Genomic DNA, 54,395 nt, shown 5'->3' on the forward strand with positions numbered 1-54,395 from the left:
TGAGTCATCACGATGCCCCTGTGTCATCACGCTCACTGCCACGTCCGCCCCCGCACGCGACCCGTCGAGGCGAGCAGCCGGCGGAGGAATTCCCGGCACGGCAGCGGGTAACCGCTGCCCCGGATGCCGCGACACCGGGAGGACGCGATGGGTGCCACGCCGCAGGGTCAGGTCGACACGGTCGTGCTGATCCACGGGCTCTGGATGACGCCGCGCAGCTGGGAGGGGTGGGCCCAGCGGTACACCGAACGCGGCATGCACGTCATCGCCCCAGCCTGGCCCGGCATGGACCGGTCCGTGGAGCAGTTGCGCGACGACCCCGGCCCCATCGCCGAGCAGAGCATGGCCACGATCGTCGCGCACTACGACAAGATCATCCGGGCGTTGCCCCGACCGCCGATCATCATGGGGCACTCGTTCGGCGGCCTGTTCGCCCAGGTCCTCGCCGACCGGGGTCTCGGCGCGGCAGTGGTGGGGGTGCATCCCGCAGCGATCAAGGGGGTGCTCAAGGTGCCGCTGAGTCAGCTGCGCTCGGGCTTCCCGATCCTGCGCAGCCCCGCCAACCGCAGCAAGGCCGTCCCGTTCACGGAGGACGACTTCGCCTACACGTTCGGCAACGCGATGAGCCGCGAGGACTCCGACCGGGCCTGGCAGCGCTACGCCGTCCCCGGCGCCGGGCGGGTCTTCTTCGAGGGCGCGTTCGCCAACCTCGACCCGCGCTCGCCGGCCCGGGTCGATTTCGGGCGTAACGACCGGGCCCCGCTGCTGCTGATGGCCGGCGAGGTCGACCACGTGGTGCCGGCGTCGGTGGTCCGCGCCAACGCCGGGCTCTACCAGAAGTCCCGGGCCCTCACCGCGTACGAGCAGTTCGCCGGCCGATCGCACTTCACCGTCGGGCAGGGCGGCTGGGAGCCGATCGCCGACTACGCGCTGGACTGGGCGCTGCGCGCGGCGGCCCTGCCCCGGGAGGCGACAATCGCCAGCGAGGCCCCCCGCCGCTGACCCCGGTTGCCGTGATCAGGTGATGAGAAACAGCTCTGGAATGCCTCTGACAGCTGTTTCTCATCGCCTGATCACGCAAGACCACGCTGGCGGTGCGGCATGTCGGCGTCCTGGCGGGGTACCTCTGTGCGATGAGGGCCAGTTTCCGGCTTGGCCGGGTCGCGGGAGTGCCGGTCGGCGTCAACTGGAGCGTGCTGGTCATCTTCGCGTTGATCGCGTGGGGGTTGGCCGCGAACCAGTTTCCCCGTTCGTACCCGGACCGCTCGCCAGTGGCGTACCTGCTCGCCGGCCTGGCTGCGGCGGTGGTGTTCTTCGTCGGCCTGCTCGCCCACGAGGTGTCGCACGCGGTGGTGGCCAAGCGCAACGGGCTGGAGGTCGACGGCATCACGCTGTGGCTGTTCGGCGGTGTCGCCGAGTTGCGGGGCGAGCCGCGTGACCCGGGCGCGGAGTTGCGGATCGCGGGTGTCGGCCCGCTGGTCAGCCTGCTGATCGGGGCGTTCTTCGGTGCCATCGCGGCGGTGCTCGCGCTGGCCGGGCAGGGCGGGCTGCTGTTCGGGGCGGTGGCCTGGTTGGCGGGCATCAACGTGCTGCTGGCCATCTTCAACGTGCTGCCGGCCGCGCCCCTGGACGGTGGCCGGTTGCTGCGCGCCGCGGTCTGGAAGGCCACCGGGGACCGGACCCGAGCGTCAGTGGTCGCCGCCCGGGCCGGCTGGGTGCTGGGTGTGCTGCTGATCGGCCTGGGGTTGTGGCAGTTCCTGTCCGGGGTCGGTTTCGGCGGGCTCTGGCTGGCCCTGATCGGCTGGTTCCTGATCGGCGCGGCCGGGATGGAGGAGCGGCAGGCCCGCACCGGCACCGCGTTGCGCGGAATTCGGGTGGGCGATGTGATGACCCCGCAGCCGCAGACCGCCTCGGCGCAGATGACGGTCGCGGACTTCGTCGACCACTACCTGTTCGCGTACCGGCATTCGGCGCTGCCGCTGACCGAGGACGGCCGACCGATCGGCCTGGTCACCGTCGACCGGGTGCGGGGCGTGCCGCCGGAGCGGCGGGCGTCGACCACGCTGGCCGAGGTGGCCTGTCGAGCCGACGAACTGGTGCTGGCCCAGCCCGGTGAGCAGCTCAACGACCTGCTCCCCCGGCTTTCCGAGTGCGCCGACGGCCGTGCTCTGGTGGTGACCGAAGACGGCCACCTGGCCGGGATCGTCTCCCCCAGTGACATCAGCCGCGCCGTCCAACGCAGCACCCTCCGCACCCCCACCCCCTCCCGTTGATCATGGAGTTGGCGGCGCGACACGCCGGCCTCGGCACCGCCAACCTCATGATCAACGGAAGGGGCGCGGGGTCAGGAGTGGGGGCAGGTGTTGCGGTACTCCTGGATGGTTGCCGAGGCTGGGGGTGCGGGGCAGAGGAACTGGTCGTAGCGGGTGTCGTCGTCCACGAAGCGCTTCAGCCAGGAGATGCTGTACTTGGCGACGGTCACGTTCGTCGAGGTGGGCGCGGAGTGGCTGGCGTTGTTGAGTTCGAGGTACGCCTTGTCCAGCGTGGACGGCAGGCTGGTGTAGAAGGGCTCCGAGTGCGACGAGACCGGCGCCACCGAGTCGTTCTCCGCGCCGACCACCAGCGTCGGCACCCGGACGCCGGACCAGTTCTTGACGGTGTGCCAGCCGGTCAGCGGGATCGCGGCCTGCAACTGCGGTCGTGAGTTCGCCGCCGAGAGGCTGCCGCCGCCGCCCATCGAGTGCCCCATCACGGCGAGCCGGTTACGGTCGATCCGGGTACGCACGCCGCTGGTGTTGGTGAGGTAGTCCAGGGCTGCCAGCAGTTGCGTGCCCCGGCTGGCCGGCTGGTCGTAGCGGGACAGCGTGTCGATCGTGATCACCACGAAGCCCTGCGAGGCGAGGCGGGGCCCCAGCCAGGCCACGCTGGACTGGGTGGCGGTGTAGCCGGGTGAGATCGCCACCGCACCGAAGGTGCCCTCGGCGGTGCTGGTCGGGTAGTAGATCGTTCCGCCCCGGAAACCACTGACGCTGGAGGCGGCGACGGTGCTCTGGGCGATGGCGAACGCGCCCCGGCTGGCCTCGATGCTGGCCACGGTGGGGGCCGGGCCGCGCTCGTACGGGCTGGCGGCGGCGTGGGCGGCCGGCGCGGCGCCCAGTCCGGTGCCGAGCACGGCCAGGGCGAGCGCCCAGCGCAGACCGCGGCGGGGGCGCGGGGCGACTGGCTCGGGGGTGATGGCGGGTACGGGCTGCATGTCTCGCTCCGGGGGGTGGAGCCGACGGTCCCGGGACGGGGACCGGACGATGAGACTCATCGACAGGCATCAGTGTCTGTCCCGTGTCTTCCACCACACCAATCCCAGCCGCCCCATGCCACCGCGCTATGGCACGCGCTCGGTCAGCGGGGGAAGTAGCGGTCCAGGGCGTCGGTGCGGAATTTGGCCTTCGGGTCCAGGTCGGCCAGGAGCGCGGCGAAGTCGGCGTAGCGCGGGTAGCGGGCGGACAGCTCGGCCGGGTCGGTGACGAAGACCTTGCCCCAGTGTGGGCGGGCCGCGAAGGGCGCCAGCCGCTCCTCGACGGCGGCCACCACGGGCAGCACCGCTGCGGTGTCCTCGATCCAGGTGAAGTGCAGCACGAAGCTGTCCCGCCGGTAGTTCGGGCTGAGCCACAGCTCGTCGGCCGCCACCGTCCGCAGCTCGGACACCAGCAGCACCGGGGCGATCAGATCCGCCAGGTCGTCCAGCGCGGCGAGCGCGTCCGCCGCCGCCGTCCGCGCGACGTGGTACTCGGACTGCAGTTCGTCGCCGCTGCTCGGTGTGAAGCCGAGCTTGAAGTGCGGCAGCCGCTCGTGCCACGGGCCCGGCTCGCCGAGCTGCGGGGTGCAGTTCTCCGCCGGCATGCCGAGCACCGGGTGCCGGGGCTGGTCGGCCGCGGTGGTGCCCAGCCAGTCCGCCGGGGGTGGCGGCTGGTCCGCCAACTGCTTGCGCCACACCTCGCGCAGCCGGGGCTCACGGAAGTCGGTGAAGACACTCACGCTGTACGCCGAGCCGAGCGCCTCGTCCAACGCCGTCCGGTCCAGGTCGAGGCGTACGTACTGGCGCAGCGCGAAGGTCGGCACGACGTCCAGGGTGACGCGGGTGACCAGGCCGAGCGCGCCGAGCCCGACCACCATGCCGGCGAACGTGTCGGTGTCGCGGTCGACCCGGAGCAGATCGCCGTCGGCGGTGACCAACTCCAGGCCGGCGACCGTGCTGGCCAGGTTGCCGTGGGTCTGGCCGGAGCCGTGGGTGGCGGTGGCCACCGCGCCGGCCACCGAGATGTGCGGCAGCGAGGCGAGGTTCGCCAGCGCGTACCCCTGGGTGTGCAGCTGTCGGGCGACGTCGCCGTAGCGCATCGCGCCGCTCACGGTGACCTGCCCGCGCTCGTGGTCCACCTCGACGACCGGGGGCAGCCCGGCGAGGCTGACCAGGTCACCGTCGGTGTCGCCGATACGGTTGAAGGAGTGCCCGCTGCCCACCGCGCGGATCCGGCTGCTGCCGGCGACGAGCCGGCGTAGTTCGTCGACGGAGGTGGGGCGGTGGAACGCCTTCGCGGCGTACCGCACGTTGCCGGCCCAGTTGCGGCGCGGAACGTCAGTGGTCGACGCGGCGTGCGATCCCTGCGCGGTCATGTGGCGGTCTCCCGATCGGTGCTCTGGTGGTCGGCCAACGCGGCGACGAGGGCACCCAGGACGGTATCCGTCTGGAACGTGTTGTAGCCACGCTGGGCGATCGGCAGCCCGGCCCTGGTGGCGCGTTCGATCTCCCCCCGGGCCGCCTGCCGGGCTGACGTGTCCCCGGACATCAGCGCGTCCTGGCCACGTCGGATCAACCGGTCGACCCGGTCCATCTGGTAGCCACGTAGACCGACCGTAAGCTCCGGTGCCTCGAAGGCGGCGCGGCGCACCGCGAGCAGGTCGACGAACCGGTCGCCGGCATAGCGGGTCAACGCGGCCGACACCTGCTCGGGCTGCTCACGGACCTGGTCGAGGACGAGCAACTCGACTGCGGCTCGGCCGTCGAGCGGATGGCGGGCGGTCACCAGCTCACGGGGCACACCCTGCACCGGCACCATCAGCAGTCGCGGCGGTTTCGCGTAGCCGTCGCGGCGGGGCGGCTCGTCGAGGACCAGCGCGTCGACCTCGTCCCACCGAATCTCCCGGCGCAGCCCGGGACGCCGGATGCTGAGCCCTTCCGAGTGGATCCTGAACCGGAACGGCCGCATCGCGCTGACCAGCGCCACCGCGCCGAGCGCGATCGCCCCCACCGCGATGATCGTCCGTAGCAGGGCGCCGTCGCTGGGATAGACCAACAGCAGCACTCCACCGAGTACGCACACCAGGGCGAGCGCACGGGCCCCCCGATTCCGGCGCAGTTCCACGCTCGGACCCCCGTTTCATGACCGTGGCGTCGGTCCCGACATCTTCCGCCAGACCGGGCACCAGGGGCACCGGTCGATCGGGCACGGTTGTTCTCGTCGTCGTCGGGGAACCCTACGCCCATGAGCAGCTACCGCGATCCGGCCGCACGAGGTGACGTCTTCCCCTCCGAGGAGGAGCTGGACCCCACCGGCACCGAGGTCGAGCAGGCCAGCGCGCCGCCGGCCGGCGGGTTTGCCAGCCACCCGTCGCCCACTCCCGGTCCTCGGCCCACACCGGCGCCCGCGCCCGCCCCGACGCCGGTGCCGGCACCCGGCCCGCCGCCGCGCGCCCCTGGCGCACAGTCGATCGTGACGCGTCACCTGGACGGCTCGGTGGAGGTGGTCACCGACCTCGACGGTGACGGCGTCGCCGACGTCGTGCAGATCGACGTGGACGGTGACGGGATCCCGGACATCACCTACGTGGACAGTGACCGCGACGGGCAGCTGGACACCGTGCTGGGCGACCCGAACGCGGTCGGGACGGGCGCCCACCGGGCCTGACCGGCGGCGTCGTCCCACGGCCACCGGCCGACTCAGAGCTTCGCCATCACCTCGCTGGCGACCAGCTCCAGGTGCTCCAGGTCGCTGAGGTCCAGCACCTGGAGGTAGAGCCGCTCGCTGCCGATCTCCGCGTACCGGCCGATGGTGTCCAGCACCTCGGCGGGTGTCCCGGCCAGACCGTTGGCCCGCAGCTCGTCGGGTTCGCGGCCGATGGCGGCGGCCCGGCGGGCCACCTCGGCGTCGTCGCGCCCGCAGCAGAGCACCAGGGCGTTGGACCAGACCATCCCGGCCGGGTCCCGGCCGATCTCGACGCAGGCCGCGCGGACCCGGTCGAACTGCGCCGCGGTGTCCGGCACCGAGGCGAACGGCAGGTTGAACTCGTCGGCGTAGCGGGCGGCCAGCCGAGGGGTGCGCTTCGGGCCCGTCCCGCCGAGCAGGATCGGTGGACGCGGCTGCTGCACGGGCTTGGGCAGGGCGGGTGAGTCACGGACCGGGTAGTACCGGCCGTCGTGGTCGAACCGTTCCCCCGGCGGCGTGGCCCAGAGCCCGGTGATCACGGCGAGTTGCTCCTCCAGCCGGTCGAACCGCTCGGCCAGCGGCGGGAACGGGATGCCGTACGCGCTGTGCTCCTCGGCGAACCAGCCGGTGCCGATGCCCAGCTCCACCCGGCCGCCGCTCATCTGGTCGACCTGCGCCACGGTGATCGCCAGCGGGCCGGGCAGCCGGAAGGTGGCGGCGGTCATCAGCGTGCCGAGCCGGATGCGGCTGGTCTCCCGGGCCAGGCCGGCGAGCGTGGTCCACGCGTCGGTGGGGCCGGGCTCGCCGCTCACGTCACCCATCATCAGGTAGTGGTCGGACCGGAAGAACGCGCCGTAGCCGGCGTCCTCTGCGCAGCGGGCGACGGCGAGCAACTGGTCGTAGGTGGCACCCTGCTGGGGCTCGGTGAAGATCCGAAGTTCCATGATCCGAGCATAGGGAGCTGATCGGCGGTGGCGCGTCGGGACGGGGACCGTCGTCATATGCTCGCCGGCTTCGTCACCTGCCGGACGGCCGCCCGACAGCGGATCTACCGCCTCGACCCCGGCCCGCTGCGGGTCGTCGACGGCTGGCTCGACCCGTACCGGCAGCTCTGGGGCCGACACCTGGACGCCCTGGAACGGCACCTCGACAGTCAGGAGCAGTGAATGGACCGCGACGCGTTCCGCCCGAGCCCACCCGCCGACGTGCACGCCGAGCGAAACGACGCTCGCGCGACCCTCGTCTTCGTCCGCGACCTGCGGCATCCGCCAGCCACCGTCTGGGCGGCACTGACCGACCCGGCCCAGCTCGCGCAGTGGGCGCCGTTCCTCGCCGACCGCGATCTCGGCAACGCCGGCGCCGCCGTGCTCACCCTCGTCGACGGCGAGACCACCCAGGAGGACCCGGCGACGGTACGCCGGGCCGAGCCGCCGCACCTGCTGGAGTACACCTGGGGCGACGACCTGCTGCGCTGGGAGCTGAGCCCGCTGGGCAGCGGCACCCGGCTCACCCTGCGGCACACCGTCGCCGACCGGGGCATGCTGCCGATGGTCGCGGCCGGCTGGCACCTCTGCCTCGACGTGGCCGACCGGTTGCTCGACGGCGACCCGGTCGGCCCGATCCGCGGCGCGGAGGCCAAGGACTTCGGCTGGCCCGAGCTGCGCGACGCGTACGCCGAACGGCTCGGTGAGGGCTGACCGGTGCAGTTCCGGCGGCCCCGGAGCCCGGAGCCGCCGGAACCCGGTCAGACGTACGGCCGCTTGGCGTACGCCTCGCGCAGCGCGGCCAACCCGGCCGCCTTCGGCACCAGGGTGCCCCACCCGGAGTTGAAGTAGTTGGTGCGCACGATCCGTGGCCCGCGCTCGGCGTTGAGCTGGGCGATCGCCGGCGGGACGGTGGCGATCCAGGCGGCTTGGTTCGGGATCTCGGCGACCCTGACGCCCCACTCCGCGATGATCACGGGTCGGGACAGCGCCACCGGGCCGAGATCCGCAACCGCCCAGTCCTTGGTGCGACGAAACCGGGCCAGCGCGGTGTGGCTGGCGTTGGTGCCGTACACGTTCCACTGGAGGTAGTCGAGGCGCGACATCAGCGACTCCGGGTGGGTGCGCTGGAAGCATTCCCGGTCGAAGCCACCCAACCCCACCGAGAAGGTCGTCCCGGTGGGCAGCGTCCGCGCCTTGAACCACGTCAGGATGTAGTTCATCGCCTGCACCGCGCGAGCGTCCGACTCGGCCCAGGTGTACGCCTTCCCGTCCTCGGTGGTGCCGAACTCGTGATCGGTGTCCAACTCCGAGGCGAGTTGGATGTTCACCCCGAAACCGAGCGCCCGGTACTGCGACAGGGCGCGGGCGAACAACCCGTCGCACTGCCCCTTGATCACCTGGTTGTACCCGTACGCCCTCGGCCAGGTGGTGCCGGGCCGCTGCTGGATGGTCATCGACGGGGCCGGCACCGTGTAGCTGACGCCGTCCACCGTGAAGCTCTGCGGCCCGTAGTTGGGGGCGCCGTAACTCTTCAACTCCAGGACCATGTTCATCTGCACACCGGCCTTACCCAGGTTGACCAGCCAGGGCCGGTTGTAGCCGGGGAAGATGTAGCCGTCGGCGAAGCTTCGGTACTGGGTGAGCGACCGGAAGTTGCCGCCGGCCATGTCGGCGGTCGGGTCGGCGCCCCCGGAGAGGTAGTAGCCGCCGAGCACGGGTTGGCTCAGGCTGTAGTCGGCGCTGGCCGTCGCGGTGTTGCCGGCGGCGTCGCGGACCTGGACGGTGACCCGGGGCATCACGCCACCGACCGATACACGGCCACGGAGCCGTTGTCGGAAACCCGGGTCCAGGTACGTCCGGAGTTGTCGGTGACGGTCACGGTGAGCGGGTCGATGACCGCCGTGACCTTGACCGGCGCGCTGCTGTTGCCCTGCGCGTCGGTGACCACGATGGTGACGGTCAGCGGTTTGGTGTCGGCGTCCGAGTAGGTGACGGTCAGCAGCATCTGGTCACCCGGCGCGAAGACGGATGCGTTCAGGGCTGCGGTTGCAGTGGGAGCGGCCATGTCGGGCCCTCTCTGGCTCGGTCGCCGGGCCTCGGCGCGCGGTTCAGCGACGTCGGACCCGGCGGGGTCCACAGTGCGAAAGGCCGGCGGGGCACGGGGACGGTGGGCACGACCGGCGGACGGCGCTGCCTGACTGCCGGGGGTGCTGACGTCCGTGTCCCGATGGGCGGAGGCACCGCTGCGGGCGCCCGCAGGGGTGTCGGGGACAGCCACGGCCTGTCGTACGCGTGATCGGCACGGCAGCTGTGCCGTGACCGCCACGGCTTCGAGGCCGGGCTGGGTGAGGGCGGCACCGGTGCGGACGATGCTGTCCCCATCGGGCCGGAGGATCGGGATGTGGCCCGCCACCCGTCTACCTCCACCTGCCCCAAGGGTGCTCTACCAGGGGCTTTACCGTCTTGTCCGAATTGTGACAAGCGCCCGGAAGGGCTCGGCGCGACGGTTACTCGGGCGGCGTGCCACGTGCGGCCCTTCAGTCACCTTTGAAATGCCGGATATCGCCTAGTTCGTCCTTGTATGCGGAAGAGTGAGCATCGTGACGACGAATCATCCGGCATCTGCGGCGACAGACCCGGGGTACGCCGCCGCGCTGGACACGGCTGAGCGTCTGCTGGGCTTCCGCTTGGAGCGCTTTCTTGGCGCCACCCCTGGCGAGCCAGCTAACGGCGCAGACTTCAAACGGATCGCGACGATGCACGCCTTCGGCGACGTCTGGCCGCGCACCGAGCACCTGGATACACGGACGCGGGCACTGGTGTCCGTCACCATCGCGGCGACGCTCGGCGTCCTGGAGCCCCTTCGTGGTCAGCTGCGCATCGCGCTCAACGCCGGCGCCACCAAGGAAGAGATCGCCGAAGTCTTTCTTCAGGTCGCGGCCTACGCTGGCGTAGCACGCGCGTTCGACGGCTACCAGGTCGCGGCCCAGGTCTTCGCAGAGAACCCGGAACGCTCAGGCCCTGGTAAGTAAGGTCCCCCGCACAACCTGATCACCCACCGCCACGACCGTTACGCGGGAAGGCTCAGTGGGCGGAACTGAACGACGAGGTGAGAGCCCACACTGTGCGGGGGACGGACCCCAGCGACCCTCCGTGCAGACGCTCGCCCAACAGTGGACCGACCTCATAGACGATATGACCGGGGGCGACCGGAGCATCCTCTCCGGTATGTACGCGAAGCTGGACGGCAAGGACCGGAGGCCGCAACCCTCGGCGTGGTCAGCGCCGAGGCGTGGGACTACATCAAGCGCGCCTTCGCGGTCGGCTTCCGCCGGCCGTCGTGAATATCCTCAACTCGCGGGCGCACGGACTTGGCATCATGGGCGCCATGAGCGCTTCGAACGCCGACTGGGTCACCATCGCTGTCTACGAGAACAAGTCCGGCTGTCGGCAGCCGATGGCTGCCGTCCGCGCTTGACTGCGTGATCGGGGCATCGACTGGATGCCCTTCGGGAAGGATGAGGTCCGCTGCGACCTGGCCTGCGGCGTCGGACCCGACGGCCACTGGCACGGCTGGATCACCATCGGAGTTTGGGCCGCCGCGCTTCGTCGTCTCGGGCTGCATCCCGACCAGCCGACCGCGACGGTTACCGGGCCGACCCCGCCCCGTTGGTGGCACGCCGAGGCGGAGCGCAACGCCCGGGGTGGTTACCGCTAGACCCAACCGGTCGCCGGCCCCGCCGCCGAAGCGGTTCGGACAGTGCCTGCCCGTCAGCTTCGCCCGACGCCGCAGCGCGTCGACGACCAGGTCGGCGGCGGGTGCGGCGGCCAGGTCGGGAAAGTTTTCCGCGGTGGCGTTCACGAGTTGGTCCAGCAGCGTCCTGGCCCAGCCCGGTGGCAGGTCGGCGCGGAGTAGCCCCTCGTCGGTGGCGCGCTGGATGAACCGGTCGAGCCGCTCGCCGAGTTGCTTGCTCCGGGCCGCGGGCTCCGCGTTCAGCGTGGTCTCGTGCGCCAGGGCCGTCGGTGCTGGCCTTCAGTCGAGATGGTCGGCGGGGGCGGTCTGGAGCAGCCAGGCCAGCGGCATCCGCGCCCGCGTCTCGTAGCTGCCGTCCCCGCCCAGCCGGTGCAGGGTGACCGTCTGGGCGCCGTCCCGATCGACCACCCAGTACTGCGGGATCCCCGCCGACGCGTACTCCCGGACCTTGGTCACGGAGTCCATCGCCTCCGAGCCCGGCGAGACGATTTCCACGACGAGTACGACGTCGGCGACGGCGGCCCAGACGCTGCGGGACGGCGGCTTACGCCAGACACTCACATCGGGGATGCGGCCACCGTCGCCGTCCGGTCCGGAGATGCGCACACCGACTGCCTGAAGCACCTGCTCGGCGGGCCAACCCGCCACGATCAACCAGGCGAAGAGACGACTGGCGATCATGGCATGGTCCGAATCGGGCGTCGGCATGACCGACAGGACCCCCTCGGGGCTGGTCTCGTAGCGGTGACCGTTCGGGTCGGCGGCGTTCATCGCCGCCACGTCGTCGAGCGTCACAACGGCGGGCATGTGCATGCCGACAGCCTCAGCGCTCATGAGTCACAGCCTAAGTGAGCAGCGGCGCCGATCACCGCACTCGTTGGCTCAGCGACGTCGCCGCGCCGGGTCGAGCAGGGCGGGCGGGGTGTCGAACTTCTCGGCTGCGGCGAGGTCGACCCCGGGTGCGACGATCGCGTCGATCGCGTCGAGCACGTCGGCCGGGAGCACGGTGTCCGCGGCGGCGAGTTGGGCGTGCAGGTGGTCGATGGTGCGGGGGCCGATGATCGCGCTGGTCACGGCCGGGTGCGCGGTGACGAACCCGAGTGCGAGCTGGATCAGGGTGAGCCCCGCCTCGTCGGCGACGGTGGCCAACTGCTCGACGGCGTGGAGCCGGGCCTGGTTGGCCGGGACGCTGAGGTCGAAGCGGGCGGGTAGGAGCGCCGAGCGGCTGGTGGTGATCTCCCGGCCGGCGCGGATCGCGCCGGAGAGCCAGCCCGAGGCGAGCGGGCTCCAGGCGAGCACGCCGAGCCCGTACTGCTCGGTTACCGGCAGGACGTGGGCCTCAATCCCCCGTTGCAGGATCGAGTAGCTTGGCTGCTCCGTGACGTAACGGCCCAGGTGGTGCTCCCGCGCGGCCCACTCGGCCTGCACGATGCGGTACGCGGGGAAGGTCGAGGAGCCGAAGTAACGGATCTTTCCCGCCCGTTGCAGGTCGGTCAGCGCCGACAGGGTCTCCTCGTCGCTGGTGGTCGGGTCCCACCGGTGGATCTGGTAGAGGTCGACGTGGTCGACGCCGAGGCGGCGCAGGCTGTTGTCCAACTCGGTGACCAGCCAGCGGCGCGAGCTGCCCCGCTGATTGCGCTCGTCGCCCATCGGCATGCCGGCCTTCGTGGCCAGCACGATGTCGTCGCGACGGCCGGCGATGGCCTTGCCGACCAGTTGCTCCGACTCGCCCTGGCTGTACATGTCGGCGGTGTCGATCAGGTTGATCCCGGCCTCCAACGCGGCGTCGACGATCGCCGTCACCTCGCCCTGGGTGGTGTGCCCCAGTTTGCCGAAGTTCATTGCGCCGAGCACGAGGGTGCTGACCTGGACGCCGGTGCGCCCCAGGGTGCGGTACTGCATGGCTGTTCCTCCACGGAAGGGTGAGGTGACACTGGCCCACCCGCTCTGGCATCCTGAGCAAGTGGAACCACGTTCCGCTAAGAACGATACGGAACGGCGTTCCGTTTGCCAAGTGACGGGGGTAACGGCGCGGTGGCCGACATCGACAGCGAATCGGGGAGGTCGACCCCGCGGAAGCGGGCCGACGCCCGGCGCAACGAGGCGACACTGCTGGACGCCGCCGCCTCGGCCTTCGTCACCTCGGGCGTGGACGCGCCCGTACGGGACATCGCCGCCCGGGCCGGCGTCGGTGTGGGCACCATCTACCGCCACTTCCCGACCCGCGCCGACCTCATCGTCGCCGTCTACCGGCACCAGGTCGAGGCGTGCGCCGAGGCAGGCCCGGCGCTGCTGGCCGACAGCGGCACACCACACGCCGCCCTCGCCCAATGGATCGACCTCTTCGTCGACTTCCTGGTCACCAAGCACGGCCTCGCCGAGGCGCTTCAGTCCGACAACGCGGCCTTCGAGACCCTGCACGCCTACTTCCTGGACCGCCTCGTGCCGGCGTGCGCCCAACTGCTCGACGCCGCTGCCGCGGCCGGCGAGATCCGCCCCGACGTGACGGCCTTCGAGCTGCTGCGCGGTGTCGGCAATCTCTGCATCGGTGCCGGCGAACCCCGTTACGACGCGCGTCGCATGGTCGAAATCCTCGTCGCCGGGCTGCGCCAGCACCACCAGGGCACCGGGCCGCGATAGCTTATTGATCATGGCGGACTGGGAGCTTCGGCCGGCCTCGGCGGCGGACGTCGAGGCGGTGGCCGAGTTGCGGGCGGTGGTGCTGCGGGCCGATCTGGAGCGGCTCGGGCGGTACGACGAACAGCGGGTGCGGCAACGCCTGCGGGACGGTTTCGCACCGGCGTACACCTGGGTCGTCGAGGTGGACGGCGCGTTCGCCGGCTGCGTGGCGCTGCGGCCCGCTGCGGACGCCCACTGGCTGGAGCACTTCTACCTGGCCCCGCGGCTACAGGGCAGTGGCATCGGCACGGCCGTGCTGCGCGACCTGCTGGACCGGTGCGACCGCCTCGGCACGCCGGTGCGGCTGAACGTGCTGCGGGGCAGCCGGGCCCGCAGCCTGTACGAGCGGCACGGATTCACCCTCGACACCGAGGATCCGGTGGACGTGTTCATGGTCCGCACCCCAAACCCGACCGGAGCGCTCTGACTGACCGAAACGCCGACCTGCGTCCGTTGATTAATCACTCTAACCTTGATCTATGTATTCACAGGGCTCTGGCGACAGCAGGGAGGTCTCGCCAGTTGACCGGCTTCTGGCGGGGACGCGACGGCACTCAAAGCCCGTCTTCTGGGTCGCCACCGGTGTCGAAGCCCTCGCCGCTGCCTCAACTCTGGCGTCCAAGACGCCAGACTGGGTGGCGAGTGGCCTCCTCGTGGGTGTCCCCGCAGCGGCATTTGCAACGCACCTTTGGCGGCAGAATCGTCTGTTGCGGAGGCAGGTACAGCAGCTGTATCAGTTCGACCGCAGATACCTGTATTACAGCTCTCGGCACATATACCGCGCCGCACCGTCGACCGACTTCTGGGCGGTCACGAAGATCATTGAACGCAGGATCGTCGCTCTGCGCCCCGTCCGATACTTCACCTGGTCGAACGTCAGGCGGGCGGATGACGACATCTCCTACAGTTTCGGCGACGTCGCTCCGTCGGTACATGACAGACGGGCACAACGGACTGGTAGCGGCCGGTGCACCTTCCTGCCGCTCTACAAAAAAGCAGCCGCCCTGGCGTTCCGCATCGAGTTCGATCCGATGCTCTCACCGGGTGAGGAGGTCTCTATCTCCATGAGACTTGAGATCCCACTGGCGACGACGGGGACGTTGGAAGCGTTACGGCGACGCCCCTTGCCCAAAGTCCCCACCCCTGGTGAGGCTGAGTTCAGCGCGATCGATATCAGCTATCCTATCGACGAATTTCTCTTCGAGGTGGTCATACCCGATTCCCTGCGGAGTCGACGACATGGCCTCCAGGTGCTAGCCGGGGACAATGAGATGACGGACGAGACGCAGCACATCAAGCAACAAGGGATCTTCACCATCGATCACTCACTCGTTGATGAGAAGTCAGCTGTGATTGCGAGCCTCAAGCGCTCCCAGCCGCCGGTGCGGAGCACATACCGGATCCATTGGGAGGTGCCCAAGGCCGAGGAACTGGGTGCAGCCGTCTAGGACAGTGTCAATGTAACGTTGACGGATGACGCCGGAGCTGGCTCGGTTGGCGGAGGTCCGCGCTACCCGCGCTCGGCTGGACGAGCAGGAGCTGGAGATCATCGATCGGGCCCGCCACGCCGGTGCGACGTGGGCGCAGATCGCGACGGCGCTCGGCCTCGGCAGCCGGCAGGCCGCCGAGCAGCGTCGACAGCGGCTGGTGGCGGCGCGCTGGTCGCGGCGGCAGCAGCTCGACCTCGGGTTACCCCCGCAGATCGCGGCGCTGCGGGCGGCGGTCGCCGACCTTGGCCGCTGGATCGGCGCCGATCGGCGGTGGGACAGCCGATTTCGTCGAGCGGCGCTGGTGCGGAGCACCGTGGACGCCGCGTTGGACGCCGCCCCGGGCTCGCTGCACGCGTTGGCCCTGCTCCTCGCCACCGATCTCGCCGAAGCGGGTGAGCGACTGCCCGCGCCCGCGCGGACCGCCGCAGCCGCGATCGATGCCGCTCTGTCAACGGAGCGTTGACAGGACCCAGCAGCATTGCCAGTGCTCAACTCAAGGCTGAGGATGTGAGTCACCTCGACTCAACTCGGAGCGCTCATGCGTCGCAACGCGGGCCTGTTCGTGGCGATCTCCCTGCTGTCCGGCTTCGGCAGCAGCGCCATGTCCCTGGTCGCCGGCATCTGGATCCTGGACCTCACCGGCTCCACCAGCCTCGCCGCCCTCGCCGGGCTCTGCGTCTACGCCCCGGTGCTCGCCGGCCCGTGGCTGGGCGGTCTGCTCGACCGGGCACCCCGGCGGCCGCTGGTCATCGCCGTCAACCTCATGCTTGCAGCCGCCCTGCTGGCGCTCCTCGCGGTACGTGGGCCGGCGCAGACCTGGCTCATCTTCGCCGTCTCCTGCGCCTACGGCGTCAGCTACGTGCTGATCGACGCCGGCGAGACGGCGCTGCTGCCGTCGGCACTCGCTCCGACCGAACTCGGCGACGTCAACGGGTGGCGCTCCAGCGCACAGGAGGGCATGAAGCTCGTTGCTCCCCTGGCCGGGGCCGGCCTCTACGCGTGGCGGGGCGGCCACGCGGTCGCCGTCCTCAGTGCGGCCATGCCGGTCCTGGTCGCCACCCTGTACGCGCTCCTTCGCCTGAACCGTGCGCCCACCGAACGGCCCACCGAACGCGGCGACGGCCCGCGTACCGGATTGGTGGTCCTGTTCGGACAGCGAGCGACACGGCTGGCGGTCGCGCTCGCCGCGGTGTCGATCGCCATGTCCGGCTTCACAACGGCGGGAATCTACGCGATCGTCGTGACCGAGCTACGCCTGCCGACGACGTTCCTGGGTGTGCTGGCCAGCGCGCAGGGCGTCGGTTCCATTCTCGGTGGCCTGATCGTGGGCCGGCTCATCGCGGCACGAGGTCCCGTTGCCGTCGGTGTCGCCGGAACGGCGCTGTTCGCGATCGGCTGCCTGGCGCGCTGCCTGCCGTGGTGGCCGGCCACTGTCATCGGGGCGGTGGTGGCCGGCGTCGGGCTGCCCTGGACCCTGGTCGCGGCGGTGACCGCCGTGCAGACCCACACGCCGTCAGCGCTGCTCGGACGGGTCTCCGCAACGGCCAACACCGCGATGTTCGGGCCCCTCGTCGTCGCGATCCCGCTCGGCTCCGCGGCCGTCCACCTCGGCGCCCGCCCCCCGCTCATCGCCGCCACGGCGATCTGCCTGACCGCCGTGGTGGTGGCCACGTTCCGCCGCCGGTCGACGCCACCCGACGAGACGCCGAGCGCGCTCTCGCCCCGCCGAACGGCTGGGACGGGTCCGGCGAGCCGCTGACCGGATTTACCCGCGTACCGGATGGGTCGACTGGAAGGCGAGTCGACGGTCCGCGTCGGCGGCGATCTCATCGAGGATGTCGTCCAGGTCGAGAAAGACCGACCAGCGCTCGCGGCCGGTGGCGTCGGCCAGCCGGTCCACGAGCAGCTCTTCCAGGTCGGTGACCCGCTTTCCCTTCCACACCTTGTCGGCCACGCTGACCAGCAGGTCGTCGACGTCGATGCCGTCCTGGTGCCAGGACGCGTGGTCGCGCGCGAACCGAGCCGACGACTCGGCGACGCCCGTCCAGGACCTCCAACAGGGCGACGACCTGGTTGGGCAGGGGCCGTAGCGGCGGGTCCGCGGGTGCGGTGAGGGCACGGCGCAACGAATCGGACGTCACCGCGGCAAGGGTACGACCAACCGCCGTGCGATCCGTTGATCAAGTGATGAAAAATAGGTCAGGAACTGCGCTCAAAGCTACTTTTCATCACTTGATCATGGCGCGAGCGGTGGGACGGGTTGACCCCGGCCCGGTGTCCCGGCAGCCCACACCCGGCGGCCGGGGCGGTCGCAGCCGCGGCCGGTGTGACGGGCACCGGGACGGCGCCGCGACACTCGTGGATAGTGTCTGGTCATGCCGCTCAGTTCGGACGAGGTCGAGGTGTTCGAGCACTCCAGGGCCCGCCTGGAGGCGATCGCCTATCGCCTGCTGGGCTCGGCCAGCGACGCGGAGGACGCCGTCCAGGACACCTTCCTGCGCTGGCAGGGCGCCGACCGGGAGCACGTCGAGACGCCCGAGGCGTGGCTGACGAAGGTCCTCACCAACGTGTGTCTCAACCAGCTGACCTCGGCGCGGGCCAGGCGGGAGACCTATGTGGGCCCGTGGCTGCCCGAGCCGGTCCTCGCCGGGGACCGGATGCTCGGCCCGCTCGACACCGCCGAGCAGCGCGAGTCGGTCTCGATGGCGGTGCTCACCCTGCTGGAGCGGTTGTCGCCCAACGAACGCGCGGTGTACGTGCTGCGGGAGGCCTTCGGCTACTCGCACGGTGAGATCGCCGAGATCCTCGGCATCACCGAGTCGAACTGCCAGCAGACCTACCGGCGTGCCAAGCAGCACGTCACCGCCGAACGGGCCCGCGCGGAGGTCGACCGGGCCACCGCCCGGAAGATCGTCGCGGAGTTCCTCACGGCGGCCAACAACGGTGAGATCCAGCGGTTGGTGGAGTTGCTGACCGACGACGCGACGAGCACCGCCGACGGTGGCGGCAAGATCCCGGCCCGGGCCGCGCCGATCGTCGGCGCGCTGGCGGTGGCGAAGTTCCTGCGGGGCCTGTTCAAGCCCGCCGACGTCAAACGTGACCTGGTCGGTGGCAGCCCGGCCGTGTACGTCTCCACCGCCAACGGCGCGCCGGCGGTGGTGGTCGTGATCGACGACCGGGTCATCGGCGTGATGTCGGTGGAGGTGACGCCCGAGGGCGTCGCGGCCATCCACAACCAGGTCAACCCCGACAAGCTCGCCCGTGCCACCCGGCAGTGGTCCGCCTCGGAGCATGAGGAGCCCACTCTCCACGTCTGGTGACCCAGGTCATAGCCGACCCCTGTCAGGAATCGCGTCGCTGTCCGGTTCAGGAAGCGACCACCACCGAGACAGGAGTGCCACCATGAAGCACCGCATCGTCGTCCTCGGAGCGGGGTACGCCGGAGCCATGGCCGCCGGGCGACTCGCCAAGCGGCTGCACCCGGACGACACCGAGATCACCGTCATCAACGCCGACGCGGATTTCGTCGAGCGGGTCCGCATGCACCAACTCGCCACCGGGCAGGACCTCAAGCCACGCCCACTGAGCGAGGTCTACGCCGGCACCGACGTCAAGCCTCGGCTGGCCCGGGTCACCGCCGTCGACGCCGATCGCAGGACCGTCGCGCTCGCCGACGACAACGGCACCGACGAAATCACCTACGACACGCTCGTCTACGCCCTCGGCAGCGTTACCGCCGACCACGGCGTCCCCGGGGTCGCCGAGCACGCGTACGACATCGCCGGTAAGCCCTCGGCGCTGCGGTTGCGCGACCGCCTCGCCCACCTCGCGGCCGGCGCGACGGTGCTCGTCGTCGGCGGCGGCCTCACCGGCCTCGAAGCGGTCACCGAGATCGCCGAGACCCGGCCGGACCTCGATGTCGCGCTCGCCGCCCGCGGCGGTCTCGGCGACTGGCTCAACGGCAAGGCGCAGCAGCACCTGCGTGGCGTCTGCGACCGGCTCGGCATCACCGTGCACGAGCACACCGACATCGCGCGGGTCGGGGCGGCCGGTGCGGTCACCCGCGACGGTCGGGAGATCCCGGCGCAGGTGACGGTGTGGACGACCGGCTTCGCCGTGCACCCCATCGCCGCCGCCACGACCCTGGCGGTCGCGGAGACCGGGCAGATCATCGTCGACGCCAGCATGCGGTCGGTCTCACACCCCGAGGTGTACGCGGTGGGCGACGCGGCGATCGCCGAAGGACCGGGCGGCAAGCCGCTGCGGATGTCCTGCGCCTCGGGCATCCCGATGGCCTGGCAGGCCGCCGACGCCATCGCCGCACGCCTGACCGGTCGGACGAAGTTTCCCAAGGCCCCTCTGCGCTACTTCAACCAGTGCATCAGCCTCGGCCGCCGCGACGGCATCATCCAGTACGTGACCGCCGACGACCGGGCCAGGCCGGCCCTTCTCACCGGAAAGTTGGCGGCCCGCTACAAGGAGTTCGTCTGCACGGGCGCCGCCTGGAGCATCGCGCACCCGGTCCTGTACCCGGTCCGCCGCCACCGCGTCGTCCCGACCCGGTCGGAGGTCCGCACGGCCGCGTCCTGAACGGACGCGCGCCAGCCCTAGGCTGTCGCAATGGCGGCGGAGCATGTGGTGATCGGTGTGGTGCTCGGCGGCATCGGTGTCGGTGAGTTGCGAGACTCTCGTGCACAGCGCGAGCGGTCCACTGCGGTCTCCCTCGTGGCCCTACCCGAGTCGGGCTATTCGGGAGGCTCGAACAGCAGGGGAACCGTCGTGCTGGACGGGCAGCTGACACTGATCAACACCGGCCCCGCGCCGATCACGATCCGCGCGGTTCAGGCAGAGAGGCCGGGCGTCCAGGTACGCGGCATGGGCGAGGCCCGGCACGTCCGGCCGGGTGGCACCGGCCAGATCCGCGTCGATCTGCAATTGGAGTGCGCGACGGCGTTCGACCTGGAGCCGTTGTCGGTGCGGTTCTCCGTCGAGACCGAGGACAGGCGGCTCAGAGAGGTGCGCTATCCGGTCGCTCTCGTCGGAAGTGCCTGGCAGGAGAACGCCCTGCACCTGTGCGAGCCCCGGCTCGACTCATAGCAGGGGCGAGGACCCGTCGTCGGCCGGTCACGCTGACTGCGTCTGCTCGACAAGGTGGACCAGCATCAGCGCCGTCCTCTTGTCGGGTTGCACGGAAGCGGTGCGGATCAGGTACGTGCCACGGGCCAGGTCCACTGTGAGGTGGGTGGTGTGCTCCAGCCCGTCGCCGGTATAGCCGGAGTCGAACAACTCGGCTGGCCCGCTGGTCGTCCACGTGCCCGCGTCCTCCCAGTCGGCGATCTCGACCGCCCGGGGTACGAGGCGGACGACCTCTGCCTCGGAGACGGCGTAGAGCCACCGCACGAAGATCCGCCGGTCCGGGAGGTACGTGGTGGAGGCCGGTTCGTCGGCCAGAACGAGCGCCTGGGCAGCACCGACATCGAGCACCCCCACGTAACCGTCGACTTCGCAGGCCCGGTCGTAGTCACCCCAGGAGTCATCGTCGTCGTCCGACGCGCCCTTCCAGTCGCCGAGCGCCGTCGTCGGCACGACGACGAGCGGCCCGCCGCCCGAATCGACCCACTGCAGCAGGCTGACCGGCCTGCGCGTACGAGCGAGGACGCCGGCCAGGTCGGTCATGTCGGTCACGATCGCGTCGGCACCGGCGGCGGTGAGGCGTTCGGCCTTGCCGGGTTTGTTGGCGTACCCGATACAGGCGACACCGGCGGCGCGGGCGGCGGCGACGTCGGTGACCGAGTCACCGACCAGAACGGCGGCATCGGGTGCGACCTTCAGCGCCTTCAGGGCCTGCTCCACCGGCACCGGGTTGGGCTTCAGCAGATCGGGATGCTCACCTCGGCCGATGACGGCGGCGAAGTAGCGGGCCCGGTCGCGGCGCCCGAGATAGGCGCCGATGGCGGCGGCGGAGTTGTTGCTGACGATGGCGAGGGGACGCCCGGTCGCCAGGCACGCCGCGACCAGGTCGAAGGCTCCGATCGTGGTCTCCGCGGACGCCGCTGCCTCGACCTCCGCCGCCGCCAGGGCCGCACCGACGACGCCGACCAGCTCGGGCGCGACCACAGCGGTCGCGCGGAACAGCTCCAGCGGGTCGTCTCCGTCGCGCAGCTCATCGGGCAGGGCGACGCCCCGGCCGACGATCAGTTGACGCAGGTCGGCGGCGATGCGCGGCGCGGCCCTGCTGCCGAACAGGCGGCAGATCGGACCGTCGAAGTCGACGAGGACGGCTTCGGCCCGCTCGGCGATGTCGGCGAGCCGGTCGGCTGGCCGTTCTGCCTCGATCGTCACCACGCGCTCCCGCAGACCGTCTTCGCCGTCAAGGCTGTCGATCCTAGAGGCCGACGCGGGCCGAGCCGCCCGGAGACGGCTCGGCCCGCCTGCCGTCACGTCAGGGTGTCACCCGGGTGGCAGGGCTGTCGCCGGGCAGACCTCCCGCGCTGCTGTCGGTCTCCACGGGCGGCAGCGGGGTGGTCCCGAGGACGCCGCCGTCCCTGCCGTACGCGGTGAGAGTGGCCGCCTGGTCCGCTGGTACCCGGGTGGTGCCGGCGTTCGACGCGTCGAGGACGACAGTGGCCGGGGGTGCGCCTCCGACCGTCACCGTGACGCGGGCCGCGTCCGGCGGGGCGATCACCCGCACCTCGCCCGTGGCGGGACGGGCACCGTCCTCGGTCCGGACCCGCCAGCCGATCGGTCGTTGGTCGGCGCCCTCGGCCGGCAGCAGCAGCCGCAGGTCGATGTACCAGCCGGTTCGATCGTCGCCGTGCATGGCGTACGCGATCACTCCACCGCCGGCCGGCTGCACGGTGAGCAGCGCGGCGGCCTGGCCGTACTCACGGCCCGACCACCGCACCCGTACGGTCGTGTCGACGGCCGGGAGGTGGCTGTTCTGGAGTGCCGTATGGACGAAGTTGCGGAGGTTGGGTTCGTCGAGCGGCATGCCTCGGACGGGTCGGCGAGCGCCGGTGAGCAGGGCGTCCATCTCCGGCCCGGTCGGGTCGAGCCCGGCGTACGGGCCGCCACCCAGACCGCCCTGGAAGAACACCCGGTCGCCGCGGCTGACCCGGACGACGGGTTCGTGCGGCAGGGGTTGCGGAGGCAGCACGGCGAACCCGACCCCGCCGCCGTCCGCCCTCGCGATGTCCTGGTATTCCACAGTCCCCCTCGACGTGTATCGAGGCTCGGCACTGATCGTCACCGTGGATTCGGGCGGACCGACGGCGACCGCGAACCCGGCCCGGTCGGGGTATGCCTGCATCAGCGTCATCACCGGATCGTCGTCACCCTCGCTGTGGCCGCCGTACCGCATCTGCTGGGCACCGGCCCCGGCGGGACCCACGTACCAGACCAGTGCCTCCCTGGTCAGCAGGCCGAACCGCAGCGGCACCGCGACCAGCGCGACCCGGTGGCCCGGCTGGTCACTGCCGTAGATCAGCCGGATCCGGTCACGATCGCCGATCTTCCAGGCACCCACCGGGGCGTCGATTCTCACCGGCGGATCGGCGCTGATCCGCGTCCGGAGCGTGTCCAGCCAGGCCCGATCCCCGGCCAGCGCGCCCCGCGGTGGCGCGTCGAGCAGCGCCGTCGGAGTGGCGGCGACCGCGATGCCCGGTGCCCATCCGGGCAGCGGAACCACGTTGGTCTGGACCCCGACGAGCGCCACCCCGACCGCGGCGGCCAACGCCGTGCGGATCAGCCGCGTCCGCTGGTGCCGTCGCTCCCGGCGGGCGAACCCGGGCCAGGGGTCCTCGGGTACGTCGACGCCGTGCGCGGCCTGCCGCAGTGCGGGACTGAGCGTCGAATTGGCGAAGCTTCCGGTCATGCCAGTTCCTCCTCGAGCCGTACCGGGGACTGAGCGGCGGGTGGGGCGAAGTCGCTCCGCAGCCGGGCCAACCCGCGCGACGCCTGGCTCTTCACCGCGCCGACGGAGCAGCCGAGGACCTTGGCGGTGTCCGCCTCGCTGAGATCCTCGAAGTAGCGCAGCACCAGCACCGCCTGCGTCCGGGGCGGTAATCGCCGCAACGCGGCGAGGAGTAGTTGCCGCTGCTCCACCTGCACGTACGCGTCATGCGCCGGCTGGCTGTCGGAGGTCAGCAGCGGCACCTCCAACGGCCGCCGCCGACGCCGCCAGGAGATGGCCGTGTTCACCATCGCCCGGCGTACGTAGACCTCGGGCGCGTCCCGGCGCAGCACCCGCCCCCAGCGCCGATGGGTCTTCTCCAACGCCGACTGCGTCAGGTCCTCGGCTGTCCCCCGGTCGCCGGTCAGCAGGTAGGCCGTTCGGAGCAGCGATCCCCACTGTCGTTGGACGAACAGCCGAAACTCTTCGTCGTCCTCGTGCCGACTCACGCCACCTCCAGGTCGCGTCCACCTCGCGTCTGAGTGCGGACGCAGGGTGAGACGCCACCGGCGGTCTCCGGGGTTGAGTGGAGGACCGCACGCGGGGCGTCGTAAGCGACAGGCTCAGTCCTCTGGTTGTTGACCCGTGGACGGCCCATCGGACTCGGCCTGGCGCTCGGCCTGCCAGATGGCGTGTCCCTTGAGCAGGTATCCGATCCAGTAGATCGCGAAGAGGATCAGGAAGCACGCGAAGAACACTCCCGAAACGATGCTCGCGAGGACGAGCGCACCCTCGCCGCCGCTCAGTCCGTAGATCGCGAAGCCGACGAGGCCCAGGAGGAAGAAGAAGACCATGTAGAGCGGCAGCGTCGAGCTGTCGGCTGGGTGGGGCGCGCGAGGCACCCACGGGACGCGAGGGTCATTGCTGATCACCTGCCGAGTATCGGGGACGCCCTCGGTCACCGTCTGTCCCTGTCAGACGCTCGTCAGCCTGCCGCCCGGTAGCAGGTCCCGCTCCGCCTCGACCGGGGAGGTCGAGGCGGAGCGGGACCGTCGGCGGTCTACCCGTTAGAACCCGCTCCACTGACGGGCCGAGCACTTCCAGGTCTTCCCGTTGTCCTGCGAGACGCAGAACACGAGGATCTTGCCGAGGATCGGGAGGTTGAGGGTGAAGAGGTGGCCCTTGGTCTTCGCGTAGACAACGCCTGACTTTTCGGCGATGTCGGCCAGCGCCCACCCGTGGTCCGGTCGGTCCACTGTCGCCACGCGGCGCATCGACTCGATGTCCTTGCCGTCGAGGAGCGTCCTGATCTCGTCCGCCGAGGGCTCGCGGTCGCCGATGAGCGTCTGCACGCTGGACGGGCCGTCGACGGCGACACCATTTGCCTTCTCGAAGGCCGCCTTCGTCCCGCCGACCGTGGTGCCGCCGTCTAGGTCGAGGGTGAGGATCAGCTCGCCGGTCCGGCGCGACAGCAGGCATTCCCAGACGGACTTGCCGGACGCGACGCACATGGTCAGGCACCACTCCCGGCCGCCGGAGGTGGACGAGGCGAAGAGCAGGGACGTCGCCGTCCCGCCGTCGCCAGTGCCGTCGTACGCCCCGTCGGCGAGGTCGGCCATTGTCGTGCCGAGCACCTCCCGGCTGCCCGGGATCGTGCCGACGACCTTGACACCGTCGACCTCCTTGCCGGCGGCGAGCGCCGCGAGTTGGTCGCTGGTGAGGTTGCGCCCGCCGGTGTCGACGGCCAGCACCTTGTCCAGGTCGCCGACGGGTCGGCCGGTCAGGTCCTCGAGTTGTTGAAGCATCGCGCCCGGGGCACCGGGGTGGTCGGTGATCGTCGTCCGGGCCTCCCCCTCGGCGGCCTGGGACGGAGCGTACGAAGCGGTCAGCCCGACGATCAGGGCGGTCGTGACGATGGTGGCGCGCCTGGTGATGTCCCGCAGAGTTGTCATGCTGTCCTCATTTCCGTGATCGGTGTCGGCGGGGTGGGACGGGCTACCAGCGACACGTGACGATGTCCCCAGTGTTGTTGGGGGACCCCCAGTCGCAGTGGTCGTCGATCCACTCGCCGACGTCGCTGATCGTGTCCACGATCCAGGCGAACACCGACTTGATCGCGCCCCAGAGGCTGAAATAGACGACAGTCGTCTCGGGTGTCCCGCCGGCCTCGTCGATGACGTCCTTCGTCGACATGGCGGCGTTGGGCTTCTCGATGATGTCCAGCACCCGTACGCCGGTGTCGTCCTTGCCGGCCAGCAGCGCCTCGATCTGCTCCGGGGTCCGCTCCTTGCCGTCGTCGACCGCCACGATGGCGCGGTCGACAAGCACCTGCCGGCTTCCGCTGACGGCTTGGGCGATGCCGGCGATCTCGCCCACGGTGAGGTCGTTGCCGAGCGCGGGGCCGGTGAACCGCCGGACCGACACGGCACCGGACGGGTCGATCTGGATCTCGGCGGCCGTGATCATGTCGTCCGCCCCGAAGGGCGCCCAGGCGAACGTCCACTTCCCGCCGACGCAGCGGAACTGGCCGTACTCCCGGCCCTCGGGCGCGGTCTCGGTACGGACGACTTCGCCGCGCTCGTCGACGTGCTCGACCACGCAGTCGGCGCCCTTCTGCGGCGGCTTCTCAGTCTGGGCCACTGCGGCGGAGGACATGGCCAGCACCGTCCCGCTGACCACCCCGATCACCGCGAGGCGGTGTGCCAAACGACTCATCGAACGCTCCATTCCTGATGCGGAAGAAACTGGTGTCCGAAGAGTGCCGGGCCGCGCTGAAGCGGCCCGGAAACGGCGCAGAAAGCGGCGTACGTCAGTGCAGGCGCGTGGCGTCGAGCCGGTCCAGGTCGGCGCGGATCGAGTCGGCGTCGGCATCACCGAGCTCGTCGAGGATCGTCAGGGCTCGGCCCCACGCGGCACGGGTGGCGCCGAGGTCGCCGAGCGCCCGGTGGCTGCCGCCCAGATTGACGTACGTGCCGGCTTCGGCGTACCGGTCGTTGACCTGCGTGAAGAGTTCGAGGGCGTGCTCGTAGCAGGCGACAGCGCGCCGGTAGTCCCCGAGCTGGTGGTGGGCGTGGCCGAGGCTGTCCCAGGTGTCGGCCTGCCCCTGGACGTCGTCCACCTCCTGCAACATCCGCAGCGCCTCTCCACACGATTCGAGGGCGTGGTGGTAGTTGCCGAGCAGCGCTTCCTGCCAACCGACAGCGTTCAGGGTGTACCCCTGCCCGGCCCGGTTTCCGGTCCCCCGGAACAGGGCCAGCGCCCGCCAGGAGTGGCGCAGCGCCTGCTGGTGCTGCCCCTGCCGCTCGGCCAGTTGACCAAGATTCAGGCAGGTGTGCGCCCGTCCGGCGTCGTCGCCGACGTCGGTGAACAGGTCGAGTGCGCGCCGCAGGTGGTCGTCGGCCTCGTCGTACCGTCGGAGCCGGGAGCAGGCGAGACCGAGGCTGCGGTGCGCGTGGCCCTGCCCCGCCTGATCCCCGATGCGGGACGCGGCGGCCAGAGCGATCTGTTGCGTGCCGAGCCAGTCCTGCCAGTGCCCCTGCCGGTGCAGGAAGCCGGCCATGGCCCAGGCGAGACGCCAGGCGTGTCCCTCGAACCCGGACCGCGCCGCGAGCGGTACCGCGGCGAGCAGGACGGGGACCTCGGTGGTGAACCACGCCGCGGCGGCCGACCGGCTCCTGGGGCGCTCCGGCGTCACACCCGCCCGGGGCGGCGGGAGGCTGATCGTGCTGAAGTGCGGGTGCAGTGCCAGGTCGGCCGCGTGGGCGGTGTGCAGGCAGTGGTCCAGCAGCCGGTGCACGGCGGCCCGATGCTCGGCCGGCGGCTCAGTCTCGTCGGCGAGGCTTGCGGCGTACGCGCGCAACAGGTCGTGGAACGCGTAGCGCCCGTACGTGTGCTCGGTGAAGAGATTCGCCCGGGTCAGCTCGGTGAGCAGAGGGCCGGTCGCCTGACCATCGACACCGGCCAGGCTTGCCACGACCGGCGCGGAGACGTCCGGGCCGGGATGCAGGCTCAGCAGCCGGAACAGCCGCGCCGCAGGTGGGCTGAGCGTCCGGCACGACCAGGAGAAGACCGCCCGTACGTCGGTAGCCTCGTCGCCTGCGCGGAAGGCGTCCAGGTCGCCCAACTCGCCGGCGACGGCGGCCAACGAGAAGTGCCGGTTGGTGGCGGCTCTGGCGGCCACGACGGCCAGGGCGATGGGCAGCCGCGCGCACCGGTCGGCGATGGTGTCGGCTGCGGCGGGTTCGGCGGCGACCTGGCGCTCCCCGAGCCGGCGGACCAGCATGTCGCGGGCTTCGCCGGGGCTCAGCAGGTCGAGGGGCACCGGTTGGGCGCTTTCGGTGACGACCAGCGGAATGAGCTGGTCGCGGCTGGTGACGATCGCGAGGCAGTCCGGTGAGCCGGGCAGCAGCGGCCGGACCTGTTCCGCGTCGCGGGCGTTGTCCAGCACCACCAGCAGTCGCTTGCCCGCCACCGTCGTGCGGTACAAGCTCGCCATCGCGTCCGGGTCGCGGGGCATCCGGGCCACCGGAACGCCGAGCGCCTCCAGGAAGCCGTGCAGCGCTCGTGCCGGCTCGGTCGGTGTGGCCGCCGGGTCGAAGCCGCGCAGGTTGACGTAGAGCTGCCCGTCGGGGAAGCGCTCGGCCGCGCGGTGCGCCCAGTGCACGGCGAGCGCGGTCTTGCCGACGCCTGCGGTCCCGGACACCACGACGGCGCCGCCCCGGTCGACCAGCGCGTCGAGGGCGGCAAGCTCCGCGTCGCGTCCGGTGAACGTGGGTACGGGGGGAGGCAGCTGCGCCGCGACCCGCGTTGGTGCCGCCGCGGCCGGCGCGGCGATCGCGGTGTCCTGGCGCAGGATGGCGCACTCCAGGTCGCGTAGCCGCGGACCCGGGTCGAGGCCGAGGTTCTCCCGCAGGTTGTCGCGCAGCCGCCGGTACGTGGCGACCGCCTCACCCTGTCGGCCGTCGCGGTACAGGGCGAGCATCAGCTGCGCGTGCAGGTGCTCGTCGAAGGGGTGCTGTCGGACGAGCCGTTCCAACCCGGGGACGAGACCGGCGTGCTCACCGACGGACAGCCGGGCCTCGGCGAGCGATCGTTCCGCCTCCAACCGTAGGCGTGCCAGGTGTTCCGCCTGCTCCTCAAGCCAGGCCGACCCGGCCACGTCGGCCAGCGGTGGGCCCCGCCACAGTGCCACCGCGGCCGTCAGGTGCCTCACCTGCTCGTTGCTGTCCGTCGAGCGCCGGGCCAGCTCGATGAGGCGTTCGGCGGCCTGGACATCCGTGGAATCCGGTCCGGTGTCGAGCAGATATCCGGGCTGGCGCGCGACGATCGACCCGGGCTCGCCGAGCACCCCGCGCAGGTAGGAGACGTGGCGTTGCAACGTGTTCGCCGCGGTGGCCGGTAGCTGGTCGCCCCAGACCACGTCGATGAGCCGGTCGATGCTGACGACACGGCCCGCGTGCAGCGCCAACGTGGCCAGCACCGCCTTGCGGCGCACGCCGTTCACCGCCTGCGGACTGCCGGCGACGACCACCTCCACCGGCCCGAGCAGCCTGACCCGCACGCCCGTACCAACCATCGACATCACCGAATCAAACTAACGTCCCCAGCCCAGCAAACTCGATCTATTCGTCGCGTAATGGACACGATCCACGGGGCACCAGGAACGGATTCCGGGAGCTACCGTCTAGCGCACTACGGCAGGGAGGTGCGCCGATGAGCCGTCGGCTGCGGCGCGTCGCGATGGTGCTGCTCGGCGCGGTGTTGCTGGGTACGGTCGGCCTGAGCCTCGGCACCTGGTACGGCGGTCGCGGTGTCACGCCGCCCAGCGACGACCAGGCGCAGAGCCTGGCAGCGCAGTTGCTTCCCGGCGCGGTGCCGGTCGACTCGGGTCGGGTCGTGCATGGCTACCGGTGGGGCGTTCATCTCGCTGCTGATGACCTGGGCTCGGGCCGGGCGTTCTTCTGGTACGACGATGGCGACGACTGTGGGCTCTCGGAGCAGCTGCGACGCAACGCCGGGACGCAGGGGTGGCAGGGCCTCGGCCGCGTACCCGGCTACCTGTGCGACGGCTGGCGGGCTGAGCGCGACGGACTGACGGTTGCGCTCGAATACTCGGCGAGCGGGACAGAGCTGACCATCGCGCCGGCCGCGCCCGGCAAGTTCCTCGCCAGCACGGTCGCTGGCACCCTCGCCGGTGCCGCAGCCGGCGCGGCGCTGTTCGGGTGGGTGGCACGGCGACGTCGACCCGTACCCCTGCTGGTCTGCACCCTGGTGACGGTTGGCCTCCTCCCGGGCGCCGCCCTCACCTGGACGGCCCTGGGTCCGGGCATCGTCACCGAGCCGGTCTGGCCCGTCTGGCCCGCTCTCGCTCCCCTGCTGGTGCCCCTGTGGCTCGTGCTCCTCCTGGTCGGCGTGTATGCCTTCCCGAAACGCGAGACCGGGACCGGGACCAGCTCTCGGGTCACGGCGGTGGTGGTGAGTGTCGCGTGCGCCCTGGCCCCCGTGGTGATGGCCACCGCGCTGGTTCTCATGTTCCTCCGAGCACAACCCTCCCGATAGGTGCCAGAACTTCGATCCACGATCTGGACAAGGGGCGGCCGTAGGCTGGCCTCTCGCCCACGAGTCGCCAATGGAGAGCGCTGTGACCACACGTAACGGCAAGGTGATCGCCGACCAGACCATCTCCGCCGACGGGTACTCGGCCGGGCTCAACCAGACCGAGGAACGCCCGTTCGGCGACGACGGCGGTGACGGCTGGGGTCGTGGGCTGCACGCCTGGATGTTCGACTTCGGGGAGGAGAACCGGCCCGAGGTCGACCAGATCACATCCGCCTCAGCCGTCATCATGGGGCGCAACATGTTCGGCCCCGTGCGCGGCGCATGGGATCGGCAGTGGAACGGCTGGTGGGGTGACGACCCACCGTTCCACAAGCCGGTGTTCGTGCTCACCCATCACGCACGCGAGCCGCAGCCGATGGCTGGCGACACCACCTTCCACTTCGTCACCGACGGGATCGAGGCGGCGCTCGCGCAGGCGCGCGCGGCGGCCGGTGGCGGCGACATCTTGATCCACGGCGGTTCGACCACCATCAACCAGTACCTCGCCGCCGGCCTGGTCGACGAGCTGCGGCTGCACATCGTGCCGCTCACCCTCGGCGCCGGTGTGCGGCTGTTCGAGGGCGTTCCGCCGCTGAACCTCGAACAGGTGACGGCGCGGGCGGCGAGCACGGTCCTGCACGTCACCTACCGCGTGCTCTCCTGAACCGACGGAGGATGCGTTGTCCGCTATCGCGTCACTGACAGTCGTCCCCAGGGACAGCATCACCGAGCTGGCCCGCCTGGCCCGCACATCGCCGTCGTCGTTCCGCGCGTACCTGGCCGAACACGGGAGCAGGGCGCGGCAGGAGTACGACTGGTCCGGCTACTGCATGCTGTACGTCCTGACCTATCTGGAGGAACGCGACATCGACCTGGAACCGCCGGAGTTGAATGCCGAGTCCGAGGCCATCAACAGCGTGCACGGCCTGACCACGCTCATCACTCCATCGCCAGGGTTACCGGATCAGCTCGATCCCGGCGCGCACCGCGAGGAGGAATTGGCCGCGCACTTCGAGGAGATGGGGGTGGACTTCGAGGAGAGCGGCACGGCCGGTCTGGACACGCTGAGGCTGTTGCGTGACAGCATCTCCGACCTTCGCGACGACCAGGTGTTGCTGCTCAACATCGGCTGAGGCCACCGATCAAAGGTGAGGTCGGCAGCATTCAGCGCGCCCGCGAGCAGAGTCAGGGTGACCCACAGGTGTAGAGCGCACTCCTGCCCCGCGTGGTGGCATCGATCGTTGTAGGGTGCGCGCCGTGGGATATTCGGTGATGCCCTCAGGCCGTCTGCATCTCCCGAAGTCGGAGGACGCGGCTGCGGTCGCCGCTGTCCACGCCGCCCTGGCTGAACGCGGTGGTTGGTACAGGCCGGATGAGTTTCCGTCGGATGGCACCCTGGTCGACCTGGCGGATCCGGCCAGGGCCACAATCGTCCGCGACGGAGACTGGATCGAGTTCGGGTACGACGACGAGGGCGACCCCAAGTGGTCGAACCACACGACGGCCTTCTACGTCGCGATTGCGCCGTTCGTTCGCTCGGGAACCGTCGAGATCGAGGGCGAGGACGGCTCTCGCTGGTCGTACACCTACGCCAACGGGCAGATCACCCAACAGGGTTGGAACGGTTGGGATGGGTCCATCGAACCGTTTGGCGAGTATGTGGACCACCCGTAAGCGCGGTCACTCACCAGCCGCCAGGACTTCGGAGTCTCCTCCCCGCGCAGTCTCCCAGGCCGGCCGCTGGGGCTCGTCGTTGTGCACGACGATGTCGGCGTGCCGGGTCGGGCGGGTCGTAGCGAAGTAGAGCTGCTGCGAGGGGATGTAACGCTCCCGCCAGCGCCGTTCGATGTCGGCCCGAGCTGACACCCGGCGCTCTCGGATCACGGCACGATCCACGGTCTTCTCCAGCGCCGTCGACACGAAGATGCGCAGGTCCCACCGGTCGATCAGTTCCGGGCGCAGGAGGAAGACGCCGTCGAAGACGAGCACGGCGTCGGCCGGGGCGGTCGTGACCGGCGGGGACAGCACAGCATCCGTAGCACGGTCGTAGACCGCGTGTTGGAAGCCTCGATCTCCGCCTGGGCCGAGCGGATCGAGCAGAACCCGGTTCAACGCGTCGTAGTCGTGGGCGTCGTGGTAGCAGCCTTTGGCCGAGTACTCGCCGCGCGGATAGCGCTGGGCGCGGGGGAAGAGGAAATCGTCGATCGTGGCGCGGATGACGTCGCGGCCCCGCTCGCGCAGGACGGCGGCCAACTCGTCGGCGAGGGTGGTCTTGCCTGCGGCCGGCGGCCCGTCGATGGCAAGCCGCGTCGGGTGGGCGACCGTGACGGCGCCAACTGCCTCAGCCAAACGTTCGAGCAGCTCGTCGCGGGTGCCTTGAACCATGTCCTGCTACCTCCTCACGTCACCGTTCGCGGGTCGTGCCGGATTGGAGGCCTCGTCGAAGTCGGTCACATCACGTAGGGTCTTCCGATGGTCGCATGGTTTCTGGCGTACCTCCGCCCGTTGCTTGTCGTCTGCGGACACCTGCTTGCCCTGGTGTTGCTCGTCCTGGACGCGCGCCGTGAATGGAGTGCGTACGGGCTTGTCATGCTCCTCCTGTTGCTTGGTGCGCTTACCGCGATACCAGCGGCGCTGGTCGACTGGCCAGGGTTCCGGCTGATCAGCCTGATCGCACAGACCGTCGGAGCCGGCGTCATCGTGTTGGCTCTCCATGACTCGGCCGACAAGCGGGCTCTCTGGGTCTACGTGCTGTCCGCCCTCGCGGCGGTGATCTCGCCGATCAGCCGGCCAGGGCTTGGCCGAACGACAGTGATCGGCGTGGGGACGGCACTGGTGCTCACAATCAGCGTGTCGGCTCCAGCACTGGCCTGGGGTGGTGGTCAGCCCGAGGCGGTGGTTTGCGTGCGGGAGGGGCAGTCCGCTGAGGAGCTGGTGGGCGAGAACCACCGCTTCGACCCCAACCACGTGGTTGCGGGCTTCGGGTCAGAGGGGCCGCAAGCGCCCTGCCTGGAGGTGCTGTTCGATCCCGGTGCCACCGCTGGCGACGCCGACGACGTCACCCGCCGCTACTCCGTAGACCCGAGGGTTTCCTCCGTCAGCCGGACACGCTGACCCTCAGCGCACAGGTGCGCCGGACCTCGACACTCCGGGCTCGTGGTGTGCGTGGCGGGGGGCGGGTCGCTACAGCGCCACCGGGATCAGTTCGATGCCGCACATCGTCACGTGGGGCTCAACCAGTCGCTTGGCCTCCTCGGCATCCTTCTCGGTGAGGAAGACGCCGAGGTTGTGCCACCTCCGACGGCCGTCCTGCTCGGTCAACGCAGTCAGCAGGTGCAGGTAGCGGTGTCGTTCCCGGCGTACGCCCTCTGGTATGCCGGTGAGGAACGCCTCCGCCACCTTCTGTGGCGAGGCGATGTCCAGCTCGCCGCCGACTCCGCTGAGCGGCTTGACTGGCCACACCGGGTCGTACGGACTGAACGTGTTGAAGAACGAGGGCTGCACGTCCGACAGTTCGCCCTCGCACCACCCGACATTGGCGGTGATGACGTAGCCGGTCACCCCTTCGCTCTCCAGTACGAGCACCCTGGCATCCTCCGAGCGGTAACCGTCGTCACTGATGTCACCGAAGATCCGCGTGGCCTCGTCCCTGGTCGCGCACCGAATCACCAGCCCGCGATACGCCGCCTGGATCTGCACGGCGTCGACCGGGTTGAACAGCACCTCGATCGTCGTCGGAAGCCGGCCGCGGCCCCCGGGCATCTGGTCCGCGCGCAGCAGGAGCTGGCCGTACGTCGCCGAGTACGACCACAGCGCGAACAGCCGCTCGCTACGGAAGAGTTCGACACCCGGGCGGAAGTCCTCGTCACGGTGGAGCCAAACCTTCGACGTCATCTGGTCACCCTCCGACACCGCGACGGCGATCGTCAAGATCAGGATTCCGAAGCTCAGGTGCGACAAGCTGTTTGGGGCGGATCTCCTCGTCGGCTCGACGGTGCGGGCGTCGAGGTCCGGGGTCGTCTTGCGTCCACGTCTGGCAACAGTGGGCCGGCAGTCAGCGGTTCACAAAGCCCGGATAAGCATCAACTACCCCTGTGGTCCTCTGCACCAGGAGGTAGCCGTCCTCGACCCAGACGATCTCGCCGGCATCAACGAGGACCGGTTGGTCCAGGACGAAGTAATGCCATCGATTGACAAGTGTGAGGCGGTCAGCTCGCTCGCGGCGGATTGGCTGACGCTTCCTGGCTGTACCCACGGCAAACAGCATCGGCTCCATGCTGGTAAGCAACAAGTCCTGGCGGCCTGGGGATTGGATCCTCGCGCTCGACCTCGTCAGGCATCGGCCACGTGACAGCGGACGTGGTAGATCTTCGGACACGACGTAGCCACACTTCCTACGGCGCTGCCAGAGCTGGGCTCATGGTGGCCTGGCCGATCGTGCCGTTGGCGCGGAGGCCCGCAGCGCCGGCTTGAGATCTCTCGATGTCCGGCTGTAGCGTTCTGCCAGTGGGACGGCTAGTGGGACGGCTAGTGGACCGGCACCGTGATCTCGCCGGGTGGTTGGTGACGCCGCTGTTCACCCTGATAGCCGCTCCAGTGCTGGCCTGCCTCGTCGGGGTGTTGGGAAGCCTCGGGGACCACAACGGCCCACCGGCGCTGTGCAAGGAGGCCATAGCAGAAAACATGTGCGAGGAGACCAGCCTCGGGGTGGCCGGCGTTCATGTGGTCATCTCAGGCGTCATGTGGGTGCTGCTCTGGGTCATCCCGTGGTGGCGAGGTCTTCGCACGGTGCGCGTTCTGCTGGCCGTCGCTGCGACCGTCGTTCTCGTACTCCTGCCAGTGCGGATGTTCAACTGGTCCTGACACAGCGCCCGCCGCTTGTCGTCTGGCGTCAACGTCCGGGAGCCATATGTGGAAGGCGGCTGGCTGGTGCGCTGAGGGCCGGAGGGACGTTGATGCCGGCTTCCCAGGTGTCGGCTCCACCGGCAACCTCTGTTCGGTGCCGGTCCGAGACCACCGGCGCCTGCGCAGGTGCCGGTGGTCTCGTCGCCCGCCAGCATCGGACGGGTGCAGCAAAGCTATCGCCCGGCCACAGGTTGGAGTTCGAACTAGGCGCCGTATCCGCCGTCGATCCGGAGTACTGCGCCGGTGACGTAGGAGGCCTCCGGGCTGGCCAGGAAGACGACGCCCGCGGCGATCTCCTCCCCCCTGCCGTAGCGCCCCATCGACGTCGTCGGAAGGAACACGGCTGCGGCCGGGCCGTCAGCCGGGTTGGCGTCGGTGTCGATGAATCCGGACTGGATGACGTTGACCGTGACACCCCGGCCCGCCAGATCGCGGGCCACGCCCCGGCTGAAACCCTCGAGGGCCGACTTCGTCGCCGTGTAGTACGCCATCCCGGGGAAACCGGCCCGCATTCCCACACCCGAGCTGATGCTGATGATCCGCCCGTCATCCGGCAGCAGCGGCAACGCCTCCCGGATCGCGGCCGCCGGGCTCCTGTAGTTGGCGGTGAGCTGGCGCTCGATGGCGGCCTCATCGGGATCGACCTCGTCGATGCGGCCACCACCACCGATTCCCACGTTGTTGACCAGGATGTCGAGCTTTCCGAACTGCTCGACCACCTGGTGGATCAGGCCGGTCGCCTGCGTCACGTCCGTCTGGTCGGCCCGGAACGCCGCCGCGCGCACTCCCTTCGCCTCCAGGTCGGAGACCACGGCCTTGGCCCGATCCTCCGCGGCCACGTAGCTGATTGCGACGTCGGCTCCCTCGTCGGCCAGCGCCAGCGCGATCGCGGTGCCGATCCCCCGCGATCCGCCGGTCACGATCGCCACCTTGTTGTCCAGCTTTCCCACTGCTGCCCACTTCCCGCGTACGACGAGTTATTGACTGACCGGTCCACCATAATGATTGTGGACCGGACGGTCAAGGATCCGTATCCTGGATCGCATGGCACGTCCGCGAGGGTTCGACGAGAAGCAGGTACTCAACGCCGTCCGTGATCAGTTCTGGAACGCCGGTTACGCCGCGACCTCGCTGGAGGACCTGATGCGGGTCAGCGGGCTGGGCAAAGGCAGCCTGTACGCAGCGTTCGGCGACAAACGCCGGCTTTTCCTCCGGGCGCTGCGCAGCTACACCGACGACAACCACGACCACCTGCGCAAAGCCCTCACCGAAGCTCCGCGAGCCGTGGTCGCACTACGCACGATCCTTGAGCCACCGATCGGCGACCCGACCGGCGCCGGCAAACGGCGTGGCTGCCTGATGGCCAACAGCACCTTGGAACTCGGCAACGCCGACCCCGAAGTCCTCGATCACGCCCACCGCACGTACGAGACGTCGACCGCGCTGATCGGCGACTGCGTCGCCCGCGCCCAACGCGAGGGCGACCTACCCGCCGAGGCAGATCCGATCGCACTGGCGCGCGCACTCCTGGCCGCGCAACAAGGCCTGCTGTTCATGAGCCGGACCGGCATGGACACGGCGACACTCAGCGCCACAGCACGATCACTCGCCAATCAACTCCTGCCGGACCCCCACGGCGGCTGAACCGGCCGGAGTCCTCGGGCTGCGGGTCGATCAAGATTTTCCGGGCGAGAAGCTGCGGTTCGTTGCAACCAGGGCTGGCATCGGGGGCTGAGCGGATCTCCTCGTCGGGCAGTCGTAGACCGTCCAGCCTGGTAGCGCGGACGGCCTCGACCGGGCGGCGGGTCCTGCTGCTGCGGACTCAGTGCGGACTGAGGGCCTCGGTCCGGACCTCGATGCGGTTCGTCCGGGTCGTCGGCAGCATCGTAGACAAGGAAAACGGCTGGTGGGGCGGGCGGGACTCGAACCCGCGACCGAGGGATTATGAGTCCCCTGCTCTAACCGGCTGAGCTACCGCCCCGAACGCCGCGCCGGATCTTATCCCGCTCGGCGGTCAGCAGCCAGCACCGAGCCGGCCGGCGCCCACGCCTGCACCAGCACGATGGGCTACAGGAATATAACAGCGTGCTCGGGTACGCCTGTCAGCCGGCGCGCAGCTCGTCCAGCACGGCGCCGGCGGCGCGCCAGCCGCTGGTGAGAGCGCCCTGGATCGATGGGCTGTCCCGGTGGTCACCGGCCACGAACAGGCCCTCCCCCAGCGCCACCGGCTTGCGCAGCCGTCCCTGCGGCGGCGGTGCGGCGGGCAGCGCCTCGGGGATCGCCACGGTGGTGAGGTGCGTCCAGTCGGCGGTGGAGCGGCCGTACAGCCGGGTCAACTCGGCCCGGATGGTCGGCTCGGGTGGGGCCGTCGGGCCGACCACCGAGGTGGCGATGAGGTGCCGTCCGGCGGGCGCGTACGTCGCGGCGGCGTTGCTGAGCACCACAGTGTTGGCGACGAGTTCGCGTCGGTCGCCGTCGACGAGCAGGATCGGCTCGGTAAGCGGCGGCTCCGGCGCGCTGTGGTAGTAGGTGGTGTAGCTGTGCATGCGTACCGTCGCCAGGGCTGGCAGCAGCGCGGCCGCGGCGGGCGGGTCGACGGCGACCAAGACGGCCCGGCAGCGGATGTCGCCGGCCTGGGTGCGGACCCGGCCCGGGGTGACCTCCGCGACCGGGGTGTCCAGGTCGAGCAGGTCGGCGGGCAGCGGCGCGGCGACGGCCCGGGGCAGTGCGGCCATCCCTTCGGCGGGCAGGCCGATCCTGCCGCGGGCGAAGGAGCGCAGCACCATCGCCAGCACGTGACTGGAGGTGGAGAGTTCCCGGTCGATGAACACACCGGACAGGAACGGTCGCAGCAGCTCCTCGATGATCGCGTCGGAGAGGCCGGCGCGGCGCAGCGCCGTCTCGGCGCTGGTCTCCGGCGCGGCGAGCAGCCGGGACGCGGGGAGGGTGGCGCAACCGGTGGCGAGGGCGGCGAAGCGCAGCCGGTCGAGCAGGGAACCGACGCCGGCGAGCGCGGTGCCGGGCCCGCCGGTCGGTTCGCGCAGCGGGTTGACCAGCCGCAGCAGCTTGTCGCCCTTGCGGACCAGCACACCGGAGGTGAAGTAGCCGAGGTTGAGCTGGTCGATGTCGAGCAGCGTGCCGAGCCGGGGGTAGGCGGTGTTGAGCACCTGGAAGCCCCGGTCGATGAGGTGACCGTCGACCACGTCGGTGGCGACCCGGCCGCCGAGCCGACCCTCGGCCTCCACCAACCGCCACGGCACGCCGGCGCGGTGCAGCCGGCGGGCGGCGGCGAGACCGGCCAGACCGCCGCCGACGATGACCACATCGGTTTCAGCCAGCACCGCGCGCCTCCCGCTCACCGTTCGCCCGGGACAACCGGCCCGGCCACCAGATCTTCGGCCCGATGTCGTACGCGAGTGCGGGCACCAGCAGCGACCGGACGATGATGGTGTCGATCAGTACCCCGATCGCGACCGCCGTACCCAGCTCGACGAGCACCACCAGGGGCAGGACGGCGAGGGCGGAGAACGTCGCGGCGAGCACGATGCCGGCTGAGGTGATCACCCCGCCGGTGACGGCGAGGCCGGCGAGCACCCCGGCGCGGGTGCCGCGCTTGACCGACTCTTCGCGGACCCGACTCATCAGGAAGATGTTGTAGTCGATGCCGAGCGCGACCAGGAAGACGAACGCGAACAGCGGGAACGACGAGTCCACGCCGGGGAAGTCGAAGACGTGGCGGAACAGCAGCGCGCAGAGGCCGAGGGTCGCCCCGAAGCTGAGCAGCACGGTGGCGATCAGCAGCAGCGGGGCGAGCAGCGCACGCAGCAGCAGGGCCAGGATGACCGCGATGACCACCAGCACGACCGGAATGATGACGTTCTGGTCGCGCTTGGCGGCGTCCGAGGTGTCCACGTTGATCGCGGTGAAGCCGCCTACCACCGCGTCCGCGCCGGGCACCTGGTGTACGGCCACCCGCAGCTCGCGGATGGTCCGCTCGGCGCCGTCGCTGTCGGGTGGGTCGGCCAGGGTCGCGTCCAGTTGCACCCGCCCGTCGACCACCTTCGGGGTGGCGTTCTCCTCGGGTGGGCCGGTCTGCGGGCCGGCCGTGAGCGGACGGACGTCGGCCACGCCGGGCACGTCCTTCGCCACCTGGGCGACCTGCCGGGCGGTCTGCTCGGTGGTGAAGATGGTGGCCGGGCTGCCGGTGCCGCCCGGGTAGTGCCGGGCGATCACCTCCTCGCCGTCGACCGAGTCGGTGCGCTGGGTGAACAGGTCGGACTGGCCGAGGGTGGTGGCGCCGAGCTGGGTGAGGCCGAGCGTCAGGAGGGCCAGCACGACGGCGGTGCTCAGCCAGATCGGGCGGGCGTGCCGGGCCACGAAGCCGGCGACGCGGCTCCAGATGCCGTGTTCGGCCCGCGGGTCGGCCTGGTCGGCTCGGGGCCGTCGCGGCCAGAACGCCCACCGTCCGCCGAGCACCAGCAGCGCGGGTAGGAAGGTGAGCATCACCAGCAGGGTGGCGGCGATGCCGATGGCGGCGACCGGGCCGAGTGCCCGGTTGGAGTTGAGGCTGGACAGCAGCAGGCAGAGCAGGCTGACGATGACAGTGCCGCCGGACGCGATGATGGCCGGCGCGGCGCCCTTCCAGGCGGTCTTCATGGCGTCCCACGGGCGGTCGTGCCGGTGCAGCTCCTCCCGGTAGCGGGCGATCAGCAGCAACGCGTAGTCAGTGCCGGCGCCGAAGACCAGCACGGTGAGGATGCCCTGGGCCTGCCCGTTGAGCTTGACCACGTCCGCGTCGGCCAGCAGGTAGACGAAGACCGAGGCGAGGGCGTACGACATCCCGGCGGCGAGCAGCGGGAAGATCCAGAGGACCGGGCTGCGGTAGACGATCAGCAGGATGACCAGCACCACGACCAGGGTGACCAGCAGCAGTGGTCCGTCGATGGCGGAGAAGACCTCGATCAGGTCGGCGAGCAGACCGGCCGGGCCGGAGACGTCCACTGTGAGGCCGTCCCGGTCACCGCCGGTGATGTCGCGCAGTTGCTCGACGACAGCGCCGATCTCCTCGCCCTCGGCGTCGTCCACCGGTACGACGACCTGGAGTGCCTGGCCGTCGTCGCTCGGGATGGGCGGGGGCAGTGGGGTGACCACGCCGGGGATCTGGGCGAACCGGGCGGCGTCGGCGCTCACCCGTTGCCGGTCCGCGTCGGTGATCCCGGAGGGCCGCTCGTAGACGACCAGAGCCGGGATGGTCTGCCGGTCGACGAACTCGCCGGCGAGGTCCTGGGCGCGGGTCGCCTCGGCGTCGGTGGGCAGGAAGGCGGCGTTGTCGTTGGTGGCGACCTCGCTGAGGCGCCCCGCGTACGGGCCGGACACGCCGCCGATCACCAACCAGGCCAGCACGACCGCCACGGCGACCAGCGTGGCCCTGCCGCCTCGTCCGGACATCCGCACTCACCCCAAGGATCGACGCATCAATCGACGCAGCGGTAGCCTCAGTCGACATCGACCATCCTGCCGGGCAAGCAGGTCCAGGGTGGGTGAAACGGGGTCACACACACGAAAACGCCCGTCGGCCGGTGGCTGACGGGCGTACGTGGAAAAGCTCCCCCGATTGGACTCGAACCAATAACCTGCCGGTTAACAGCCGGCTGCTCTGCCAATTGAGCTACAGGGGATCGTGCTCCGCTCGACTTCGGATCTCCCCCGACGCCGTGCGACGGGACAAGAGTACAGGACATCCCCCGGTGGTGGTCCAGTGGGTTGCCTCCCCGCCGTCGCATTGACAATAGGGGTAAATCGCCATCCCGACACAAGCATGCTTGAGCGGAGAGCAGGATGGGTAGTTAGCTGCGGACAGAGGACGCAGGCGCGAACAGGTCGCCTTCCGACGGGGCAACTCGACGGGGCGACGGCGCGTCAGGTACGGAAGGAGCCGCCATGCGCGGAAAGATCATGTTTCTTGGCGGGCTGGCTGCGGGATTCGTCCTGGGCGCCCGTGCCGGCCGGGAAAAGTACGAGGAGCTCGTTGTTCGGGGCCGCAAGGTGCTCGACCACCCGACCGTCCAGGAGGCGGCCGGGGTCGCGCAGGCCCAGGCCAACAAGCTCTACAGCGAGGGCAAGGACAAGCTCGGCCAGACCAAACTGGGCGAGAAGCTGGGCAACGGCAACGGCAACGGCAGCACCGGCAAGCAGGAGCTGACCGCAGCCGACGACGCGTTCGCCGGCACGCCCGCCACCATGGGCGCCAAGGCGGGCACCAGCACGGTCGGCACGACCTCCGGGTCGCCGTCGTCCACGAACCCCCGCACCAAGCCGTCCGGCTCGGGCACGAACGCCAGCACGCTCTGACCAACCGCACGTCGACGGGCCGGTCGCCGCAGGGCGACCGGCCCGTGGTCTGTCCGACGTGCGGTCAGTCCTTGCTGCTGAACGCCGCGTCGAAGGCGGCGCTCGGTGCGTCGAAGGCGAGCCGGCGGACGAACTGCAACGCCTCCGGGGCACCGACCAGCCGGTCCATGCCGGCGTCCTCCCACTCGACTGAGATCGGGCCGGTATAGCCGATCGCGTTCAACGCGCGGAAGCAGTCCTCCCAGGGCACGTCGCCGTGACCGGTGGAGACGAAGTCCCACCCGCGCCGCAGGTCGGCCCAGGGCAGGTGCGAGGCGAGCCGGCCACGGCGGCCATCCCCGGTACGCACCTTCGCGTCCTTGCAGTCCACGTGGTAGATCCGGTCGGCGAAGTCGAAGATGAAGTTCACCGGGTCCAGCTCCTGCCACACGAAGTGCGACGGGTCCCAGTTCAGACCGAACGCGGGCCGGTTGCCGATCGCCTCCAGCGTCCGCTTCGTCGTCCAGTAGTCGTACGCGATCTCACTGGGGTGCACCTCGTGCGCGAACCGCACGCCCACCTCGTCGAACACGTCGAGGATGGGGTTCCACCGGTCGGCGAAGTCCTGGTAGCCGCGCTCGATCATCGACGGCGGCACCGGCGGGAACATCGCGAGGGTGTGCCAGATCGACGAACCGGTGAAGCCGACGACCGTCTTGACCCCGAGCTTCGCCGCCGCCCGCGCGGTGTCCTTGATCTCCTCGGCGGCCCGCTGACGAACCCCCTCGGGCTCCCCGTCGCCCCAGATGCGGCCGGGCAGAATGTCCTGGTGCCGCTCGTCGATCGGGTGGTCGCAGACCGCCTGACCAACCAGGTGGTTGGAGATCGTGAAGACCTCAAGGTTGTGCTTCGCGAGGGTTTCCCGCTTGCGCTCGACGTACGAGTCGTCGGCGAGCGCCTTGTCGACCTCGAAGTGGTCGCCCCAGCAGGCGATCTCCAGACCGTCGTAGCCCCACTCGGAGGCGAGCCGGCAGACCTCCTCGAACGGAAGATCAGCCCACTGGCCGGTGAAGAGCGTGATGGGTCGCGCCATTGTCCTTCTCCCCTGATGTGATGGGGATTCCTTGTGCGGACCGGGGCGAGGGTGACCGGACGTGCGCGGCACCCGAGCGGTCACCGGTGGGTGCGGAACACACCTGAGCCCGGCGGGTTGCGCCTCCCACCGGGTCACCGGCCACCAGCACGGTCGCCGACCCCCACCCTATTTCCGCAGTGCCCCATCGGGGAAGCCCCGCAGTCGGCCGATCATCCGATCATTTCCTCGGGCGCGGGCAGGACAGCCCGTACGGTGAAGCCGCCACCGGCGCGCGGGCCGGCCGAGAACGTGCCGCCGAGCCGCTCGGCGCGCCTGCGTACCCCGAGCAGACCCCGACCGGCGCCCTGGGTGCCGCCGCCGGACGCAGCGGGACCGGCGCCCTCGTCGCGGACCTCGATGGTGATGCCCGCGGCGTCGTAGCGCAGGCGGACCCCGACCGGCGCGCCCGGCGCGTGCCGGCACGCGTTGGTCAGCGCTTCCTCGATGATCCGGTACGCCACCACGTCGACCGGGCCGGGCAGCGGCCGGGGTTGCCCGGCCATGGTCCAGCGCACCGGTTGACCGGCGGTGAAGCCCTCCACCAGCGCGTCGAGACGGTTCAGGCTGGGCGCCGGCTCGGACGGGTCGTCGGGCTCATCGGCCCGGCCCAGCGCACCGAGCAGCTGATGGCCTCGCGCCAGCACCGTCCCACGCCACTGCGCGAACAACCCCATGCAGGTCAAGGTACGGCAGCCACCTGTGCGCCACCCTCCCGGCGTCCCCACCCCGCCCTCACCCCTCACCCCACCCGGCCCCCCACCCCTCACCCCGCCGATCTTGCACTTTGTGTTGACGAAAGGTCGGCCTTGTGACATTTTGTCGCGACAGAAAGTGCAAGATCGGCGAGGGCGGGGAGGGACGGGGCTGGGCGGGGCGGGGCGGGGCTGGGCGGGGCGGGGCGGGGCTGGGCTGGGCCGACGGCAAAGCCGTCGGCCCCTCCAGGGGTTACTTGGTCAGGGCAGGGTCCACTTCTGGTTGGCCGCGTTGAGGCAGGTCCAGAGGTGCACGATGGTGCTGTCGGCGGAGTTGTTGCCGGAGACGTCCAGGCACTTGCCCGACGACGGGTTGCGCAGGGTGCCGTCGGACGCGGCCGCCCAGTTCTGCGCGCCGCTGCCGTTGCAGGTCCAGAGCTGGATCTTGGTGCCGTCGGCGGTGCCGCTGCCGGAGACGTCCAGGCACTTGCCGAGCGCCTTGATCGTCGAGTTCGGCGTCACGGTCCAGGTCTGCGCCGTGCTGCTGTTGCAGGTGTAGATCTGGATCTGCGTGCCGTCGGCGGTGCCGGCGTTACGCACGTCCAGGCACTTGCCGGCGAGACCCTTGATCGGGCCGACACCGGTGCCGCCGCTGCTGCCCTTGACCAGGGTGAAGTCGTCCAGGTCGAAGAGCCCCGTGCCGCTACCGGTGAAGGTGAGGTAGAGGTTCTGGGTGCTGGACGGGACGTTGGACAGCGCCGTGGAGACGTTGGCGTAGGTCGTCCAACTGCCGGTGTTGGGCACCGCGACCGTGCCGAGCACCGGGCCGGTGGCCGAACCGGTGCGCACCTGGATGGCGCCACCCGCGCCGCCGGAGACGACCCGGGCCGTGAACGAGGTGACCCCGGCCAGGTTGACCCCGTTGTACGCGGCCCAGTCGCCCGGCTCGATGTAGCCGAGGGTCTGCCCGCCGTTGGCCCCCGCCTTGGTGAACGCGGAGACACCGCTGGCCGAGCTGAACGCCTCGGCCTGGATCGTGCCGGTGGGCGGCGGCGTGGTGCCCAGCTCCTTGATCCGGATGTTGCGGAAGGAGGCGTCGTCACCGGTGCCGTGGTTCTGGATGCCGATGTGACCGGCCAACGAGCGGACCGGGTTGGTGTTGGTGAAGTCGTTGATCTTCACCCCGTTGAGGAAGATCTGTAGCCGCTCGCCCTCGACCAGCAGCTCGTACGTGTTCCACTCCCCCGGCGCGTTCAGCGCCGCGTCGCGGGCGGCGATGTCGGCGGACTTGAAGGTGTAGACCGCGCCGGTGGTGCGGTCGGTCGCGTCGGTGGCGTCGATCTGGATCTCGTACCCGTTGTCGACGGCCGACCACGGGTCACTCGACGGTGGGAACCCGATGAAGATGCCGGAGTTGTCGTCACCGGCCAGCTTCCAGTCCAGCTTCAGCGAGTAGTTGGTGAACTGCTTGGCGTTGTACCAGTACAGCCCCATGCCGCCGACCGAGGTCAGGGTGGCGTCGGTGTTGGTGAAGCTGCCCGGGCCGGCCTGTGACCAGCCGGCCGTCGAGCCGTTGAACAGCGGGGTGTAGCCGGTCTCGGGCCGACAGTCGGCCTTGCTCCGACCGGAGGCGTACCGGATGCCGCCGAGCAGGTGGTTCCGGAACCCCGACTCCGCGTACGACGCCTGGGTGTGCCCGGCCCCGGTGTAGAAGGACCGGCCGCCGCTGTAGCTCTTGCACCAGCTCAGCGGGTGGTCGGCACCCATCCCGCCGCCCGAGTACGACGACTCGTCAAGGGTGGCCAGCACGTGGGCGCTCGACCGGGCGTTGGTGCGGTAGTTGTACCACTCGTCGGTGCGGGTCCAGGTCTGCGGCAGGTGAGCGGTGGCCGCGTGGCCCCGGTCCTCCACCTTCATGTTGGCCTGCTGGATCGCGGGGTGCGAGGCGAACCACGCCCCCACGAGGTTGCCGTAGAACGGCCAGTCGTACTCGGTGTCGGCTGCGGCATGCACACCCACGTATCCGCGGCCGGAGCCGATGTACGACTCGAAGGCGGTCTGCTGGCTGGCGTTGAGCACGTCGCCGGTGGTGTTGAGGAAGACGACCGCCTCGTACTGGTTGAGGTTGCTCGTGGTGAACGCGGCGGCGTCCTCGGTCGCGGTGACGGTGAAGTTGTTCGCCGCGCCGAGGTCGCGGATGGTCTGGATGCCGACCGGGATCGCGTCGTGCCGGAAACCAGCGGTCTTGGAGAAGACCAGCACGTCGTACGGGGCGTCGGCGGCGCTGGCCGGGGTGGCCGGGGTGGTGCAGGCGATGACGGCGAGTGCGGCCATGGCCGCACCGAGGACGGGTCGCAGGCGTCTGCGCATATCGCTCTCCTAATTGCGGTTAGGAGGGGCCCCTCGCATCACACTAGGCGTTGTCGAAGGGCCCCTCCCGCCAGCTCAGGGCAGGGTCCACTTTTGGTTGGCGGCGGCGGTGCAGGTCCAGAGGTGGACCACCGTGCTGTCAGCGGAGCTGTTGCCGGAGACATCGAGGCACTTGCCCGACGACGTGTTGCGGAGGGTGCCGTCGGCCTGGGCCGCCCAGTTCTGCGCGGCGGTCCCGTTGCAGGTCCAGAGCTGGATCTTCGTGCCGTCGGCGGTGGCAGCACCCGACACGTCCAGGCACTTGCCCAACGACTTGATCGTGGAGTTGGGGGTGACCGCCCAGGTCTGCGCGGCACTGCCGTTGCAGGTGTAGATCTGGATCTGCGTGCCGTCAGCCGTGGCGGCGTTGCGCACGTCCAGGCACTTGCCGCCGAGGCCCTTGATCGCCCCGGCCCCACCGGCCGGGGGCGTCCCGGTGACGAAGGTGAAGGCGTCCAGGTCGTAGAGCGCCCCGGTGCCCGACCCGGCGAAGGTCAGGTAGAGCGTGGTCGTGCCGGTCGGCGGGTTGCTGATCGTCCCGGTGACCGTGGTGAAGGTTTCCCAGCCGCCGGTCACCGGGACCGTGGCCGAGCCGAGCACGGTGCCGGTGGCGGAACCGGCCCGGACCTGGAGGGTGCCACCGGCGCCCGCCGAGGAGACCCGGGCGTTGAACGAGGTCACGTTGCCCAGCCGGTACGGCTGGAACGCGATCCAGTCGCCGTTGTTGATGTCGCCGACGGTCTTGCCACCCTCGGCCGGGGTCTTGCTGAACACGTTGATCCCCGACGAGGTGCCGTAGAACTCGGCCTGGCGGTGCCGCGGCGGCAACGTGTGCTGGGTGTGCGTGGTCAGCCCACCGGCGTCGGTGTACTCGGCGTCGAAGATCGCGAAGATGTTCGCCGCGTCGTCGTGCTCACCGTCGACCGGGATGGTGATCGAGCCCGAGCAACCGGTCTTCGAGGTGATCTGGTGCCCGTGCTGGTCGTGCCCGAGCACGTAGGTCATCTTGACCTTCGTGCAGTCGATGGTGCCGTCCTCCGGGTCGGTCACCGTGATGCTGTACGCCACCGTGTCCCCGAAGCCGAACAGCTGACCGTTGCCCGGATTGTTGATCGTGACCGTGGGCGCGGTGTTGCCGACGCTGATCTGCACGCTGCTGCTGCCGGTGGCGCCCTGCGGGTCGCGCACCGTCAGCGTGGCGGTGTAGGTGCCGTTGGCGCTGTAGGTCTTCGTCGGGTTGGCGGCGGTCGAGGTGGTCCCGTCACCGAACGCCCACGCGTAGGTCAACGCGCCGCCCTCGGGGTCGGCCGAGCCGGCCGAGGAGAACGTCACCGCGAGCGGGGCCGCGCCAGAGGTGCGGTTGGCGCTGGCCTTCGCGGTGGGCGCCCGGTTGCCGCCGCCGACGTAGTCGAAGCGGTAGAGCGCCGAGTTGGCGTCACCGTTGAAGTAACCGGTGCCGTAGTCGAGCACGTAGTACGCGCCGTCCGGGCCGAACGCCGAGTCCATCACCTGCTTGCCGACCCACGGGAAGGTGTCGATGGTGCCCCGGGAGCCGTCGGAGTTGACGTGGATGGGCTTGATCCAGCCTCGGCCGAACTCGGTGGCGAAGAACTGCCCGTCGAACGACTGCGGGAACTTGGTGGTGGAGGTCGACGAGGCGTTGTACCGGTAGACCGGGCCGCCCATCGGCGACTCGGAGCCACCGCCGAACTCGGTCGGGGTGCCGGCGTCGCCGGCGTACCGGATCCAGGCCGGCTGGGCCGGCGGCAGGGTGGTCAGGCCGGTGTTGCGGAACGAGTTGTTGGTCGGCCCGCCGGTGCAGTTGTACTTCGCGCCGCTGGCGCTGGTCGCGAAGTCGAACTCGTTGTACGTCTCGGTGGCGGTGTTGGTGCCGGTGCAGTACGGCCAGCCGTAGTTGCCCGGTGCCGCGACCCGGTTGAACTCCACCTGGCCGGAAGGCCCGCGGGTGGAGCTGGTGGAGCCGGCGTCCGGCCCGTAGTCACCGACGTAGACCACCCCGGTGGCCTTGTCCACGCTGATCCGGAACGGGTTGCGGAATCCCATCGCGTAGATCTCCGGCCGGGTACTGGCCGTGCCGGGGGCGAACAGGTTGCCCGACGGGATGGAGTACGTGCCGTTGGCGTTCACCTTGATCCGCAGGATCTTGCCGCGCAGGTCGTTGGTGTTGCCGGCGCTGCGCTGCGCGTCGTACGCGGGGTTGCGGTTGGTCCGCTCGTCCAGGGGTGAGTAGCCGGACGACTCGAACGGGTTCGTGTCGTCGCCGGTGGACAGGTAGAGGTTGCCGGCGGCGTCGAAGTCGATGTCGCCACCGACGTGGCAGCACACGCCCCGGCTGGCCGGAACGTCGAGCACGTCGATCTTGCTGACCTGGTTGAGCGTGAAGTCCGAGTTGAGGGTGAACCGGGAGAGCCGGTTGACGCCGTTCCAGGCCGAGAAGTCGGTGCCGGTGGCCGGCGCGTCGCCGCCGGGGGTGGAGAGCGGCGGGGCGTAGTAGAGGTAGATGTAGCGGTTGCTGGCGAAGCCCGGGTCGACCCCGACGCCCTGCAACCCCTCCTCGTCGTGCGTGTAGACCGACAGGGTGCCGATCACAGAGGTGGTGCCGTTGGCGTCGGTGCGGCGCAGGGTGCCGTTGCGGGCGGTGTGCAGGACCGACCGGTCCGGCAGCACCGCCAGCGACATCGGCTCACCCATGTCGGTCACGCCACGGGCCAGCTCGACCTGCTGGAAGTCGCTGGCGACGATCGTGTGTGCCTGGGCGGGGGCCGAGCCGGCGGCGAAGGTGACCGTGCCGGCGGCGACCGCCAGCAGCAGCGCGGATCCGGCGGAGAACCATCGTCGGGACCGTTGTCTGGGTGCGTCCTCCATGGACATCTGTGCTGTCCCTTCCTGACGTGTGACTGCCAGGCCGGGCGCGCGCCGTCGCGCCGGATGCCGTAGCGGTGGTGGGGGGTCGATGGGTTACCGCGCCGCCGGTTCACCTCGACGAAACATTGTCGTGTTGGTCACGACACTAAGTCGCATGTGTCGATGTGTCCATACCTTCCGGCGGTTCAGCATCAACTTTTGTCGATTTGATCGAAAGTCGCCGGTCAGGCGCGTCGGTCGATCGCCTGCCCGGCCAGCGCAACCAGGGCCGCGCGGGCCTCATCGGCCACCATGGCGTCCTGCAGGGCCGAAAGCGCGGCCTCGGTCCGGACCCGGATCATCTGCTCGATCCGCTCCCGCGCGCCGGTCGCCTCGATGATGTCGCGCAGCTCCGCCGCGCCCTCGGCGTCCAACGCCGGGTTGCCGAACAGCTCCCGCAGCCTGATGGTCTGCGGCCGGTCGGCGGCGCTGCGGGCCAGCGCCATCATGACAGTGGGCTTGCCCTCACGCAGGTCGTCCAGGACCGACTTCCCGGTGACCGCCGGGTCACCGAACACGCCCAGGACGTCGTCGCGGAGCTGGAACGCGTCACCCAGCGGGTCACCGAACTCGCCCAACGCGGCGATCAGCTCCGGCCCCGCGCCGGCCAGGGCCGCACCGATCTGCAACGGCCGGGTGACCGTGTACCGGGCAGCCTTCATCCGGATCACGGTGAGCGCGCTGGCCACCGACCCGTCACCCACGCCCGAGACCAGGTCCAGGTACTCCCCCGCGATCACCTCGGTACGCATCAGCGCGAACACGCCGTACCCCCGGTGCACCTGCTCGGTGCTCAGCCCGCACTCGTGGAACATCTGATCCGACCAGGCCGCGCAGAGGTCACCGCAGAGCAGCGCGGTGTTGCGGCCGTACGCCTCGGGGTCACCGCGCCACGACGAGCGGGCGTGCAGGTCGGCGAAGAGCCGGTGCACCGACGGCTCACCCCGGCGGCGGTCGCTGCCGTCCAGGATGTCGTCGTGGATCAGCGCGAACGCGTGGAACAGCTCCAGGGCCGCCGCGGCCACCACGATCGGGGTGCCGTCGGCCGCGCCCGCGCCGCGCCAACCCCAGTAGCAGAAGAGGGGTCGTATCCGCTTGCCGCCGGCCAGCACGAACCGTTGCAGCGCGGTGAACACCCCCCGCGGCGCCCCGTCCGGCCAGTCCGGGCCCTGCCGGCTGAGAAACCCGGCCAGCTCCGCGTCGAAGCGTGCCCGCAGGCCGCTGGTGTCGGTGGGCGCGACGGTGACCGTCATGAGCCCTCCCCCGAACCGCCCGCATCGCCGGGGCTCAGCCCGGCCAGCTCCAGCAGCAGCGCCTTGACCTCGGTCGCCGCGATCTTGTCCCGGGCCGCGGTCGGGTCGGAGCAGAGCAGCACCGGGCCGTCCGCCGGGTCGTCCGGCAGCCGCCCGTGCGAGCCCCGCACCGCCCGCGCGCCGGCATCGAGGCCGACCGCGCTCATCAGGTACCGCATGCCGAGCTTCTTGCGGGCCAGGGCGACCCCGGCCCGGGCCTTCGCGGCACCGGGGTTGGCCGGGTCGAAGAACAGCTCCGCCGGGTCGTAGCCCGGCTTCCGGTGAATTTCCACGAGCCGGGCGAAGTCCGGTGCCTGGGCGTCGTCCAGCCAGTAGTAGTAGGTGAACCAGGCATCCGGCTCGGCCACCAGCACCAGCTCACCGGCGCGCGGATGGTCCAGCCCGTGTGCGGCCTTGCCCTCGGCGTCGAGCACCTCGGCCACCCCGGGCAGGCCGGCGCAGAGCTTCGCCACCGCCGGCACGTCGGCCGGGTCCCGGACGTAGACGTGCGCGATCTGGTGGTCGGCGACCGCGAACGCCTTCGACGTCCACGGGTCGAGGTACTCCATGCCCGCCTGGGTGTGCACCCGCAACAGGCCCTCGGCGCGCAGCAACCGGTTGACGTCCACCGGCCGGGACACGTCGGTGATGCCGTACTCCGACAGCACCACCACTGTGGCGTCCCGAGCCCGGGCGGCGTCCAGGAGCGGGCCGAGCACCGCGTCCAGCTCGGCTGCCGCCGCGGCGGCCTGGGCCGACGAGGGACCGAAGCGTTGCAGGTCGTAGTCCAGGTGCGGAACGTAGACCAGGGTCAGGTCGGGTGACACGTCGGCGAGGATCTGCTCGGCCGCCTGGCAGATCCACCGCGACGACGGCAACCCGGCCGTCGGCCCCCAGTAGGTGAAGAGCGGGAAGGTGCCCAGCCTCCCGGTGAGCGCGTCGTGCAGCTCCGGCGGGTCGGTGTAGCAGTCCGGCTCCTTGCGCCCGTCGGCGTAGTAGACCGGGCGGGGCGTCACCGTCCAGTTGACGTCGGCGCCCATGGCGTACCACCAGCAGACGTTGGCCACCGTGTAGCCGGGTTCGGCCCGACGAGCGGCCTGCCAGAGCTTGTCCCCGCCGACCAGCGCGTTGTGCTGCCGCCACAGCAACACCTCGCCCAGCTCCCGGAAGTACCACCCGTTGCCGACGATCCCGTGCCCGCCGGGCTGCTCGCCGGTGAGGAAGGTGGACTGCACCGAGCAGGTCACGGCGGGCAGCACGGTGCCCAGCTCGGCCCGGAAGCCGCCGTCGGCGACCCCACGCAGTCGAGGCATGTGCGCCAGTAGTCGGGGCGTCAACCCCACCACGTCGAGGACCACCAGTCGCCGGCTCATCGCGTCACTCCCATACTCACGGTTCGCTCTGCGGTCAGGCCGAGGCCGACCAGTTCGTCCCGGGCGAAGGCCAGCTCCGCGGCGATGCCGGCGGCCAGCTCCGCGTCGGTGCCGGGCCGTCGTGCGGCCGGCAGCACCCCCCAGGTGTACGTCTCGACGTCGAGGTGGTCGCAGCCGGCGGTCGGGCCGTCGAAGAGCGCTCTCAGGGCCGCGCGAAGCACCGGCAGGGTCGAGCCGAGCGGCTCCTCGGGTGGGGCGTGCAGCGGCACGTGGTAGTGCACCCGCCACGGGCCGGGCAGCGCCCGCTCCAACGCCTCGTCCAGGTCGTCGGCCGCGTACGTCGGCTCGGCCGGGTCGGCCAGACCGGCGCAACCGGCGCCCCGGGTCTGGTGCAGGAAGCGCGGCTCCACCCAGCGGCGCAACGCCTCGGCGTCGCGGGCCGGGTCGGCGGCCTCGACAGCGGCGGAGACCTGCACCTTCACCACCGGCAGTCCGGCCGCCCGCAGTCGGTGCAGCGCCTCGGCCGGCTCCTCCCAGGCGCAGGCCAGGTGGGCGAGGTCGACGCAGACACCCAGCCGTTCGGTGTCCATCCCGGACAGCAGCGCGGCCGCCTGACCGGTGCTCTCCACCACACAGCCGGGCTCGGGCTCGAAGGCGACGCGTACCTCACGGCCGGTGTCCCGTTGCACGTCGGCCAGGCCGGCGGCGAGCTGGTCCAGTCGGCGTCGGGCCGCGTCGGCCCGATCGGTGTCCCACGGTTGACGCCAGGCCAGCGGCAGCGTGGAGATCGAACCCCGGGCGGCATCGTCGGGCAGCAGGTCGGCGAGGACCCGGGCGAGGTCCAGGGTGTAGGTCAGCCGCTGCTCGGTGGTCCAGTCCGGGTGGTACACGTCCTGCTTGACCACCGGGGCCTGGAAGGCCGCGTACGGGAAGCCGTTGAGCGTGACCACCTCCAGGCCGCGCGCGTCCAGCTCGGTGCGCAACCGGCGGCGTAGCGTCTGGTCGGCGGCCAGCTCGGCGGCGACCGGGGCGGCCAGCCACAGGCCGAGCCCGAGCAGGTCGCTGCCGAGCGCCTCGCGGACCGGCGCCGCGTAGGTGTCCAGTTGACCGAGGATGCCGGTGAGGTCCTCGGCCGGGTGCACGTTGGTGCAGTAGCCCAGGTGGACGGTCTCGCCGCCGGCATGTCGCAGCCGCATCAGCTGCCGCCGCGCAGGATCGAGTTGCCGGTCTGCGGGTCCACGGCGGCGGCGGCGTCCAGGTCGCTGAGGTCGAGCCGCCCCGACTGCCCGTAGAACTCCACCGGGTTTCGCCACAGCACCTTGTCGACGTCGTCGTCGCTGAAGCCGGCCGCGAGCATCGCCTCGCCGGTGGCTCGGGTCAGCAGCGGATCGGAGCGCCCCCAGTCGGCTGCCGAGTTGACCAGCATCCGTTCCGTGCCGTACTCCCGCAGCAACTCCACCATCCGCTGCGGTGTCATCTTGGTGTCCGGGTAGATGGAGAAACCCAGCCAGCAGCCGCTGTCGCGGACCAGCTTCACTGTCACCTCGTTGAGGTGGTCGACGACCACCCGACCGGCGTCGATGCCGGACTCGGCGACCACCGCGAGGGTCCGCTCACAGCCGCGCGCCTTGTCCCGGTGCGGGGTGTGCACCAGGGCCGGCAGGTCGTACGCCACAGCGAGGGCGAGCTGCGCCGCGAACGCCTCGTCCTCCTCGGGCGTCATCGAGTCGTACCCGATCTCGCCGACCGCCACCACCGCGTCCTTGTCCAGGTAGCGGGGCAGCAGGTCGAGGACCGGCCGGCAGCGCGGGTCGTTGGCCTCCTTGGGGTTCAGCGCGATGGTGGCGAAGTGGCGCACCCCGAACTGCCCGGCCCGGAACGGCTCCCAGCCGATCAGCGAGTCGAAGTAGTCGGTGAACGAGGCCGCGCTGGTGCGCGGCTGACCCAGCCAGAACGCCGGCTCCACCACCGCGCGCACTCCGGCGGCGACCATCCGTTCGTAGTCGTCGGTGGTGCGTGAGGTCATGTGGATGTGGGGGTCGAAGATGCGCATTCACGCCTCCCGGGGCAGTGCGGCGGTGAGCCGGTGGAGCAGGTCGTTGGCGTCGGCGGGCAACTCCCGGCCGGCGGCGTGCCGTTCGGCGGCCAGCGCGGCCAGCATCGCGGTCAGCTCGCCGTCGGCCCGGGTGTCCAGGTCGGCCACGTTGGCCAGGGGGACGCCGCTGAACACGCACTTGAGCACCGCCTGCCGCCAGGCAGCCTGGTCGAGGTGCCGGGCGTACGGGCCGAGCGCGGCGGCGACCAGCCGGGTGTCGTTGGTCCGGATCGCGTCGTGCAGCAACGGGACCCCGTCGGCGCCGATCGGCAGCAGCGGCAGGGCGCGCAGCACGGCTCGTCGCTCGGCCGCGTCACCGTGCTGGTAGAGACGCTCGGCGTATGCCGCGTGCTCGCCGGGCAGGCTGTTGAGCAGCAGCACCCGGGCCGCGTCGTCGGCGGTCCAGCCCGGGACGTCGGGCAGCGCCGCCCGCCCGCAGCGTCGGCCGACGGCGGGAAAGAGCCGGGTGATCGCGGTGGGCTCGGTGGTGACCCGGCGCAGCGCCGTGTCCAGCCAATCGGGATCGGGTACGCCTCCCAGCGCGGCCCGTAGTGAATCCGGTGTCATCCCGTCTCCTCCCTTGTGCTGCTCGCCGGTGCCCCGCCACCCTTCGCTCTGCACCTATATATGCACCGGGGCCTCTTTGGCGGGTGTCGCCTCGGCGGGTGCAGAGCAAAGGGTGCGGGCAGGGTCGTTATCGGTGGCCGCGGCGGCACGCAGGAACTCGATCGACCGGGCCGCCACGGCGGGTGCGGCGTGCGAGTCGCGGGGCAACTCCACAGCGACCAGCCCCTGGTAGCCGGCCGCCGCCAGGGCGGCCAGCACCGGCGGGAAGTCGATCTCGCCGACGCCGAACTCCAGGTGCTCGTGCACGCCTCGGCGCATGTCGTCGATCTGCACGTTGACCAGGTGGTCGGCCACCTCGGCGACGCACTGCGGCACCGGCCAGGGCTCCAGGCACCGGCAGTGGCCGATGTCGACGGTGATGCCGAAGCGGGCCGGGTTCTCGAGAGCCGCGTGCAGCCGACGCCAGTCCGCGATGTCCTGCACCAGCATGCCCGGCTCCGGTTCGAAGCCGAGGGTGACGCCGGCGGCGTCGGCCGCGTCGACCACTGTGGCGCAGCCGGCCACCAGCCGGTCCCAGGCGCACTGCGGTGACACCGACTCGGGTCGGACACCGGCCCAGAACGAGACCGCCTCCGCGCCCAGGTCGGCACCGATCCGCACGGCCCGGCGCAGGAACTCGATCCGCCGGGTCGGGTCGTCGTGCAGCAACGTCGGGGCGTGCTTCTGCCACGGGTCCAGCAGGTAGCGGGCCCCGGTCTCGATGACCACCGCCAGGCCCAGCGACTCCAACCGTCGACCGACAGCGGCGACCCGGCGGGTGAGCCCGGGCGCGAACGGATCCAGGTGGTCGTGGTCCAGGGTGAGCGCCACCCCGTCGTAGCCGAGATCGGCGATGACGGCGAGCGCGTCGTCGAGGCGGTGGTTGGCGAAGCCGTTCGTGCCGTACCCGAGACGCAGCGTGGTGGCGTCGGCGGCCGGCGCACCGGGCCGTGGCTCGGGGACGCTCATGTCGGGGAGACCTTCCGGGCCAGCCGTCGACCCAACGGCGCGGCAGCCGCGACGGCCACCCCGAGCAGGCCCGCTCCACCCCGTGCGGTGAGCGCTCCCTGGAGGGCCGGCAACCCGGTGATCCCCGCGCCGACGGCCGCGCGGACCCGCCCGGCCGACGGGTCCCGGACCACAGCGGCCTGGGCCGCGCCGTACCGGGCGGCGTACCACCCGGCCAGCACCGCGGGCAGCACCGCCGCGATCGTGGTGGACCGGCTGCGACCCGCGCGCACGCCGGTCCCGTCGACGG

56 protein-coding genes and 2 tRNA genes (1 of these 58 cut by a window edge) are annotated in these 54,395 nt (G+C 70.6%); 23 read left to right on the forward strand and 35 right to left on the reverse strand.

Annotated features, from left to right (window positions below):
- The first annotated feature begins 147 nt into the window (after positions 1 to 147).
- A complete protein-coding gene (locus tag ACFYP0_RS13280; RefSeq protein ID WP_386995827.1) occupies positions 148 to 1,002 on the forward strand; it encodes an alpha/beta hydrolase in 855 nt (284 codons plus the stop codon).
- A gap of 131 nt (positions 1,003 to 1,133) precedes the next feature.
- On the forward strand, positions 1,134 to 2,273 hold the full coding sequence (locus ACFYP0_RS13285; protein ID WP_386995830.1) for a site-2 protease family protein: 1,140 nt from the start codon (positions 1,134 to 1,136) through the stop codon (positions 2,271 to 2,273).
- Positions 2,274 to 2,344: 71 nt separating this feature from the next.
- On the opposite strand, the gene bdeA is transcribed toward ACFYP0_RS13285, so the two are convergent.
- From bdeA to ACFYP0_RS13300, 3 genes are all read right to left on the reverse strand, one after another.
- Positions 2,345 to 3,253, reverse strand: a complete 909-nt coding sequence (bdeA, locus tag ACFYP0_RS13290) for a bis(hydroxyethyl) terephthalate hydrolase (protein ID WP_386995832.1) — start codon at positions 3,251 to 3,253, stop codon at positions 2,345 to 2,347.
- A gap of 143 nt (positions 3,254 to 3,396) precedes the next feature.
- The gene (locus ACFYP0_RS13295; protein ID WP_386995835.1) at positions 3,397 to 4,668 is read right to left on the reverse strand and encodes an FAD-binding protein; all 1,272 of its coding nucleotides are present in this window, start codon (positions 4,666 to 4,668) and stop codon (positions 3,397 to 3,399) included.
- Complete coding sequence (locus tag ACFYP0_RS13300; RefSeq protein ID WP_386995837.1) at positions 4,665 to 5,417, reverse strand: hypothetical protein; 753 nt, start codon at positions 5,415 to 5,417, stop codon at positions 4,665 to 4,667. The genes ACFYP0_RS13295 and ACFYP0_RS13300 overlap by 4 nt, the downstream gene beginning before the upstream one ends.
- Positions 5,418 to 5,537: 120 nt before the next feature.
- Between ACFYP0_RS13300 and ACFYP0_RS13305 the strand changes: the two genes are divergently transcribed.
- Entirely contained in the window at positions 5,538 to 5,960 is a 423-nt protein-coding gene (locus ACFYP0_RS13305) for a hypothetical protein (RefSeq protein WP_356977276.1), read from the forward strand.
- Between the two features lie 32 nt (positions 5,961 to 5,992).
- Here the strand turns inward: ACFYP0_RS13305 and ACFYP0_RS13310 are convergent, their stop codons facing one another.
- Complete coding sequence (locus ACFYP0_RS13310; protein WP_091409154.1) at positions 5,993 to 6,922, reverse strand: LLM class F420-dependent oxidoreductase; 930 nt, start codon at positions 6,920 to 6,922, stop codon at positions 5,993 to 5,995.
- Positions 6,923 to 6,979: 57 nt separating this feature from the next.
- Between ACFYP0_RS13310 and ACFYP0_RS13315 the strand changes: the two genes are divergently transcribed.
- Together ACFYP0_RS13315 and ACFYP0_RS13320 are read left to right on the forward strand one after the other, a co-directional pair.
- Complete coding sequence (locus tag ACFYP0_RS13315) at positions 6,980 to 7,144, forward strand: hypothetical protein (RefSeq protein WP_356977278.1); 165 nt, start codon at positions 6,980 to 6,982, stop codon at positions 7,142 to 7,144.
- Positions 7,145 to 7,675 (forward strand): SRPBCC family protein, encoded by a 531-nt coding sequence (locus ACFYP0_RS13320; protein ID WP_124859434.1) that lies wholly within the window; start codon positions 7,145 to 7,147, stop codon positions 7,673 to 7,675. It abuts the gene before it with no gap.
- Positions 7,676 to 7,722: 47 nt separating this feature from the next.
- On the opposite strand, the gene ACFYP0_RS13325 is transcribed toward ACFYP0_RS13320, so the two are convergent.
- Together ACFYP0_RS13325 and ACFYP0_RS13330 are read right to left on the reverse strand one after the other, a co-directional pair.
- On the reverse strand, positions 7,723 to 8,760 hold the full coding sequence (locus ACFYP0_RS13325; RefSeq protein ID WP_356977281.1) for a hypothetical protein: 1,038 nt from the start codon (positions 8,758 to 8,760) through the stop codon (positions 7,723 to 7,725).
- Positions 8,760 to 9,029 carry a hypothetical protein gene (locus ACFYP0_RS13330; protein ID WP_124859437.1) on the reverse strand — a complete coding sequence of 90 codons (270 nt, stop codon included), beginning with the start codon at positions 9,027 to 9,029 and terminating at the stop codon, positions 8,760 to 8,762. Before ACFYP0_RS13330 ends, ACFYP0_RS13325 begins: the two co-directional genes overlap by 1 nt.
- A gap of 535 nt (positions 9,030 to 9,564) precedes the next feature.
- Here ACFYP0_RS13330 and ACFYP0_RS13335 point away from each other — a divergent pair.
- Together ACFYP0_RS13335 and ACFYP0_RS13340 are read left to right on the forward strand one after the other, a co-directional pair.
- Positions 9,565 to 9,996: a carboxymuconolactone decarboxylase family protein gene (locus ACFYP0_RS13335; protein ID WP_386995843.1), complete on the forward strand. Its 432-nt coding sequence runs from the start codon at positions 9,565 to 9,567 to the stop codon at positions 9,994 to 9,996.
- Between the two features lie 470 nt (positions 9,997 to 10,466).
- Positions 10,467 to 10,682, forward strand: coding sequence for a hypothetical protein (locus ACFYP0_RS13340; protein WP_356977285.1), 216 nt, complete (start codon positions 10,467 to 10,469; stop codon positions 10,680 to 10,682).
- 315 nt (positions 10,683 to 10,997) lie between these two features.
- Here ACFYP0_RS13340 and ACFYP0_RS13345 read toward each other — a convergent pair whose 3' ends face one another.
- Positions 10,998 to 11,552, reverse strand: coding sequence for a Uma2 family endonuclease (locus tag ACFYP0_RS13345; RefSeq protein WP_355494074.1), 555 nt, complete (start codon positions 11,550 to 11,552; stop codon positions 10,998 to 11,000).
- Positions 11,553 to 11,600: 48 nt separating this feature from the next.
- Positions 11,601 to 12,620: an aldo/keto reductase gene (locus ACFYP0_RS13350; RefSeq protein ID WP_356977287.1), complete on the reverse strand. Its 1,020-nt coding sequence runs from the start codon at positions 12,618 to 12,620 to the stop codon at positions 11,601 to 11,603.
- A gap of 132 nt (positions 12,621 to 12,752) precedes the next feature.
- Between ACFYP0_RS13350 and ACFYP0_RS13355 the strand changes: the two genes are divergently transcribed.
- The 5 genes from ACFYP0_RS13355 to ACFYP0_RS13375 all read left to right on the forward strand — a co-directional run bounded on the left by ACFYP0_RS13355 (position 12,753) and on the right by ACFYP0_RS13375 (position 16,646).
- Entirely contained in the window at positions 12,753 to 13,358 is a 606-nt protein-coding gene (locus tag ACFYP0_RS13355) for a TetR/AcrR family transcriptional regulator (RefSeq protein WP_356977289.1), read from the forward strand.
- A gap of 10 nt (positions 13,359 to 13,368) precedes the next feature.
- Complete coding sequence (locus ACFYP0_RS13360) at positions 13,369 to 13,824, forward strand: GNAT family N-acetyltransferase (RefSeq protein ID WP_356977291.1); 456 nt, start codon at positions 13,369 to 13,371, stop codon at positions 13,822 to 13,824.
- Between the two features lie 52 nt (positions 13,825 to 13,876).
- Positions 13,877 to 14,845 carry a hypothetical protein gene (locus ACFYP0_RS13365; protein ID WP_356977293.1) on the forward strand — a complete coding sequence of 323 codons (969 nt, stop codon included), beginning with the start codon at positions 13,877 to 13,879 and terminating at the stop codon, positions 14,843 to 14,845.
- 25 nt (positions 14,846 to 14,870) lie between these two features.
- Positions 14,871 to 15,350 (forward strand): hypothetical protein, encoded by a 480-nt coding sequence (locus ACFYP0_RS13370; protein ID WP_356977295.1) that lies wholly within the window; start codon positions 14,871 to 14,873, stop codon positions 15,348 to 15,350.
- A gap of 75 nt (positions 15,351 to 15,425) precedes the next feature.
- Positions 15,426 to 16,646, forward strand: coding sequence for an MFS transporter (locus ACFYP0_RS13375; RefSeq protein ID WP_356977297.1), 1,221 nt, complete (start codon positions 15,426 to 15,428; stop codon positions 16,644 to 16,646).
- 6 nt (positions 16,647 to 16,652) lie between these two features.
- Here the strand turns inward: ACFYP0_RS13375 and ACFYP0_RS13380 are convergent, their stop codons facing one another.
- Complete coding sequence (locus tag ACFYP0_RS13380; RefSeq protein WP_356977299.1) at positions 16,653 to 17,006, reverse strand: hypothetical protein; 354 nt, start codon at positions 17,004 to 17,006, stop codon at positions 16,653 to 16,655.
- A gap of 256 nt (positions 17,007 to 17,262) precedes the next feature.
- Between ACFYP0_RS13380 and ACFYP0_RS13385 the strand changes: the two genes are divergently transcribed.
- The 3 genes from ACFYP0_RS13385 to ACFYP0_RS13395 all read left to right on the forward strand — a co-directional run bounded on the left by ACFYP0_RS13385 (position 17,263) and on the right by ACFYP0_RS13395 (position 19,984).
- The gene (locus tag ACFYP0_RS13385) at positions 17,263 to 18,207 is read left to right on the forward strand and encodes an RNA polymerase sigma-70 factor (protein ID WP_386995847.1); all 945 of its coding nucleotides are present in this window, start codon (positions 17,263 to 17,265) and stop codon (positions 18,205 to 18,207) included.
- Positions 18,208 to 18,289: 82 nt separating this feature from the next.
- Positions 18,290 to 19,477: an NAD(P)/FAD-dependent oxidoreductase gene (locus tag ACFYP0_RS13390; protein ID WP_386995848.1), complete on the forward strand. Its 1,188-nt coding sequence runs from the start codon at positions 18,290 to 18,292 to the stop codon at positions 19,475 to 19,477.
- 30 nt (positions 19,478 to 19,507) lie between these two features.
- The gene (locus tag ACFYP0_RS13395; RefSeq protein ID WP_356977304.1) at positions 19,508 to 19,984 is read left to right on the forward strand and encodes a hypothetical protein; all 477 of its coding nucleotides are present in this window, start codon (positions 19,508 to 19,510) and stop codon (positions 19,982 to 19,984) included.
- A gap of 27 nt (positions 19,985 to 20,011) precedes the next feature.
- On the opposite strand, the gene ACFYP0_RS13400 is transcribed toward ACFYP0_RS13395, so the two are convergent.
- From ACFYP0_RS13400 to ACFYP0_RS13430, 7 genes are all read right to left on the reverse strand, one after another.
- Complete coding sequence (locus ACFYP0_RS13400; protein WP_356977306.1) at positions 20,012 to 21,229, reverse strand: Imm21 family immunity protein; 1,218 nt, start codon at positions 21,227 to 21,229, stop codon at positions 20,012 to 20,014.
- A 100-nt stretch (positions 21,230 to 21,329) separates the two neighbouring features.
- Positions 21,330 to 22,760, reverse strand: coding sequence for a hypothetical protein (locus ACFYP0_RS13405; RefSeq protein ID WP_356977308.1), 1,431 nt, complete (start codon positions 22,758 to 22,760; stop codon positions 21,330 to 21,332).
- Positions 22,757 to 23,287, reverse strand: coding sequence for a SigE family RNA polymerase sigma factor (locus ACFYP0_RS13410; RefSeq protein ID WP_091409096.1), 531 nt, complete (start codon positions 23,285 to 23,287; stop codon positions 22,757 to 22,759). The genes ACFYP0_RS13405 and ACFYP0_RS13410 overlap by 4 nt, the downstream gene beginning before the upstream one ends.
- Before the next feature lie 114 nt (positions 23,288 to 23,401).
- Positions 23,402 to 23,740, reverse strand: coding sequence for a hypothetical protein (locus ACFYP0_RS13415; RefSeq protein ID WP_356977311.1), 339 nt, complete (start codon positions 23,738 to 23,740; stop codon positions 23,402 to 23,404).
- Positions 23,741 to 23,845: 105 nt separating this feature from the next.
- Positions 23,846 to 24,730, reverse strand: coding sequence for a hypothetical protein (locus ACFYP0_RS13420; protein ID WP_356977313.1), 885 nt, complete (start codon positions 24,728 to 24,730; stop codon positions 23,846 to 23,848).
- Positions 24,731 to 24,773: 43 nt separating this feature from the next.
- Complete coding sequence (locus ACFYP0_RS13425) at positions 24,774 to 25,493, reverse strand: hypothetical protein (protein WP_355494063.1); 720 nt, start codon at positions 25,491 to 25,493, stop codon at positions 24,774 to 24,776.
- 94 nt (positions 25,494 to 25,587) lie between these two features.
- Positions 25,588 to 28,359 (reverse strand): AfsR/SARP family transcriptional regulator, encoded by a 2,772-nt coding sequence (locus ACFYP0_RS13430; protein ID WP_356977315.1) that lies wholly within the window; start codon positions 28,357 to 28,359, stop codon positions 25,588 to 25,590.
- A 131-nt stretch (positions 28,360 to 28,490) separates the two neighbouring features.
- Between ACFYP0_RS13430 and ACFYP0_RS13435 the strand changes: the two genes are divergently transcribed.
- From ACFYP0_RS13435 to ACFYP0_RS13450, 4 genes are all read left to right on the forward strand, one after another.
- Positions 28,491 to 29,336: a hypothetical protein gene (locus ACFYP0_RS13435; RefSeq protein WP_355494061.1), complete on the forward strand. Its 846-nt coding sequence runs from the start codon at positions 28,491 to 28,493 to the stop codon at positions 29,334 to 29,336.
- Positions 29,337 to 29,418: 82 nt separating this feature from the next.
- Positions 29,419 to 30,039, forward strand: coding sequence for a dihydrofolate reductase family protein (locus tag ACFYP0_RS13440; protein WP_355494060.1), 621 nt, complete (start codon positions 29,419 to 29,421; stop codon positions 30,037 to 30,039).
- A gap of 16 nt (positions 30,040 to 30,055) precedes the next feature.
- A complete protein-coding gene (locus ACFYP0_RS13445; protein ID WP_355494059.1) occupies positions 30,056 to 30,508 on the forward strand; it encodes a hypothetical protein in 453 nt (150 codons plus the stop codon).
- A gap of 124 nt (positions 30,509 to 30,632) precedes the next feature.
- A complete protein-coding gene (locus ACFYP0_RS13450) occupies positions 30,633 to 31,049 on the forward strand; it encodes a hypothetical protein (RefSeq protein ID WP_386995853.1) in 417 nt (138 codons plus the stop codon).
- A gap of 6 nt (positions 31,050 to 31,055) precedes the next feature.
- On the opposite strand, the gene ACFYP0_RS13455 is transcribed toward ACFYP0_RS13450, so the two are convergent.
- Entirely contained in the window at positions 31,056 to 31,760 is a 705-nt protein-coding gene (locus ACFYP0_RS13455; RefSeq protein WP_386995855.1) for a cytidylate kinase family protein, read from the reverse strand.
- An 87-nt stretch (positions 31,761 to 31,847) separates the two neighbouring features.
- On the opposite strand from ACFYP0_RS13455, the gene ACFYP0_RS13460 reads away from it, so the two are divergent.
- Positions 31,848 to 32,489: a hypothetical protein gene (locus ACFYP0_RS13460; protein ID WP_386995857.1), complete on the forward strand. Its 642-nt coding sequence runs from the start codon at positions 31,848 to 31,850 to the stop codon at positions 32,487 to 32,489.
- Between the two features lie 69 nt (positions 32,490 to 32,558).
- On the opposite strand, the gene ACFYP0_RS13465 is transcribed toward ACFYP0_RS13460, so the two are convergent.
- Positions 32,559 to 33,269 carry a hypothetical protein gene (locus ACFYP0_RS13465; RefSeq protein WP_356980945.1) on the reverse strand — a complete coding sequence of 237 codons (711 nt, stop codon included), beginning with the start codon at positions 33,267 to 33,269 and terminating at the stop codon, positions 32,559 to 32,561.
- A gap of 160 nt (positions 33,270 to 33,429) precedes the next feature.
- Entirely contained in the window at positions 33,430 to 33,642 is a 213-nt protein-coding gene (locus tag ACFYP0_RS13470) for a hypothetical protein (protein WP_386995860.1), read from the reverse strand.
- 263 nt (positions 33,643 to 33,905) lie between these two features.
- Here ACFYP0_RS13470 and ACFYP0_RS13475 point away from each other — a divergent pair, with 263 nt between their 5' ends.
- Positions 33,906 to 34,238 (forward strand): hypothetical protein, encoded by a 333-nt coding sequence (locus ACFYP0_RS13475; RefSeq protein ID WP_386995862.1) that lies wholly within the window; start codon positions 33,906 to 33,908, stop codon positions 34,236 to 34,238.
- 245 nt (positions 34,239 to 34,483) lie between these two features.
- On the opposite strand, the gene ACFYP0_RS13480 is transcribed toward ACFYP0_RS13475, so the two are convergent.
- Positions 34,484 to 35,230 carry an SDR family NAD(P)-dependent oxidoreductase gene (locus ACFYP0_RS13480; protein WP_124859476.1) on the reverse strand — a complete coding sequence of 249 codons (747 nt, stop codon included), beginning with the start codon at positions 35,228 to 35,230 and terminating at the stop codon, positions 34,484 to 34,486.
- Between the two features lie 94 nt (positions 35,231 to 35,324).
- Here ACFYP0_RS13480 and ACFYP0_RS13485 point away from each other — a divergent pair, with 94 nt between their 5' ends.
- Entirely contained in the window at positions 35,325 to 35,924 is a 600-nt protein-coding gene (locus ACFYP0_RS13485) for a TetR/AcrR family transcriptional regulator (RefSeq protein WP_386995865.1), read from the forward strand.
- Positions 35,925 to 36,184: 260 nt separating this feature from the next.
- On the opposite strand, the gene ACFYP0_RS13490 is transcribed toward ACFYP0_RS13485, so the two are convergent.
- The 4 genes from ACFYP0_RS13490 to ACFYP0_RS13505 form a co-directional block, all read right to left on the reverse strand.
- A tRNA-Ile gene (locus ACFYP0_RS13490) sits at positions 36,185 to 36,261 on the reverse strand.
- A 121-nt stretch (positions 36,262 to 36,382) separates the two neighbouring features.
- Positions 36,383 to 37,621, reverse strand: coding sequence for an FAD-dependent oxidoreductase (locus ACFYP0_RS13495; protein WP_124859480.1), 1,239 nt, complete (start codon positions 37,619 to 37,621; stop codon positions 36,383 to 36,385).
- Positions 37,611 to 39,728 carry an MMPL family transporter gene (locus ACFYP0_RS13500; protein WP_356980961.1) on the reverse strand — a complete coding sequence of 706 codons (2,118 nt, stop codon included), beginning with the start codon at positions 39,726 to 39,728 and terminating at the stop codon, positions 37,611 to 37,613. Before ACFYP0_RS13500 ends, ACFYP0_RS13495 begins: the two co-directional genes overlap by 11 nt.
- Positions 39,729 to 39,885: 157 nt before the next feature.
- Positions 39,886 to 39,958, reverse strand: a tRNA-Asn gene (locus ACFYP0_RS13505).
- Positions 39,959 to 40,220: 262 nt separating this feature from the next.
- Between ACFYP0_RS13505 and ACFYP0_RS13510 the strand changes: the two genes are divergently transcribed.
- The gene (locus ACFYP0_RS13510; RefSeq protein ID WP_124859484.1) at positions 40,221 to 40,631 is read left to right on the forward strand and encodes a hypothetical protein; all 411 of its coding nucleotides are present in this window, start codon (positions 40,221 to 40,223) and stop codon (positions 40,629 to 40,631) included.
- 64 nt (positions 40,632 to 40,695) lie between these two features.
- Here the strand turns inward: ACFYP0_RS13510 and ACFYP0_RS13515 are convergent, their stop codons facing one another.
- The 11 genes from ACFYP0_RS13515 to ACFYP0_RS13565 form a co-directional block, all read right to left on the reverse strand.
- A complete protein-coding gene (locus ACFYP0_RS13515; RefSeq protein WP_030488695.1) occupies positions 40,696 to 41,703 on the reverse strand; it encodes a sugar phosphate isomerase/epimerase family protein in 1,008 nt (335 codons plus the stop codon).
- A gap of 212 nt (positions 41,704 to 41,915) precedes the next feature.
- Positions 41,916 to 42,419 carry a sensor histidine kinase gene (locus ACFYP0_RS13520; protein ID WP_091409033.1) on the reverse strand — a complete coding sequence of 168 codons (504 nt, stop codon included), beginning with the start codon at positions 42,417 to 42,419 and terminating at the stop codon, positions 41,916 to 41,918.
- A gap of 279 nt (positions 42,420 to 42,698) precedes the next feature.
- Positions 42,699 to 44,807 carry a ThuA domain-containing protein gene (locus tag ACFYP0_RS13525; RefSeq protein ID WP_124862298.1) on the reverse strand — a complete coding sequence of 703 codons (2,109 nt, stop codon included), beginning with the start codon at positions 44,805 to 44,807 and terminating at the stop codon, positions 42,699 to 42,701.
- Between the two features lie 75 nt (positions 44,808 to 44,882).
- A complete protein-coding gene (locus tag ACFYP0_RS13530; protein WP_386995869.1) occupies positions 44,883 to 47,738 on the reverse strand; it encodes a PQQ-dependent sugar dehydrogenase in 2,856 nt (951 codons plus the stop codon).
- Positions 47,739 to 47,956: 218 nt separating this feature from the next.
- A complete protein-coding gene (locus ACFYP0_RS13535; protein WP_124862295.1) occupies positions 47,957 to 49,024 on the reverse strand; it encodes a polyprenyl synthetase family protein in 1,068 nt (355 codons plus the stop codon).
- Positions 49,021 to 50,436 carry an alkaline phosphatase family protein gene (locus tag ACFYP0_RS13540; protein ID WP_356980967.1) on the reverse strand — a complete coding sequence of 472 codons (1,416 nt, stop codon included), beginning with the start codon at positions 50,434 to 50,436 and terminating at the stop codon, positions 49,021 to 49,023. Before ACFYP0_RS13540 ends, ACFYP0_RS13535 begins: the two co-directional genes overlap by 4 nt.
- Complete coding sequence (gene eboE, locus ACFYP0_RS13545; RefSeq protein WP_386995872.1) at positions 50,433 to 51,632, reverse strand: metabolite traffic protein EboE; 1,200 nt, start codon at positions 51,630 to 51,632, stop codon at positions 50,433 to 50,435. The genes ACFYP0_RS13540 and eboE overlap by 4 nt, the downstream gene beginning before the upstream one ends.
- Entirely contained in the window at positions 51,632 to 52,489 is an 858-nt protein-coding gene (locus ACFYP0_RS13550; RefSeq protein ID WP_386995874.1) for a TatD family hydrolase, read from the reverse strand. Before ACFYP0_RS13550 ends, eboE begins: the two co-directional genes overlap by 1 nt.
- Complete coding sequence (locus tag ACFYP0_RS13555; protein ID WP_386995876.1) at positions 52,490 to 53,098, reverse strand: EboA domain-containing protein; 609 nt, start codon at positions 53,096 to 53,098, stop codon at positions 52,490 to 52,492. It lies immediately after the preceding gene.
- A 54-nt stretch (positions 53,099 to 53,152) separates the two neighbouring features.
- Positions 53,153 to 54,106, reverse strand: coding sequence for a sugar phosphate isomerase/epimerase family protein (locus tag ACFYP0_RS13560; protein ID WP_386995878.1), 954 nt, complete (start codon positions 54,104 to 54,106; stop codon positions 53,153 to 53,155).
- Positions 54,103 to 54,395, reverse strand: partial view of an SCO3242 family prenyltransferase gene (locus tag ACFYP0_RS13565; protein WP_386995880.1) — the 3' end only. The gene runs 667 nt beyond the window's last position; the window shows 293 of its 960 coding nt (coding positions 668–960); the start codon falls outside the window, past its right edge; it ends in the stop codon at positions 54,103 to 54,105. Before ACFYP0_RS13565 ends, ACFYP0_RS13560 begins: the two co-directional genes overlap by 4 nt.

The organism is Micromonospora arida (genome assembly GCF_042873195.1).
Taxonomy (GTDB): Bacteria; Actinomycetota; Actinomycetes; order Mycobacteriales; family Micromonosporaceae; genus Micromonospora; species Micromonospora arida.

What these genes read in the sequence shown, in the direction of transcription:
- ACFYP0_RS13280 (WP_386995827.1), top strand. Translation starts at nt 148, where the DNA reads ATGGGTGCCACGCCGCAGGGTCAGGTCGACACGGTCGTGCTGATCCAC.
- ACFYP0_RS13285 (WP_386995830.1), top strand. Translation starts at nt 1,134, where the DNA reads ATGAGGGCCAGTTTCCGGCTTGGCCGGGTCGCGGGAGTGCCGGTCGGC.
- bdeA (WP_386995832.1), bottom strand. Translation starts at nt 3,253, where the DNA reads ATGCAGCCCGTACCCGCCATCACCCCCGAGCCAGTCGCCCCGCGCCCC.
- ACFYP0_RS13295 (WP_386995835.1), bottom strand. Translation starts at nt 4,668, where the DNA reads ATGACCGCGCAGGGATCGCACGCCGCGTCGACCACTGACGTTCCGCGC.
- ACFYP0_RS13305 (WP_356977276.1), top strand. Translation starts at nt 5,538, where the DNA reads ATGAGCAGCTACCGCGATCCGGCCGCACGAGGTGACGTCTTCCCCTCC.
- ACFYP0_RS13310 (WP_091409154.1), bottom strand. Translation starts at nt 6,922, where the DNA reads ATGGAACTTCGGATCTTCACCGAGCCCCAGCAGGGTGCCACCTACGAC.
- ACFYP0_RS13315 (WP_356977278.1), top strand. Translation starts at nt 6,980, where the DNA reads ATGCTCGCCGGCTTCGTCACCTGCCGGACGGCCGCCCGACAGCGGATC.
- ACFYP0_RS13320 (WP_124859434.1), top strand. Translation starts at nt 7,145, where the DNA reads ATGGACCGCGACGCGTTCCGCCCGAGCCCACCCGCCGACGTGCACGCC.
- ACFYP0_RS13325 (WP_356977281.1), bottom strand. Translation starts at nt 8,760, where the DNA reads ATGCCCCGGGTCACCGTCCAGGTCCGCGACGCCGCCGGCAACACCGCG.
- ACFYP0_RS13330 (WP_124859437.1), bottom strand. Translation starts at nt 9,029, where the DNA reads ATGGCCGCTCCCACTGCAACCGCAGCCCTGAACGCATCCGTCTTCGCG.
- ACFYP0_RS13340 (WP_356977285.1), top strand. Translation starts at nt 10,467, where the DNA reads ATGCCCTTCGGGAAGGATGAGGTCCGCTGCGACCTGGCCTGCGGCGTC.
- ACFYP0_RS13345 (WP_355494074.1), bottom strand. Translation starts at nt 11,552, where the DNA reads ATGAGCGCTGAGGCTGTCGGCATGCACATGCCCGCCGTTGTGACGCTC.
- ACFYP0_RS13350 (WP_356977287.1), bottom strand. Translation starts at nt 12,620, where the DNA reads ATGCAGTACCGCACCCTGGGGCGCACCGGCGTCCAGGTCAGCACCCTC.
- ACFYP0_RS13360 (WP_356977291.1), top strand. Translation starts at nt 13,369, where the DNA reads ATGGCGGACTGGGAGCTTCGGCCGGCCTCGGCGGCGGACGTCGAGGCG.
- ACFYP0_RS13365 (WP_356977293.1), top strand. Translation starts at nt 13,877, where the DNA reads ATGTATTCACAGGGCTCTGGCGACAGCAGGGAGGTCTCGCCAGTTGAC.
- ACFYP0_RS13370 (WP_356977295.1), top strand. Translation starts at nt 14,871, where the DNA reads ATGACGCCGGAGCTGGCTCGGTTGGCGGAGGTCCGCGCTACCCGCGCT.
- ACFYP0_RS13375 (WP_356977297.1), top strand. Translation starts at nt 15,426, where the DNA reads ATGCGTCGCAACGCGGGCCTGTTCGTGGCGATCTCCCTGCTGTCCGGC.
- ACFYP0_RS13385 (WP_386995847.1), top strand. Translation starts at nt 17,263, where the DNA reads ATGCCGCTCAGTTCGGACGAGGTCGAGGTGTTCGAGCACTCCAGGGCC.
- ACFYP0_RS13390 (WP_386995848.1), top strand. Translation starts at nt 18,290, where the DNA reads ATGAAGCACCGCATCGTCGTCCTCGGAGCGGGGTACGCCGGAGCCATG.
- ACFYP0_RS13395 (WP_356977304.1), top strand. Translation starts at nt 19,508, where the DNA reads ATGGCGGCGGAGCATGTGGTGATCGGTGTGGTGCTCGGCGGCATCGGT.
- ACFYP0_RS13405 (WP_356977308.1), bottom strand. Translation starts at nt 22,760, where the DNA reads ATGACCGGAAGCTTCGCCAATTCGACGCTCAGTCCCGCACTGCGGCAG.
- ACFYP0_RS13420 (WP_356977313.1), bottom strand. Translation starts at nt 24,730, where the DNA reads ATGACAACTCTGCGGGACATCACCAGGCGCGCCACCATCGTCACGACC.
- ACFYP0_RS13425 (WP_355494063.1), bottom strand. Translation starts at nt 25,493, where the DNA reads ATGAGTCGTTTGGCACACCGCCTCGCGGTGATCGGGGTGGTCAGCGGG.
- ACFYP0_RS13430 (WP_356977315.1), bottom strand. Translation starts at nt 28,359, where the DNA reads ATGTCGATGGTTGGTACGGGCGTGCGGGTCAGGCTGCTCGGGCCGGTG.
- ACFYP0_RS13435 (WP_355494061.1), top strand. Translation starts at nt 28,491, where the DNA reads ATGAGCCGTCGGCTGCGGCGCGTCGCGATGGTGCTGCTCGGCGCGGTG.
- ACFYP0_RS13455 (WP_386995855.1), bottom strand. Translation starts at nt 31,760, where the DNA reads ATGGTTCAAGGCACCCGCGACGAGCTGCTCGAACGTTTGGCTGAGGCA.
- ACFYP0_RS13460 (WP_386995857.1), top strand. Translation starts at nt 31,848, where the DNA reads ATGGTCGCATGGTTTCTGGCGTACCTCCGCCCGTTGCTTGTCGTCTGC.
- ACFYP0_RS13465 (WP_356980945.1), bottom strand. Translation starts at nt 33,269, where the DNA reads ATGACGTCGAAGGTTTGGCTCCACCGTGACGAGGACTTCCGCCCGGGT.
- ACFYP0_RS13470 (WP_386995860.1), bottom strand. Translation starts at nt 33,642, where the DNA reads ATGCTGTTTGCCGTGGGTACAGCCAGGAAGCGTCAGCCAATCCGCCGC.
- ACFYP0_RS13485 (WP_386995865.1), top strand. Translation starts at nt 35,325, where the DNA reads ATGGCACGTCCGCGAGGGTTCGACGAGAAGCAGGTACTCAACGCCGTC.
- ACFYP0_RS13500 (WP_356980961.1), bottom strand. Translation starts at nt 39,728, where the DNA reads ATGTCCGGACGAGGCGGCAGGGCCACGCTGGTCGCCGTGGCGGTCGTG.
- ACFYP0_RS13510 (WP_124859484.1), top strand. Translation starts at nt 40,221, where the DNA reads ATGCGCGGAAAGATCATGTTTCTTGGCGGGCTGGCTGCGGGATTCGTC.
- ACFYP0_RS13515 (WP_030488695.1), bottom strand. Translation starts at nt 41,703, where the DNA reads ATGGCGCGACCCATCACGCTCTTCACCGGCCAGTGGGCTGATCTTCCG.
- ACFYP0_RS13520 (WP_091409033.1), bottom strand. Translation starts at nt 42,419, where the DNA reads ATGGGGTTGTTCGCGCAGTGGCGTGGGACGGTGCTGGCGCGAGGCCAT.
- ACFYP0_RS13525 (WP_124862298.1), bottom strand. Translation starts at nt 44,807, where the DNA reads ATGCGCAGACGCCTGCGACCCGTCCTCGGTGCGGCCATGGCCGCACTC.
- ACFYP0_RS13530 (WP_386995869.1), bottom strand. Translation starts at nt 47,738, where the DNA reads ATGTCCATGGAGGACGCACCCAGACAACGGTCCCGACGATGGTTCTCC.
- ACFYP0_RS13535 (WP_124862295.1), bottom strand. Translation starts at nt 49,024, where the DNA reads ATGACGGTCACCGTCGCGCCCACCGACACCAGCGGCCTGCGGGCACGC.
- ACFYP0_RS13540 (WP_356980967.1), bottom strand. Translation starts at nt 50,436, where the DNA reads ATGAGCCGGCGACTGGTGGTCCTCGACGTGGTGGGGTTGACGCCCCGA.
- eboE (WP_386995872.1), bottom strand. Translation starts at nt 51,632, where the DNA reads ATGCGGCTGCGACATGCCGGCGGCGAGACCGTCCACCTGGGCTACTGC.
- ACFYP0_RS13550 (WP_386995874.1), bottom strand. Translation starts at nt 52,489, where the DNA reads ATGCGCATCTTCGACCCCCACATCCACATGACCTCACGCACCACCGAC.
- ACFYP0_RS13555 (WP_386995876.1), bottom strand. Translation starts at nt 53,098, where the DNA reads ATGACACCGGATTCACTACGGGCCGCGCTGGGAGGCGTACCCGATCCC.
- ACFYP0_RS13560 (WP_386995878.1), bottom strand. Translation starts at nt 54,106, where the DNA reads ATGAGCGTCCCCGAGCCACGGCCCGGTGCGCCGGCCGCCGACGCCACC.